We start from the raw sequence: 57,671 nt of genomic DNA, 5'->3' as shown, positions 1-57,671 counted from the left end.
GAGCAGGAAACCGAACGAGATCACGGGAAATCCTGTTCCGACAAATACTCTTCGCTTTATATACCAATATTTGGTACATATTTTTTCCCTGCGGAATCACCAACAAACAATTTTGTTATGAACTTGATAAAATTTTGTTATAATGGTACCATATAACTGTCTACGCTAATACCCAAGCGCAGGAGCTGTCGCCATGGTTCCTGCGCCGCTTGGGTCATCTTCAAAAGGAGGTTGTACATATGCCGTTGGTTGGCCAAAAAGCGCCTGATTTTAAAATGCTGACGACGAAAAATCTGGAAAAACTCGATCACGTCGCAACGCTGGAAGATTACAAAGGAAAATGGCTCGTCCTGTTCTTCTGGCCGATGGACTTTACGTTCGTATGTCCGACCGAGATCACCGCGATCAGCGATCGCGCGCAAGAGTTCTTCGACCTCGGTGCCGAAATCCTCGGTGTATCGGTGGACAGCGTATATGTACACCGCGCGTGGATTCAAACACCCCGTGACAAGGGAGGAATTGGAGAAGTGAACTACCCGTTGGCGTCCGACATCACGAAAGAAGTGTCGCGCGCCTACGACGTGCTGATTGAAGAAAAAGGGGTCGCCCTGCGCGGGCTGTTCATCATCGACCCGGAAGGCATCATCCGCTACCAGGTGGTGCATGACCTGAACGTGGGCCGCAGCGTAGACGAAACGCTGCGCGTGCTGGAAGCGCTGCAAGCAGGGGGGCTCTGCCCGGCCGACTGGAAACCGGGTCAAAAAACGCTCTAACCGGAAACGGAGGCGGTTTGCGAATGCCAATGCGACTGGGCAGCCCGATGCCCTCTCTGGAGGGAGCGACCGAGTGGTTCAACACGGACGGGTTCGATCCCGACAGCCTTCGGAATCATCCCGTGCTGGTCCATTTCTGGGCGGTATCCTGCCATATCTGCCATGAAGTGATGCCGGAAGTCGTATCGTATCGCGACCTGTACAAGGAACATGGACTGAAGCTGGTGGGCGTGCACATGCCGAAGCAGGAAAGCGACACCGACCTGGAAAAAGTGAAAAAAGACATCGCCGACTACCGCATCACGCAACCGGTTGCAGTCGACAATCTGCACAAGATTACCGACGCATTTCAAAATCAGTTCGTGCCCGCCTTCTTCCTGTTTGACAAGGAAGGAAAGCTATATTTCCGAGCAGCGGGCGATAAAGGATTTCAAAATCTGAAACCGAAAATCGAGCAGTTGCTGGGCATCTCCCACTCATAAAGGAACAGCGGCCAACTCGCAAGTGGCCGCTTTTTCTGTTGAAGTGACACGCAACCGCTTTATTTTTTCAGCCATTCTTTCAGATACGCTTTTTCCCGTTCCACCAGGTCGGGATGTGTATCCAAAAACCATTTCAGTTGTTTTTCTTCCCAAGCATCCCGGTCGACGCCGCGAATGATCTCCAGATTCAACAGCCCGATCTCCCGGTCGTACAAGATTTCCTGCTCCGTCGCCTGCTCCGTGCGGGTGATTTTCGACACCTGCATAAAAATTTTCTCCTGCCCGGTGTCGTCCTTCCCCACATACAGCATCATCTCAAAGTCGTCCCAGGCATGGGTCCAATCGAGCGGATTCATGCTGCCTAGTCTTCCCGCGACACCATCTCGGCCAACGTTTCGACGGCCCGTTCGGCGTCCGACCCTTCGGCTTTGATTGTGATCTCGGAGCCTTTCGAGATGGCCAGCGACATGATCCCCATGATGCTTTTCGCGTTGACGGTTTTGCCGGCCTTCTCAACGAAAATCTCGCTGGTAAATTTGTTTGCCTGTTGGACGAACAGAGCAGCCGGGCGGGCATGCAATCCCGCGCGCAGGTTGACGGTTACAGTTTTTTCGGCCATGCGAACCCCTCCTTCAGTTTCTCAGCCATTTCCTCCAGCTTGCGCAATCTGTGGTTGACTCCCGATTTTGACACGTTGCCGGGCAGCATCGCACCCAGCTCCTTCAGGTTGATTTCGGGATATTTCAACCGAAGCTCGGCCACTTCCTTCAAATGGGGCGGCAAATTTTCCAGCCCGATCATCTGTTCCACCAGTCGGATGTTTTCAACCTGTCGTACAGCGGCGTGAATCGTCTTGTTCAGATTGGCTGTTTCGCAATTCACCAGCCGGTTGACCTGATTGCGCATGCCCTTCAAAATGCGCACATCCTCAAAATGGAGAAGCGCCTGGTGAGCTCCAATGATGTTTAAGAATTCAATAATTTTGTCCCCTTCTTTCAGGTAGACCACAAACAGCTTTTTGCGCTCGATCAGCTTCGCGTTCAGTTCAAACTCGTTGAGAAGCTGCAGCAGAGATTGGGCGAACGGTTCGCCGTCGACCGCAATCTCCAGATGGTACGAATTGCTTTCCGGGTCGTTGACCGAACCGGCCGCCAAAAACGCTCCCCGCAGGTAAGCGCGTTTGCAACAAGTTTTTCGAATCAACTCCGGATCGATGCTTTGCTTATATTGTACACCGATTTCGGCGATTTTCAATTGTTGCAGGATTTCCTGCACCCGAAACGGCACGCGCACCATATATACATTATTTTTCTTCAGGCGCATTTTCTTGCGCACCAGCACTTCGGCATGCACGCCGAACAGCTTCCGTGTCAGCGTGTACATCCGGCGGGCGATCGCCGCGTTCTCTGTTGCGATATCAAGGATCGGCCGCCCGTCCGACTCAACGATTTTGCCGTTCAGGCGGACCATGGCGGACAGTTCGGCCAGTTGGCAGCAAGGCCTACTCTCCAGTTGTGTCAATTCCTTCTTGGTTGTGGATGCGAACGACATGGCGGGCCTCCTGGAAACTGGTTTGTCGCTTCTTCAAATCCCGCGCCAGGATCGACAAAATCTGTTCGCTGATCCGTCTGGCGTCGTGTCTCGCGTAGATCGCATAATGGAGGAAGTTGCGGGCGATCACGTTCAGCCCCATTTGTTGCAAATTCCACGTATCCGCTACGACGGGCGCCGCCTTCTGTTCCCGGTACTGCTCGATGACGGCGGGCGGGATCGGCGCGGAATTGACCAGCACGTACTCAAACAGACCCGGCCCGACATGATCATAGATCGCTTTCACGTGTTGGGAAGCGGTGTAATTGTCCGTTTCCCCCGGTTGCGTCATCACGTTGCAGACGTAGATTTTTTTCGCTTTCGAGCGGCGGATCTCGTCAGCAATGCCAGGCACCAACAGGTTCGGCAGGATGCTGGTGTAGAGGCTGCCCGGTCCGACAATGATCGCGTCCGCTTCCTGCAAAGCCTGGATGACTTCCGGCAGCGGGCTGATGTCCGGCGGATCGATCTCGACGCGGCGAATTTTCTTGCCGACGGTGGGAATCCGCGACTCCCCCGTGACGACCGTTCCGTCCGTCATATGCGCTTTCAGGATCACCGCCCGGTTGACGGCCGGCAGAACCCGTCCGCGGACGGCAAGCACCCGCGATGTCTCGCGAATCGCCGTTTCAAAGTCACCGGTGACGTCAGCCATGGCTGCGATAAACAGGTTGCCGAAACTGTGCCCGGCCAGTCCTTCGCCTGACTTGAAGCGGTGCTGCCAGAGCCGTTCCATCAACGGTTCCGTATCAGCCAAAGCAACCAGACAGTTGCGGATGTCGCCCGGCGGTGGCATGTCAAAATCGGACCGCAGCCGTCCGGACGATCCGCCGTCATCCGCCACGGTGACAACCGCCGTAATCTCTACATCGTATTCTTTGAGACCCCGCAGCAGAACCGACTGTCCCGTGCCGCCGCCGATCACGACCAGCTTGCGGCGGCCCAGTTTGGCCAGCATTTCCTTGCGCCCGATTTGCTCGTCCCGCCACCAGCCAAGCGCCAGCAGGCCAGACCCCACCAAGAGACACGCCAGTCCGACGACGGATGATTGTCCGGTTACCGAATGCAGACCCGCCCCCGCCGTGATCAGGCCTAGCCCGAACACGCACAGTGTCCAGGCGAGCAACCACCATTTTTTGACCATGCGTTATCGTTCCTTTGTACAGTCGCGATGGGTGACAACGACTGAATCATTTTTCTGCAGATGGCGGTAGAGCAGTTCCGCAATCGACACGGAACGATGCTGTCCCCCCGTACAACCGACCGCAATCACAACCTGCTGTTTGCCTTCTTTTTCAAAATGCGGAATCAGGAAGTCGATCAGATCGACCAGTTTCTCGACAAACTGCTGCGTCACCGGCCACTTCATCACATACTCGTACACTTCCGGATCTTTGCCCGTTAACGGACGCAGCGACTCGACATAATGCGGATTCGGCAAAAACCGGACGTCAAACACCAGGTCGGCATCGATCGGCACGCCATGCTTGAAACCGAAAGACATGATATGAATATTCAGCTTGCGGTCATCAAGGTTCGCAAACCGCTCCATGATCAGCGCTTTCAGTTCCGAAGGCTTCATCTTGCTGGTGTTGAAAATCCAGTCGGCCCGCCCGCGGATCTCTTCCAGCTTCTTGCGTTCCTTGGCGATACCTTCCGTGATCCGTCCTTCGGGTGCCATCGGATGGCGCCGCCTCGTTTCCTTGTAACGGTTGACGAGCGTCTCGTCATCCGCCTCCATGTAAACCACCTGGCAGGTGATTTCGCTGCGCTCCTCCAGTTCTTTGACAGCTTCAAACAATTCCTTGTCAAAAGCCCGCGCGCGCAGGTCGCACACGAGCGCCACTTTCGACACTTTCCCGTCCGATTGCAGAATCAGTTCTCCCAGCTTCGGAATCAAAGCGGGCGGCAGGTTGTCGACACAAAAATATCCGAGGTCTTCCAGGCACTGCAGCGCCACCGATTTCCCCGCCCCGGACAAACCTGTCAAGATCAGCACTTTGACAGATGGATGCATACTACACTCTCCCGCTTTCCAAACCACTTTCTTTTATTATACCAGAAAAATTCCCCGGAAGAGCGAACCGAATACCCGACAAAGTGACGTGAAGCTCACCCCAACACCAATTTTGCCGCCCCCAGCACGCCTGCGTCGTTGCCGAGTTCGGCCGGCCGAATCTCGGCAGCCTCCACTACCCGCTTTAACGCGTATGTTTGAAAATACCGGTTGAGCGGTTTGTACAGCACATCTCCCGCTTTCGAGGGCCCGCCGCCGATGACGATCACTTCCGGGTTCAGCGTATTGGCAAGCAAGGCGAGCGCATACCCCAATTTATGCACCGCGTAATCGATTACGTCCGCCGCGACGCGATCCCCTTGTGCTGCGTGTTCGAACACATCGCGGGTCGTCAGATTTTCCACCATTCGCAGGGACGACTCGTCTCCCCGCTGCAACCGCTGCTTGGCGGCGCGCAGGATGGCGGTTGCCGACGAGATCGTTTCCAAACAGCCGATATGGCCGCAATTGCAACGCTCGCCATGTTCCGGCTCAAGCACCAAATGACCGATTTCACCTGCCATTCCGTTGGCGCCTCGGTAGATTTGATCATCGATCACAATCCCGCCGCCGACTCCGGTGCCGAGCGTAACAAACAGCGTGTGACGGTAATCCTTGCCGCCACCAACCCACGCCTCGCCCAAAGCGGCCGCATTCGCGTCGTTGTCAAACCGCACCGGGACACCCAGCCGATTTTCCATCTCCGCGATCACCGGGACGTTCTTCCAGCCAAGGTTGACCGATTCTTCACACAGATCATTTTGAAAATCGTGAAAGCCCGGCACCCCCAAACCGATGCCGTCCACCTCGTGCCAGGTCCAGCCCGCTTTTTCCGCTACCGCCCGGGCGATCCCGGCCATCCGGTCAAGCACGGCGGCCGTTCCTTGCACTACCTCGGTCGGCCATTCTTCCTTCACCACGATTCGCCCTTCTTCCGTGACGGCAGCCGCTTTCAGGAATGTGCCGCCTACGTCGATCCCCACAACTTTTCGCCTCACTGCTCTCGTCCCTCCCAGTACTTTGAAACCAATCAACAAAACTCCCGCTCCGACCGGCACCGTCGATCCTTTCCGCAAAAGCAATGATCCGCCCTACGCGTCCGACGGAACCGTTCAGCGCTTTTTATCGAAAGACCGGCAACGTGTTTTCCGGTTTCCACCCGAGCAGTTTGTAATCGGGTGTGTATGTGAACTTGCCGGTCAGAAGAGTCGGATGATGCACGATATGTTCAATAAAAATCCGGTCGCCTTCCGCCATCGGACGGTTCGGCAGCGTATCGATCCCCACCCATTCCAGGTGGCCTTCCTGTGAAGTGGCATTCACCAGTCCGCTAAAGGATTCCGCATAAAACGTAAACAGCATCCAATGGTTGACCAACTCTTCACCGTTTTGCACGATCACAGTGAAAACACCACGCAACTCCGGCCGGATCAGCGTCAGTCCCGTCTCTTCCCGATACTCCCGCGTAACCGCTTCCAACAGCGATTCGCCGGTCTCGACTTTCCCACCTGGCGCCACCCACCAGCCTCTGCGCGGTTTCCGCAGCATCAGCAGCCGATCCTCCCAGCGTAAAATACAGTTTGTCACCAATTGCATCCTTATCAACTCCTGCCGTCACTAGAATATCACGCAGGATTCGCCAAGACAATGCAAGCAAAAAAAAAAGAGGCGTGTCTCTCCACCCACGCCAAGCAAGAAGTATATATCAAAAAGGGGGTCAAATGTGATACATTTACAGTATACCCAGGGATTATTTCGTTTATATTACGATCCCGTTAAAAATTTGTGACAGATTGTTTGTCGCCTGGCGTACAGAGTTGGCAACGCAACCGCCCCGTCTGCGTCACGAACCGCCCTCTCCCGGCTTTTTCAGCAAAACGCGCCGGTCTTCGATCCGCTTGGTCCATTTCATGCGATCCATATATTCGAGCAGCCCCAGTGCAAATTTGCGCGAAGTGCCGACCCGATCGCGAAACTCGGCAACCGTAAATCCTTCTTCCCCCGAGATTTCAGCCAAAATCCGCGGCGCATCGGTGATCGCCTCGCCCGCAAACAGCAGCCCGTCTTCGACCTCGACCAGTTCCTCCTGTTCTTTCAGCAGACTGACGATGCCTTGCACCGTTTTTTCCCGGCCTTTGTACATCGCCAGCAGTTCCTGCAAGGTCGGCGGATGGTACGGCCGCTGCACAAATTTGCTTTTCACTTCCTGCAACAGCTGCTTTTCCCGCAAAGACAGCGGAACCGTGTAACCGGCCAGCCGGATCCGGTCCTGGCGGACTTCGATTCGGCCCATTTGCGACGCCAGTTCGAGGATGCCGTCATACACTTTCGGCTTCAATTTTTTCGACAGTTGGGAATGCACCTGCGCCTTTGCTACATAAGCATGAAACCGTTCACGGGAATAGTGGGCCCGAATTTTGTCTTCGATTTCATCGAGCAATACGTGCAGCGATTTAACGGCGACAAAGCCGGGGGTGCCGGGGAGTTCCAAGACCTGGTGGCGGGCCAGCAATTCGTCGAGCCAGCTTTTCGTTTGCTCCATCGTCGCTTTCATGCGGGCGGCGAGTTCCGAAAGATTCAGGCCGATCTCCGCGTCGAGGATTTGCAGGATGCGCTCGTGCGGGCCGCCTTTTTCCCGCGCCTCCAGTTCCTCCAGAATATGCGGGCGGCGCCGCCTGTGCAAACGGGCCGGGTGCGGGTCGATCACCACACCGCCGCCGATCGTGTACATCGGCGAATACGTGCGCAGGATAAAATGATCCTTCGCCTCACACACGACTGGCGCTTCCAAATCGATCTGGATCAGCGCGTCCTCGCCCGGCTGCATCTCATCCCGGTCGAGCAGAACCACCCGCCCGAACACCTCGCTGGTCCCGACATAAAGGCGGACGCGCATTCGATTCGTCAGCGTCCGCGGGCTGTCGGACAACAGACGAAACCGGGCATCGATCAGCGTTGTCGGCTTCAAGACGCCCGGCGCCGCAACCACAAACCCGCGTGACAATTCGCTGCGCTCGACGCCAACCAGATTTAACGCCGTCCGCTGCCCTGCTTGTGCCTTCTGCGTCACGACGCCGTGCACCTGAATCGAACGGACGCGCACCTGTTCCCCCGAAGGCTGGATTTCCACCGCATCGCCTACTGTCACCGATCCAGCGAGAATCGTTCCGGTAACGACCGTCCCGAAACCAGGGACCGAGAACACGCGGTCGACCGGCATGCGAAACGGGGCGTTCACTTCACGCGGTTGGATCTCTTTCGCCACCTCGGCGATCAGGCCGCGCAATTGGTCGATGCCCTGTCCTGTGTAGGCGGACACCGGCACGATCGGCGCGTCGGCCAACACCGTGCCTTGCAGCCCTTCCCGTACTTCTTCCGTGACCAGCGCCAGCCATTCGTCGTCGACCGTGTCAATTTTTGTGAGCACGACGATCCCTTTTTGCACGTGCAGCATCTCGACGATATGCAGATGCTCCCGGGTCTGCGGCATAATCCCTTCGTTCGCGTCGATCACCAGCAAAATCAGATCGATCCCGGCGGCACCGACCAGCATATTTTTGATGAACCGCTCGTGGCCGGGAACATCAATAACCCCGATGCGCTTGCCATCGGGGAGCGTCAGCGGCGCAAACCCGATGTCGATCGAGATGCCCCGCTCCTTTTCTTCCTTGTGCGTATCCGTGTCCAGGCCGGTCAACGCTTTCACCAGCGTCGTCTTCCCGTGGTCGATATGACCGGCCGTTCCCACAATGATAAACCGGTTGTCTGCCACCCGCGATCCCCCTGTTTTTGTAACAGATTTAGCCAATTGGGTCCGCTTTTGCATCTTCCTGCGACTCGATGTAATGATACGCCGACATCGCCGCGATCGCGCCGTCGGAAGCGGCGGTAATGATCTGCCGCAGCCCCTTGTCCCGTACGTCGCCGGCGGCAAACACGCCCGGAATCGAAGTTTTCATCGTTTCATCCGTGACGATATAGCCAGCTTCATTCAAGATCTTCGATCCAGCGAGAAAATCGGTGTTCGGCTGCATGCCGACATAGATGAATACCCCGTTGGCCGGCAGTTCCCGCACCTCACCCGTCTTCAAATTCTTTACCCGCACCCCGGTGACCGCTTGGTCACCGATGATCTCCTCGACGGTGCTGTCCCAAATGAAGCTCATGCGCGGATTTTCAAACGCCCGCTTTTGCAAAATCGGCTGGGCGCGCAATTTGTCCCGCCGGTGAATCAGCGTCACTTTGTTGAACCGGGTGAGGAACGCTCCTTCCTCGACGGCCGAGTCGCCGCCTCCCACGACGATCAGCCCTTTGTCCATGCCGGGCCGCTTTTCGTTGAAGAAGGCGCCGTCGCACGTGGCGCAGTAGCTGACACCGCGGCCGCGAAATTCCGTTTCGCCTTTTGCGCCGAGTTGCTTCGGCTCCGCCCCGGTCGCGATCAACAGCGCTTTCGCTTCGAATACGCCCTTCGTCGTGTGAACCTTTTTGATTCGGCCTTCCAGCTCGACTTTTTCCACATCCGCGGTGTGGTAATCGACACCGAGATGCAGGGCGTGTTCGTACATCACTTGTGACAGCTCCGGCCCCATGATCATTTTGAAGCCGGTGTAGTTTTCGACTTCGGTTGTATTTTGCATCTGTCCGCCGGGAAGCCCTTTCTCGAGCAGCGCCACCTGCAGGTTCGCGCGCGCCCCGTACACGGCCGCCGACAAGCCGGCCGGCCCGGCGCCGATAATCAACAAATCGTACATGTGATCACCTCAACATAGGAAACTCCGCTCACAGCACCCGCCACATCACCCAGCGAAGTGACGCTGCCCTTCGCAGCTTACTCCGAGTGCTTCGCTGGGGCACCAAATCCCTGGGCCGCGCGGAGTGTGTCATCCAGAATTAACGGGCAGGATTGAATCCCCCTGCCCCTAGTATAAACAAAACAGGCCGCTGGAAACTGTGAGGCCGCTCACGATTCGAGCGTTTGCCCGATTTGCCGGAAAATCTTCGAAACGCTGCTGGGGGAAACGCCGAACCGTTCCGCCACCGCAGCCTGTGTGACGGAGATCCCGTGCAGCCGCAACGTGAAATAAGCCAACCCCGCCGCCCATGTATTAAGGCTTGCAATCTGCGGCGGTTGTTGCAAACTTTGCACGAGAAAATCGGACCAGATGCGGCAAGTCACATCTCCCAGGTGGTCGGCGTACGCTTCCACGGCCGCCCGCGCCTTTTCCAAAATCGCTTTCCAATCCTTGTTCAAGGCGGGAACGTCCGTAAACGGTCCGTCTGCGCCGATATGCTTCAACACATAGATGGCCAGCAGCTTCAACTGTTCCAGCTCATTCGGCCGGCAAACAAACTCGCGCAGCGCTTGCTCCACTTCCCGGTCGGCAATCAGCGCGAACGTCTGGATGACCTGAATCTTTGTTTCCAGTTCGCCATGCTGCAGCGCCCAGAACAGGGATGAGCGAATCAGCGGGTCGTTCCGCCAGTTGCCCGGTTTGCCCATTCTCATCTGTTCCTGGATCCGCCTTACCTGTTCGTTAAACGGAATCTGGTAATGGTAAGACACCTGCCGCATTTCGATGCCGGCCGCTTCCGCTTCCTCTAGCGCCCGCAAATAGAACGGCGCCACTTCCCCGTCCGGGTCGAGCAACTGAATATCTTTCCAGATCCGCCGGGCCAGGCCGTAATGGCCGCTGTTGCAGGCGGATGCAGCAACACAGTGTAACAACGGCGCATCCGGTTGCTCGCTCCAGCGGGCCATTTGCAAAAACAGGCGATGCGCCACCTGATGTTCGCCCAGAATGCCCATCGTGGTAGCCAGCTTGTAGCACTGGTCAAACTGCAGCGGGTAGACTTTGCGCAGCCCCTCCAGCAATACCGCCAGTTCGTCTGTCCGCTCCAGGTGCTGCAGGTATACGGCGAGGTTGCACCTTGCGTGCAGATTCCCCGGATCTATTACCAGCACTTCCCGCGCGATCTCGACCGCCTTGTCGAGCCGTCCGAGGTAATAATAGGCAAGCGACAGATTGTTGCGCGGCGCCGTCAGCTCCGGGTGCTGCTCGATCGTTTTTTGCAGATGGGCGACCGCCTCCATGAACTTCCCCTGCTCCAGCAGCTTGCGCGGCAGATCCTGCTCCCGCCGCTCCGCCTCCCGTTCCGCCAGGCGCTGGCGAAGCACTTCGCCGCCACCGAACTCCTCGATCAGAATCTGCAGCATCTCCTCCGCGTCCTGCGCGAATTCCCCCTGTGGTTCAAGATCCAGATAGCGGGCGGCATATTCTTCCGCTTTATCGTAATCGCCAAGATTGGCCCAATTGTTCGCCATATAAAAATAACACTCATACATCTGCGGGTCGATGGACTCCAGCACGTTCTCCAAAATCCGGTTCGATTCCTCAAACGAACCCATCTCCGACAAGACGCCCGCCAAATTGCAGTGGTTCACCGGATTGTCCGGTTCGTATTCGACCGCTTTGCGAAAATACTTGAGAGCATTTTGCAGGTTGTGGCGGTCCAGGTGCCGTACGGCCCGTTCAAAGAAAAAGGCGGCATCAAGCCGAAACGGAATCAGATTGCTGTCCGGGCGCCGACGCTTTTTTTGCTGTTGCCGGTCCAATCAAGTCACCTCCCGCGATCAACGGAAACATGATGTTCACTTCAGTCCCAGTATACCACAGATCGCAGACGGACGAAGCGCCGATCGTCCTCTTTTCCGCAAATTCTGCATCACTCCCATAGTATCAATATTGCCAACGCAAGACAATGCAATAAGGCCAGACCTCCACCGGAAAGTCTGACCTCGCTTGCGACCGCGCCATCCTCACTGCTCCCATGCTGCCTCGTTGCCTGTTGCCAGGCGCCGGTTTGCACGGGAGTATCGAGGCGACGCCCCGTCTATTTCGTTTTATTCGGCATGTCCTTCGCTCCATGACGTTTTTCCAGTTCCGCCAGCACGGCGTCGAACGGAATTCCCTGCTGTTTCAGCAAGACCAGCAAATGATAGAGCAAATCGCCCGCCTCGGCCACCAATTCAGCCGCATCCCCGTTTTTCGCGGCCACGATCACTTCGGTCGCTTCTTCCCCGACTTTCTTGAGGATTTTGTCGATTCCTTTTGCAAACAGATAAGTGGTGTAGGCTCCTTCCGGCCGTTCTGCATAGCGGCGATCGATCGTCTCGATCAGGTCCGTGAGAATCCCATACCTGTCGCGTGCAGCCGGCTCGACCGATGTCCCAGCCGCGCTTGCAGCCGCATCACGCTGCTTGCTGACACCCTCTCCCTGCTTGTCCTCACAATCCGTCACGCAGCCCGGTTCGCCCACAACCTGTTCAAAAAAACAGGTGTACGCGCCGGTGTGACAAGCGGCTCCCGTTTGCTTCACCTGCAGCAGCAACGCGTCCCGGTCACAGTCATACGCGATGCTTTGCACCTGCTGCACATGTCCGGACGTCGCCCCCTTGTTCCACAGCTCGTTGCGCGACCGGCTCCAAAACCACGTTTGCCCGGTTTCCAGCGTTTTCAGCAGCGAGTCGCGATTCATATACGCGAGCATCAGCACCGCCTGGCTCTCCGCATCCTGCACGATCGCCGGAATCAGCCCGCGCTCGTCATACCGCAGGCCGTCCACCCATCCCCTCTCCTTGCTGTCGGTTGTCACCGGATCGGCACCCCTTTTTTCTTCAAGTAATTTTTCACTTCCCCGACCGACGTCTCTTTAAAGTGAAAAATCGATGCAGCCAGCGCGGCGTCCGCCTTGCCTTCTGTGAACACCTCATAAAAATGCTCCTTCTTGCCCGCCCCACCCGACGCGATCACCGGGATCGAAACCGCCTCCGACACCAACCGGGTGAGGGTCAGATCGTAGCCGTCTTTTTGCCCGTCCTGGTCGAAGGAAGTGAGCAAAATCTCGCCGGCCCCCAGCGACTCCGCCTTCTTCGCCCAGTCGATCACACTCATGCCGGTGGATGTGCGTCCCCCGTGGATCAGCACCTCCCAGTCGCCTTTCGACCGGTCATAGCGGCCGTCAATCGCCACGACGATGCACTGTTGCCCGAACCGTTTGGCCCCTTCCGCGATCAGTTTCGGATTTTTCACGGCGGCCGTATTGATCGACACCTTGTCGGCTCCCGCCTTCAAGATCTCCCGGATGTCGTCGACCGACGAGATACCGCCGCCGACCGTAAACGGGATAAATACCTGTTCTGTCGTGCGGCGGACGATGTCCATCATCGTCGAGCGCCCTTCGACAGACGCGGTAATATCAAGCAGCACCAGTTCATCGGCGCCCGCTTCCTCATAATAGGCGGCCAACTCGACCGGATCGCCCGCATCCCGCTCGTTGGTCAGAAACGATACGTTTTTCACGACCCGGCCGTTTTTCACGTCAAAACACGGAATAATGCGCTTGGTCAGCATCAAGCTTCCCCTCCGTCGGCCGCCAGCGCTTGCTTGACCTGTTCAGCCGCGCTTTGCAATCGGATGCTGCCGGTGTACAGCGCCTTGCCAATGATCGCCCCGGCCACTCCGACATGCCGGTATTTCACCAGTTGCAGCAGGTCGTTCGTTTCTTTCACGCCGCCCGACGCGATCACTTTCAGGCCGGTCTGCTCGGCCAGCTCGATGTTGGCCGCCAGATTGGGACCGGACAGGGTTCCATCCCGCGCGATATCGGTAAAAATCACCCGGGTTGCCCCCCACTCCTTCAGCTGTCGGCCCAGTTCGATCGCCGAAACGTCCGATGTTTCCAGCCAGCCGTTGACGGCCACCCAGCCATTTTTTGCGTCGAGTCCGATGACGATCCGCTCTCCGTACTCCACCAAAGCCTGCTTGGCAAAATCAGGTTCCCGCACAGCGGCGGTCCCCAGAATGCAGCGTGCCACCCCGAGCGAAAAGAGGGCTTCCAGCGTCTCGCCGTTCCGGATGCCGCCGCCGACCTGCACCGGCACCGGGACACTTTTCACAATCTGCTCGATCACAGGCCGATTTTGCTGTGAGCCTGCTTTCGCCCCATCGAGGTCCACCACATGGATAAACTCGGCCCCCTGCCCGACCCACTGGCGGGCTGCATCAACCGGATTGTCGTGATAGACCGTTTGCTCGTCGTAATCTCCCCGCAGCAAACGCACCGCTTTGCCGCCCAGGATGTCGATCGCGGGATACAAAACAAATTCGTCATTCTGTTTCATGCCAACACTCCTTCCTTGCACATGCGGCCGAAATTGTCGAGCATGCGCAGGCCGACCGACGAACTTTTTTCCGGGTGAAACTGGATGCCGAACACGTTCTTGTATCCGACCACTCCCGGAACTTCCCCGTAATAGTCGCTGGTTGCAAGGATCACGCTGCGGTCTGCCGGATCGACCAGATAGCTGTGCACATAGTAGACGTAATCATTGTTGCGGACACCTTCCAGCAGCGGATGCGGCCGCTTGACCTGCAAACTGTTCCAGCCGACGTGCGGAATTTTGAACTTTCCCTTAAACCGTTTGACATGGCCGGGAATCAGGTTCAGCCCGAGATGGTGGCCATGTTCCTCCGACGTGCTGAACAACAGCTGCATGCCAAGACAGATGCCGAGCAGCGGCTTCTCCTGCTTCGCGACCCGCTTGACGGCATCAAGCAGTCCCAACTGCCGCAAATGGAACATAGCGTCGCCAAACGCCCCGACCCCCGGCAGCAGCACGCCGGCCGCCGCTTCCACCTGCTGTGGATCACTGGTGACGACCGCTTCGTGGCCGATTTTTTCAAACGCTTTCTGGACAGACCGCAGATTCCCCATCCCGTAGTCTACAATTGCGATCATCATGTCAACTCCCAACTACATTGGTGATCAAGCGATTTCTTTTTGGGGCCCCGGCAAAGCATTCGGAATAGGGTACAAAGCTTTGCTTCACTTCGACGGGTGTTTATAGCGTTCCCTTGGTCGAAAGCACACCGCGGATCTTCTCATCCCTGCGGGTCGCTTCCGCCAGCGCTCCGGCAAACGCTTTGAAAATCGCCTCGATCATGTGGTGCGTATTGGTGCCGTAGTGCAGATTGATGTGCAAGGTGACGCCCGCATTCGCCGCGAACGCCTGGAAAAATTCCTGTACCAGCTCCGTTTGGAAAGTCCCGACTCTTTCCGCCGGGAATTTGGCATTAAACACCAAGTAGGAGCGGCCCGAAATGTCGACCGTCACCTGAGCAAGCGATTCGTCCATCGGGGTGAACCGGTTCCCGTAACGGCGGATCCCCGCCTTGTCGCCGACCGCCTGCTTGAACGCCTGTCCCAGACAAATGCCGATGTCTTCAACCGTGTGATGGTCGTCGATCTCCGTGTCTCCCTCCGCGTCGATCGTCAAATCAAAACCGGAGTGTTTCGCGAACAGATCCAGCATATGCTGCAAAAAGGGCACCGGCAGCAGCAGATCCCGCTTGCCTTCCCCGTCCAGATCCAGCCGCAGGGAGATCTGCGTCTCCAGCGTGTCGCGCTTGATTTCGCCAATCCGATTGTCGCTCATGACCGTCCCATTCCTTCCTTTTTCAGACGAATCCGCACCGCGTTCGCATGCGCCTCGAGACCTTCCGCTTCCGCCAGCGCGATGATTTTCTGCCCGTGTGCCAACAACGCCGATTTGCTGTAGCGGATCAACGAAGTCTTTTTCAAAAAGTCTTCCACATTCAGCGGCGAAGAAAAACGGGCCGTTCCCTCAGTCGGCAGCACATGGTTGGTGCCGCAGTAATAATCGCCGACCGGTTCGGTCGAATACGCGCCGACGAAAATCGCCCCGGCGTTGACGATGCAGCCGATCCAATCATCTGGATTTTCCACCATCAGCTCGAGATGCTCCGGCGCCACGCGGTTCGCCACTTCGATCGCTTCCGCCAGATCGCGCGTAACCACAATCGCCCCCCGGCTGTGGATGGAAGCCTCGGTGATCTCCCGCCGCGGCAATACCGCCAATTGTTGCTCCAGCGCCCGGGCCGTTTTTTCCGCCAGTTCGCGGGAAGGCGTCACCAGAATCACCTGTGACAGTTCCCCGTGTTCCGCCTGTGACAGCAAATCGGCCGCCACATACTCCGGATCTGCCGAATCGTCCGCCACGACTAGGATGTCGGACGGACCCGCGATGCTTTCGATCCCCACTTTGCCAAACACCGCCTGTTTGGCGAGCGCTACATAAATATTGCCGGGACCGACGATCTTGTCTGCCGGTCGGATCGATTCCGTGCCATATGCCAAAGCTGCAATCGCCTGCGCACCGCCGATCCGGTACGCTTCCGCAATCCCCAGTTCCTTGAGGGCCACCAGGACGCCCGGATGCACATTGCCCTGCTTGTCAGGCGGCGTCACCACCACGATTTCCGCCACCCCCGCCACCTGTGCCGGAATGACATTCATCAGTACGGTGGACGGATAGGCGGCTGTCCCGCCCGGCACATATACGCCGACCCGTTGCAGCGGTCTCACCAACTGCCCCAGCATCGTGCCTTCCGCGTCCACCAGCATGTACGACTGCCTGCGCTGGGCCTCATGGAAACGGCGAATATTCGCGATCGCTTCCCGCAGCGCCTCGACGAACTCCGGAGTTACCCGGTCATACGCATTTTCATACGCCGTTTCCGACAGGCGAAAATCGGACAGGTCGACTCCGTCAAACCGTCTTGTGAATGCCCGCAGCGCTTCATCTCCATATTGCCGGATCTGCCGGATGATATCCAGTACGATCTCGCGCTCTTTTTCGTACGGTTCCGCTTCTTCCCTCTGTAACGCAAAGTTCCTTGCCTCGACAATCCGAATCATTCGCTTACCTCCCCGCCTGTCCGGCGTCCACAGCCGGCTCCGCCACCTGCCGTAGCCGTGCGACAAAATGGTCGATCTGTTCACTTTTTAGCCGAAAACTCATGCGGTTGGCCACCACCCGCGTCGAAATCTGCAAAATCTCGCGCTGCACCACCAGCCCATTTTCCGCCAGCGTCCGCCCGGTCTCGACCAGGTCGACGATCCGGTCGGCCAGTCCGATCAGCGGCGCCAGTTCCACAGACCCGTTCAGAAAAATCACTTCCACCTGCTGCCCCTGGCTGCGAAAATAATCGGCCGCAATCCGCGGATATTTGCTGGCCACCCGGCTGACCATGCCGCCGGCGCTGCCGGGAAGCCCGCAGACGCACATGCGGCAGCGGCCGATCCCCAAATCAAGTAGCTCATACAGATCCCGTTCCGCCTCGAGCAGCACGTCTTTCCCGACAATCCCGACATCGGCCGCACCGTATTCCACATACGTCGGGACATCGACCGGTTTCGCCAGAATGTAGCGGAGCGACCGGTCCTCCGATTCGAGGATCAGCTTGCGGGACTCCGCAAGATCTGCCGGAACCGGAATCCCCGCCTGCTGCAGCAGGCGCAGTGTGTCTTGCATGATCCGTCCTTTGGACAGGGCGACTGTCAGCTGTTGCGGATCGTTTGTCACCTCGCGCCCCCTCCTTCCCTGCAAAACGCTTCATATAGAATGCGAAGCTGCTGCGCGTCCGTTTCCAGGTGGCCGGCCTGCAGCTGCGCCGTTTCCGCTCCGTCGATCTTCGGCGGCGCTTCCCCGTCAACCAGCAGAATTGTCGCAACCGCAGCCTGCCGCTTCCGCAAAAATGCGGCAAACCGCAACGCGGTTGCCCGCTCGGCCTGCCGATAGCCGAGCAGATAACGCGGCTGGGCGGAAAAAGCGCCTTTTTTCTCCAGGATCTCCAACACCCGTTCGATCCCGATCACAAATCCGGTTGCGGGGGCTTGCCGGCCGAATTTTCCCAGCAGTTCGTCATAGCGGCCGCCGCCGCAGATCGGAAAGCCCATCAGCGGGGCGTATCCCTCAAACACCGCTCCCGTGTAGTAGTTCAGCCCCAGCAGCAAGCTGAGGTCGATTTGCACATGCTCCGTCACGCCGTGGATCTCCAGCACCTGCCAGATCTCCTGCAGATTTTGCAGAGCAGCCTGTGCCGGCGGGCTGCTTGTCAAATCTTTCGCAGCGGCCAGGATCTCCACACCGCCGCGCAGCCGGGGAATCTGCAGCAGAACGTCGCAGGCGGGACCCGCCGTTTGCGTTTTGACGATCCGTTCGAATCCGACATAATCTTTATCGGCCAAAGCGTTTTGCAACCGCTCTCGAATCTCCGCGTCGTCCACATGCTCCAGCAGCAGGCCATGCAAAAATCCGACTTGCCCCAACGCAAGCCGGAATCCTTCCAGCCCGATCTCCTGCAAAGCGGAAACGGCCAGCGCCAGCATCTCCGCATCCGCGTCCGGCGACGAGTCGCCGATCAACTCGACACCCGCTTGCGTGAACTCGGTATCGCGTCCGGCCGTCAGCTCCTGCTGCCGGAAAATGCTGGCGGTATACGATAAGCGGATGGGGAGTGGCGAATTTTTCAGCAAGGAAGCGGCCACACGCGCAATCGGCGCGGTCATGTCGGCGCGCAAGGCGACCATCCGGCCGGACCGGTCGACAAATTTAAAGACCCGATCTTCCGCCCCCCGAATCCCGGTCTGAAACGTTTCCATATATTCAAACATTGGGGTGATAATCTCGCGGTACCCCCAACGGGCGAAACTGTTCGAAATCTGCCGCTCAATCTGCCGTTTATTGGCTGCCGTATCGGGCAAAAAATCCCGCACCCCCTGCGGCTTCTCAAATACCAACGGCTTTTGCATCCGGTTCCACCACCAAGCTTGCTTTAGTCTGCTAATATACTAAAGTATGATTTCACATGGTAACAAAAGCGGCGGCAGATGTCAATGGAAGGGCTTGCTTGTCGGTGAACTCATCATGGCCACCCTTCGCAAAAATTTTACCATGCCATTCCGCCACTGTCCTACTCCGTTTGCGGCTGCCGAATGATGCGTACCGGATTGCCGGCGGCAAACGCCCCCGCCGGGATGTCCCGGTTGACAAGCGAGCCGGCTCCCACCACCGCCCTGTCGCCGATCGTCACACCGGGCAGAATGGTGGTGTTCGCGCCGATCATCACATGGTCGCCGATCACCACATCCCCCAGCCGGTACTCATCGATCAAATACTCATGTGCCAGGATCGTCGTATTGTAGCCGATGATCGAGTTACTGCCGATCCGGATCCGTTCCGGGAACATCACGTCCGGCATCGCCATCAGTCCGAACGCCGTCCGCTCGCCCACCTGCATTCCGAGAAACGTCCGGTACATCCAATTTTTCAACGGCAAAAAAGGGGTGTAGCGTGAGACCTGAATCACCGCAAAATTGCGCGCCACTTTCCAGAAAGACACCGTTTTGTACATCTGCCACAGCGAATTTGACCCCTGCACCGGATACCGTTCCGTCTTTCGCATGCTATCCCCGCACAATCTCCAAAAGTTCCCGCATCTCGTCAATCAGATAATCGGGTTTATAGGAAGCCAATCCTTCACACCCCCGCAAGCTCCAGGCCACTGCGCAGGTAGCCGTACCGGCCGCTTGTCCGGCCAGAATATCGTAGGGAGAATCCCCCACCATCAACGTGCCGGCAGGTTCCCCGCCCAACCGCTCGATCGCAATCTGCAGCGGCGCCGGATGCGGCTTGTGCTGGTCCGTATCTTCCACCGTCACAACAGTTTCCAGATAGCGGTCAAGGCCAAACAGCCGCAACCCCCTCTCGGCGGTCAGCCGCATTTTGTTTGTCACAACCGCCATCCGGCAGCCTTGCGCTTTCAGTTCGGCCAACACTTCCGGCACATTCGGAAAAATGGTCGCCAGCCGGTCGTGATTCTCCACGTTATACTTGCGGTACGCCTGCACCAGCTCGGACACCTGCTCCGGCGGTGCCCAACGGGCGAACTGCTTGACCAGCGGTTCCCCCATGTACGGCAATACGTCCTGCCGTGAATACCGTCCCGGAAAATAGTGTTCCAGCGTATGTTCAAACGACTGCAAAATCAGTTCATTGGTGTCCACCAGAGTGCCGTCCAGGTCAAACAGAATGTACGGATACTTCATGCCGTTCCTCCATCGGATGTGTCATGCAGTCACAGAGTCATTTGCCGTTCGTCACTGCTATTTTCGGCCCCACAGAAGGCTCCCGCCAGATATGGGCCAATAGGGCGGTGATCACAATCGCCGTCAACAGCCGCGTTGCCAGCAGCAGCCATCCGTTGACGCCCAGCGGAACGAACAGCAGTGTATCTTCCACCACCGCGTGGCACAAAATCAGGAAGACAAACATCAGGTACAGTTCCCGCCGGGTGAAGTTTACCTCCTCCGTCGCCTGCAGAATCACGCCCGCCCCGTACGCCAGTCCGAAGAAGATGCCTGCCAGAAACGGAACAGCCGCTTTTTCCGGCAAGCCCAGCGCCCGGGTAACCGGCCGCATCCAGCCCGCCAGCCGGTCGAGAAACTGGATCTCCTTCAGAATCTGGATCACAAACATGAGCGGAATGACGATCAGCACCAACTGCCAAACGGCCGCCCACGCCTTGTCCAGCAGTTCCAGCAAAAACGCTGAAGGAGCCATCTGCCATAAATAAGGATCAAGCTTCACCTGCTCCGTGTGCGCCGCATCGGCTACCGATCCGGCGGGAGTGAACAACCGGATCACGCCGGCAAACAGGAAGGCGGTGCCCACCCGAACCAACGAAATCAGGGTGGCAGAAAGCCCCGCCCGCTTCGAAACGGCTGTCTCGACCAGCAGATTGTGGGCAAAGCTCAACATCACCGACAATACAAAAATCTGGTAACCGCCGAGCGGCAACACGAACATCGCGCCGATCCCCGCGTACAGATTGAGGAGAAAGCCGAGTCCCAGCACGATGGCCGCCTCTCCCGGCAGCCCCAAGACGTTCATCAACGGTGCAAACAGTTTGATAATCCAGCCGATCACCGGAGTATGTTTCAACACGGTCACCACAATCGTAACCGGGACGATCACTTTGCTGAGCACCCAGGTTGTCTGGATCCCTACACGTAATCCGCGCCGCCATACGCCGCGTTCCATGCTCCCGTTCTCTCCTCTCGCTGCAATTGACACCATTATAGCAAAAAAGAGGCCTCGCGCGAGACCTCTGATCATCCTTTACATATACGGAGCCGGATTGACTCTCACACCGTTAACCTGAACTTCGTAATGCAGATGCGGTCCGGTAGATTGGCCGGTCGATCCGACCCCGCCGATCACTTCTCCCTTGCTCACCAGCTGGCCGACCGACACGTTGATCGAGGACAGATGGCCGTAAATCGAAACGATTCCGTTGCCGTGGCTGATCCGGATCGCATTGCCGTAGCCGCTGCCGTCCCAGCCGGCGTAAATCACCCGTCCGTTGTTCGACGCGTAAACCGGAGTGCCGATCGGAGCGCTGATATCGATCGCCCAATGCCGGCTATTCCCCCGCCACTCCCCGAAGTAGGACGAGATGGTGTGGGATGCAACCGGCCAGAACCAGTCACCCGACGCCTGATCCGGAATCTTTGTGCCGCGCACGACCACCTTGTTCACCTTTTCTTTCGTCACCTGTTCGGACAGGACGACCTCCCCGTACACCTGGCCGTTTTTCTTGAGGATCTGCACCTTTTGCGTTTTTTCACCCGGCTGCCCCTCGGTGACGACACGCTGTTCCCCTTTGTTCATCGAGTCGTCGTCCTGATATTCCGTTTCAAACGGGATCGGCACGGTGCGCGTGATTTCTTCCACCGTTTCCACCGTCACCAACGGCTCGACTGCACCGATCGTGATTTCCTGCCCTTCTTGCAGCGCGTTCTCGTTGCTGATCTGAGGATTGACCGCTTTCAACTTGTCGACCGTCAGCTGATTTTTCATGGCGATGGTCCACAGCGACTCGCCGCGCGAGACCAGATATTTTTTCGGCTTCTCCTTGCTTTGCAGAAGCATTGCCACAACCGAATCCACGGAGCGAACCTCGTCTCTATTGACATGTGTCGCCAGAAAATCGATCGTTTGTTCGATTTTCACCTGTTTGACGGCATTGTCACCAGAGGCGAATTTCGCTTTGATCCTGTCGATCACTGTGTGCGCGGTTGCCATGTCTTTGACTGCGGCCACATCCTGGCCGTCCACCCGAATCATGACCGCCTCCACCTGCGGATTCGCCGCCTGATTCATCGCCAGCGCCACTTCCGCTTCCGCCGGGCCACCGGTTGTCCGTTGGTGAACGGGTACCAGTTTGACGGACGCTTTCAGCCGGTCGCCCAAAGCAGCGATTTTATCGTACACAAAATCGGGCTGTTTCACCATTCCCACATACTGCCCATCCAGGTACACCTGATAATACAGATCGGTCTTGCCGACCGTTTCGTGGACGGCTGTCCCGCCCAGCGCCGTCATCGTCACCAGCAAAGCGACTGCCGCCGTCTTCCGTACGGTGAACGTCTTGCTGACCTGATCTTTGATGTCTTGCATGATATGCTTCACATCAATCTGCGACAACTGGTCAATCGTGTATTGTTTATTGGCAACGGCGATTGTTCTGAGATGCGTATGCCATGTTGAATGGAAATCTGCCATGCCTCAACCTCCTTCTCCCTACTAAGCTATATATGTAAAACCAAAAGTGTATATTCGATAGAAATCGTCATGATCCTGCAGGTAAATGTTGCAATTGCATTACAAAATTGTCGAAAAAACGAAACTCCGCCTGAAGCGCTGTTACCGGCCCTTTGACGAACAATCGCTAGCCCATTCGCGTGTTCGATCTTGGCACATCCGGATGCAGCGCAACGCGGAGTTGTGCAGCTTCCACCGAAGCATCATGCGGCATCAGTGGTGCTCCTGCTCTTCGATCACGTGCAGCAGTTTTTCCGACAAATCTTTCGCCGCGTTATAGCCCATTCGCTTTAACCGCTGGTTCATCGCCGCCACCTCGATCAGCACCGCCAAGTTGCGGCCAGGCATGACAGGCAGCGTGATGCAAGGGAGGTCCGTGTCGAGGATGCGCGTCGTATTTTCATCCAACCCCAGCCGGTCGATCAACATCTCGTCTTTCCACATCTCGAGCCGGATGACGAACTCAATCTGTTTGCGGGTCCGAATCGCTCCTGCCCCAAAGAGCGTCATCACATTCAAAATGCCGAGCCCCCGGATCTCGAGCAGATTTTTCAGCAGTTCCGGCGCTTCCCCGACCAGCACCTGATCGTCCACTTGCCGGATTTCCACCGCATCGTCGGCCACCAGCCGGTGCCCTCGCTTGATCAGCTCCAGCGCGGTCTCGCTTTTGCCGATTCCGGAACTGCCCATGATCAGAATGCCGATTCCATACACATCGACTAATACGCCGTGCACCTGCGTTTCCGGTGCCAGCTTCAGATCCAGAAACCGCTGCAGCCTGCCCGCCAGCTTCGATGTCCCTAGCTTCGCCCGCAACACGGGGAGCCGGTAGCGGGTCGCAGCCTCCAGCAGAATGTCAGGCAATGTTTGATCCCGTGACACCACGATGCAGGGTGTTTGCACAAACTGGCACAATGAATCGGCGCGGGCACGTTGCTCGTGCTCTTGCATCGAGTTAAAAAAGGCCAGCTCGGTTTGTCCCAACAGTTGCACCCGTTCCGCCGGATGGTATATGAAAAATCCGGCCAGTGCCAGGCCCGGCCGATTGATGTCGCTGACGGTTATTTCCCGCTGAGTGTCCGCTCCCGGGTTGAGCAGCACGAGGTCGAGTTCCTCAATCAGATCCCTCGTTTGTATCGATTTGTGCAATCGGCTCACCTCATGCAAAAAAATCACTTCCGTGTACTAGGATACCAGATCGCTCCCGGACACGGAAGTGTGCCACGTGTTTTTAGAATACCGCCTGTTGGGTTTCCTTGTCAAAAATATGCGCTTTGTTCATATCGAACGCAAGCGTCACGTTGCCACCTGCTTTCACGTCAGAACGTGCATCCACACGAGCGGTTACCGACTGACCGTTGACGTTCAGGTACAGGTATTCTTCCGCCCCCAACATTTCGACGACCTCTACTTCCGCCCGGATCGTCGCATCCGCATAGGTTTCCAGATACATCGGCTCATCGTGGATGTTTTCCGGCCGGATGCCAAATACCACCTCTTTGCCGACAGCCCCCTTATCGCGCAGCAATCCGTAACGTCCTTCCGGAATCAGCAGATGGATGCCTGGCGCCCGGAAATAGATGGAGCCGCTTTCCTCCACCAGTTGGCCGTTCAGGAAGTTCATCGCCGGCGAACCGATGAACGACGCAACGAACATGTTGGTCGGATGGTTATACAGCTCGATCGGAGATCCGACCTGCTGGATCACGCCGTCTTTCATCACGACGATCCGGTCACCCATCGTCATCGCTTCCGTTTGGTCGTGCGTCACGTAGATCACGGTCGTTTTCAGCCGCTTGTGTAGCTTCGCGATCTCCGTCCGCATCTGCACGCGCAGTTTTGCGTCCAGATTGGACAGCGGTTCGTCCATCAGGAACACTTGCGGTTCGCGAACGATCGCCCGGCCGAGCGCCACCCGCTGCCGCTGACCGCCGGAAAGCGCTTTCGGCTTCCGGTCGAGCAGGTGCTCGATGTCAAGAATTTTGGCCGCTTCCCGCACCCGCCGGTCGATCTCCTGCTTCGGAACTTTCCGCAGTTTCAGACCGAACGAAATATTGTCATACACATTCATGTGCGGGTACAGCGCATAGTTTTGGAAGACCATTGCAATATCGCGGTCTTTCGGGTGAACGTCATTCACCAGCCGATCGCCGATCCACAACTCGCCCTCGGAGATTTCCTCAAGTCCCGCCACCATGCGGAGCGTGGTCGATTTTCCGCAACCGGACGGCCCGACCAGCACCAGAAACTCCTGGTCCTGGATGTCCAGGTTAAAATCTTTCACCGCCACAACATCTCCCGGGTAGCGCTTGTATACATGTTTGAGCTGAACGCGTGCCATTTCGTCCCCCCCTTGTGATTCGTTACCTCCACTATAAAATAAAGCGAGCGCCCCGCCTATTGGACGCTCTATACGAAATCGCCGTCTGATTTTTGTGCATGTTTTTCATTTCGCAAAATTAAGGCGATCCACAACTCGGCCAGCTCCCTAAATTTCCGAATGTCCTTGCCCGTCACTTCCTGGATCTTGTCCAACCGGTAAAGCAGCGTGTTGCGGTGGATGTACAGCGCCCGCGCCGTCTCGGCGATGTTTTGTGCATGCTGCGCGAACGAATGGACCGTTTCCCGCAATTCCCGTGTCAGCGCCTCGTGTTTTTCGCGCGGCAACACCTCCTGCAAAAAAGCGGCTTTGGCTTCCTCCGACACCCCATACAACAATTGGGCAAGCCCCAATTGCCCATACTGATAGATTTTCTGTCCGTTGTGAAACGACCTGCCGGCCTGCAGCGCGATTTCCGCCTGCCTTTTGGCGGACGGCAGTTCCTGCAGGCTGCGGACTGGCCGGCTGACGGCCAAATTTCCGCTCACGTAAATTTCCGTCTGCAAAGTATCCAACAACCGGCTGCCGATCTGCTGTACATCACCGACCGATTCTTCCGCTTGCAGCGGCAAGTAGAGCAAGACTCTGCGGCCGCCCCCATCCGTCAATCCGTTCCATTCGCGGTCCGAAAAGATTTCCTCCAGCAAGGCGAGTGCTGCTTCCGCGTCCTCCCCATGCAGTTGCAAAATGGCAACCACCCCCGGCAGCGGGATGTTCCACCGCCGTGCCAACGCTTCGTTCGCAAACCGGCCGGCGTCCCATTCCCCGTGGATCAGTCGTGGAAACCATTCATCGTGCGGCTGCCGAAACCCTCCGGTTACGGTTTCAATCAAAAGCCGCACCAGCTTCGCCGTTTCGTCCGACAACCGGTTCAGGTCGACCACCGCATACCGTCCGTTTCCTATCGGAATCCACTCTTCGCTGTCCCGCACAAAAGAGCGCCTCCCGTCCGCTTCGGCGTCGTCCGCCTGCTCGAAACGGACGCGGTCGCCGAGAATTTTTTGCAGTTCGCGGAGACAATCCAAATCGAACCACCCCCTTCCCGCCCATACTGCATGGTGCGTGTTCTGCCCCGTTATCATCCGTCCCTGGTACGTGATCGGCTGAGCATTCAGTTCCCACTAACGGGCGAACCGTTGGGCGGACGCATACATGCGGCCTGCAGCATGTCACGATCTCTGCCTGTTCGATCGCCTTGCGGATCGTCCGCCGGTAGCATTCCCTGCAGGCGGAAACAAGTTTTTCCTGCCGCACGTCGGTACGATCCCCCGCCCGGGCCTACTCGAACAGTAGGTTCAACACCGATGAGATGACCGCCAATACGATCGCCCCAAAAAATGCGGCAAAAAAGCCGTGCACTTCAAACCCCGGTGACAGCCAGTCGACCACTTTCAGCATCAGCGCGTTTACCAGCAACCCAAACAGCCCGAGCGTGAGAATGTTCACCGGCAGCGTCAGCAGCTTGATGAGCGGCTTGATCGTCACGTTGACCACCCCCAGCACCAACCCGGCCCAGAGGGCGGCGATCACGCCCCTGCTACCTGCCGCAAACGAAATTCCCTCAAACAGCCAGGAGACCAGCACAAGCGCCAGCGCATTCAGCAAAATACGCCAGATCAGTCCCATGATGGTTTCCACCTCCTAACGCTCGACCGGAATAATGATGCACAGCCACACACACCGGCGATCACTCGCTCTTTGCGGGAACGAAACAATTTTTTCATAGTCAATCGCTCCTTTTGATCGGCTGTATACGAACGATCAACCTCCCTGACCGTTCGCTTTCTACATAGAAACGCGATGAGTCAGCAAATTCTCCTCATCCCTCTTGCGAAAACAGACTCTTGCCCCTGTCTCCCGTCCCTTTCCCCGAACAACCTTCCCTTATATAATATAGTACCTGAAAAGAAAGGGGGGAACCACATGCGTCGCCGCCGTCGCATCACAATCGTTTTGAAGCCCGGCCAAAGCGTTCTTGTCCGCTGCCGTCGCCACCGCCATCGCTGAATGTAACTACTCTCCGCCCGCTTTTGCAGGGGAGCCAAAACGACAGAAGCCGCTGTGTCTCTTCTAGCGGCTTCTGTTTTTCAGACTTTCGTTTGCAGAATGCGAGTAAGCGCCAAAATGAGCCGCCTACGAAACCGCCGCGCCTGTTTTCGCTGTCGACTTGCCCTGTCGCTGTTTGGCCCGCTGTTTGTCCCGCTCCAAAATCGGCCCGAGAAATGCCCCTGTATGCGATTCTGGCACCTTGGCCACCTCTTCCGGCGTTCCCGCCGCAACGATCCTACCGCCCCGGTCGCCGCCTTCTGGCCCGAGATCGATCAGGTAGTCGGCCGTCTTGATCACTTCCAGGTTGTGTTCGATTACCAGCACCGTATCCCCCGCATCGACGAGCCGCTGCAGCACTTGCAGCAAGCGCTCAATATCGGCGATATGCAGGCCGGTGGTCGGCTCATCCAAAATGTACATCGTTCGTCCGTTGCTGCGCCGGTGCAGTTCGGACGCCAGCTTGACCCGCTGCGCTTCCCCACCGGACAGCGTGGTTGCAGGCTGGCCCAACCGGATATAGCCAAGACCGACATCATTTAACGTCTGCAGTTTGCGTTGAATGCGCGGCACATTTTTAAAGAATTCCAGTGCGTCCTCCACCGTCATGTCGAGCACATCCGCGATGCTTTTGCCCTTGTACTTGACTTCCAACGTCTCCCGGTTATAGCGCCGCCCTTTGCAGACCTCGCACGGTACGTACACATCCGGCAGGAAGTGCATTTCGATTTTGATAATCCCATCGCCGCGGCACGCTTCACAGCGGCCGCCTTTCACGTTGAACGAAAATCTGCCTTTTTTGTAGCCGCGGATTTTCGCCTCATTGGTGGTGGCGAACACGTCCCGGATGTCGTCAAACACCCCCGTGTATGTCGCCGGATTGGAACGGGGTGTCCGGCCGATCGGCGATTGGTCGATGTCGATCACCTTATCGAGATGTTCCAGCCCGCTGATCTTCTTGTGCGCACCCGGTTTGGTACGGGCCCCGTTCAACTGCTGGGCAAGCGCTTTGTACAAGATTTCGTTCACCAGCGTCGACTTGCCTGACCCGGACACACCCGTCACGCAAGTGAACACACCGAGCGGAATTTTGACGTTGATATTTTTCAGATTGTTTTCGCAGGCCCCCTGGATTTCCAGCCACTTGCCGTTCGGCTTGCGCCGCCTGTCGGGAACCGGAATCATTTTCTTGCCGGACAGATACTGGCCGGTCAAGGAATTCTCATCCTGCATGATCTGTTCCGGCGTTCCTTGCGCCACCACCTGTCCGCCGTGAATCCCCGCCCCCGGTCCGATGTCGATGATGTAATCGGACGCCAGCATCGTATCTTCGTCATGTTCGACGACAATCAATGTGTTGCCGAGATCGCGCATGTGTTCGAGCGTCCTGATCAGCCGCACGTTATCCCGCTGGTGCAGGCCGATCGACGGTTCGTCGAGCACATACAGCACCCCGGTCAAAGCGGAGCCGATCTGCGTCGCCAGCCGAATCCGCTGGGCTTCTCCACCGGAGAGCGTTCCGGCCGCCCGGCTGAGCGACAGGTAGTCCAGCCCGACATTTCGCAAAAATCCAAGCCGGGAGCGAATCTCCTTGAGAATCAAACGTGCGATCGCCTCTTGCTTGTCCGTGAGGCGGAGGTTTTCGAAGAAATCGAGCGCCTCGTTCACCGACAGACGTGTGACTTCCGCGATATTGCAGCCGTTAATGCGAACCGCCAGCACTTCCGGTTTCAGCCGGTCGCCGTTGCAGGCGGGACACGGCTTGGAGCTCATAAACTCCTCGATGAATTCCCGCACGTAATCGGACGCCGTTTCCCGGTAGCGCCGCTCCAGGTTGGGAATCAACCCCTCGAACAACACTTCCGCCACTTTCGTCTGTCCGAAGTCGTTTTCATAATGAAAGCGGATTTTCTCTCTTGGCGCGCCGTACAAAAGTTTATCCAGCTTGTCTTGCGGGATCTCCTCTACCGGCACATCCATCGGAATGCCGAAATGTTTGCAAGCGGACGCCAGCAGTTGCGGGTAGTAATTGGACGACGAACCGGCCCACGGGACAAACGCCCCTTCCGCCAACGTTTTCGAACGGTCCGGCAGTACCAGATCAGGGTCGACTTCCATGTTCGTCCCGAGTCCCGAGCAGGTTTCGCACGCCCCGTACGGCGAGTTGAACGAAAACATGCGCGGGCTCAGTTCCGGCAAGGAGAATCCGCATTCCGGGCAGCCCAGATTTTGCGAAAAAATCATCTCCTCCCCGCCGACCACCCCGACGGTCACAATGCCGCCCGACAGGTTCAAGGCGGTCTCCAGGGAGTCAGCAAGGCGGGTTGCCACATCGTCTTTCACCACGATCCGGTCGACCACCACTTCGATCGTGTGCTTCTTGTTTTTTTCCAGTTCGATGTCTTCCGACAAATCGCGAATTTCGCCGTCGACGCGGACGCGGACATAGCCTTGCTTGCGGATGTCATCGAACAGTTTGCTGTGCTCTCCCTTGCGCCCACGAATCAGCGGAGCGAAAATCTGGATCTTCGTCCGTTCCGGCAATTCCAGCACATGGTCCACCATTTGCTCGACCGTTTGCGAAGCGATCGGAATGTCGCAGTTAGGGCAGAAAGGTTGTCCGACGCGGGCAAACAGCAGCCGCAAATAATCGTAGATCTCGGTTACCGTGCCGACCGTTGAACGGGGATTGCGGCTGGTCGTTTTTTGGTCGATCGAGATGGCAGGCGACAACCCGTCAATCGAATCGACATCCGGTTTGTCCATCTGCCCCAAAAACTGCCGGGCATAAGCGGACAACGATTCGACATAGCGGCGTTGCCCCTCCGCGTAAATCGTGTCGAACGCAAGCGAAGATTTCCCGGAGCCGCTGAGGCCGGTCAACACGACCAGCTTGTCTCTGGGAATCTGCACATCGATATTTTTCAGGTTATGGACGCGCGCACCTTTGACGACGATATATTCCTGTGCCATAAAGCTCTCCTTTTCTGCACGTTTCTACATTTCCCGGGAAAAACGTCGAAAGCGGCCGGCCCGTTGTCGAATCGACCACGGCGCGAAAAAAAGGATGCAAAACAGGGATGTACCGCACCTGACAAGCCGCTTCGACAAAGTTGCAGCCGGTCAAGCCGCCTCGCCAAACGCACGGCTTACTCACTCCATTTCAACCAACGGTGCAACCGGTCAAACCACCGCCACCAAACGCGGCAGCTTGCCTATGAAGCCGACAGTTCCAAAATAATGTCGCGCAATTCGGCGGCTCGCTCGAACTGCAGCGCTTTTGCCGCTTCCTTCATTTCCTTTTCCAACGTCCTGATCAACTGCTCGCGCTCTTTCTTCGACATCTTGTCGACACTCTGCTTCACGTTGTACTCCGTCTTCGACTCGGCCGCCTTCGTCGCCTCAATCACATCCCGGACCGCCTTGCGAACCGTTTGCGGCGTGATGCCGTGCTGCCTGTTGTACTCTTGCTGGATCCGGCGGCGGCGGTTCGTTTCGTCGATCGCCGCCTTCATCGACTGCGTGATCGTATCCGCGTACATGATCACCTGACCTTCCGCATTCCGGGCGGCCCGCCCGATCGTCTGAATCAGCGACCGTTCCGCCCGCAGGAACCCTTCCTTGTCCGCATCCAGAATCGCCACCAGCGAAACTTCCGGCAAATCCAGGCCTTCCCGCAGCAGGTTGATGCCGACCAGCACGTCGAACACGCCCATCCGCAGATCGCGCAGGATCATCATCCGCTCCAATGTCTTGATATCCGAGTGCAGATAGCGCACCTTGATCCCGAGATCTTTCAGATAGTCGGTCAGATCTTCCGCCATCTTCTTCGTCAGCGTCGTGACGAGGACGCGTTCATCCCGCTTGATCCGCTTGTGAATCTCGCCCACCAGATCATCGATCTGGCCTTTGATCGGCCGCACGTGAATTTCCGGATCGACCAGACCGGTCGGACGAATAATCTGTTCGACCACCTGCTCGGCCCGTTCCAGTTCATAAGGTCCCGGTGTTGCCGATACGTAGATCACCTGGTTGATCCGCTGCTCAAATTCTTCAAATTTCAGCGGCCGGTTGTCCGCCGCCGAAGGCAGCCGGAATCCGTGCTCGATCAGCGTCAGCTTGCGGCTGCGGTCGCCGTTGTACATGCCGCCGATCTGCGGCACCGCCACGTGCGACTCGTCGATGATCAGCAAAAAATCTTTCGGAAAATAATCGAGCAACGTGTTGGGAGGCGACCCGGCAGGACGTCCTTCCAGATGGCGCGAGTAGTTCTCGATGCCGGAACAGAATCCGATCTCCGCCATCATCTCCAGATCGTAGTTGGTCCGCTGCTCGAGCCGCTGCGCCTCCAGCAGCTTGCCGGCCGCCCGCAATTCCGCCAGTCGCTCCTCCAGTTCGGCGCGGATGCTATTGATCGCCCGCTGCATCTTGTCGCCGGATGTCACGAAGTGGGACGCCGGAAAAATCGCAACATGCTGGCGCGTCCCCACAATCTCGCCCGTCACCACATCGATCTCCGTGATCCGTTCAATCTCATCTCCGAACAGTTCCACGCGAAACGCCTTTTCGCTGCGGGACGCCGGAAAAATTTCCAACACGTCGCCGCGTACGCGAAACGTGCCGCGCACAAAATTGATGTCGTTTCGCTCATACTGCATTTCGACAAGCTTGCGCAGGATGTCGTTTCTTGGCTTTTCCATGCCTACACGCAGCGACAGCACATGTGCCGCATATTCGACAGGGTTCCCCAACCCGTAAATCGAAGATACGGAGCCGACCACGATCACGTCATTCCGCTCCAGCAGCGAGCTGGTGGCCGAATGCCGCAGCTTGTCGATTTCATCGTTGATTTTCGCGTCTTTTTCAATATAGGTATCGGTCGACGGAATGTACGCCTCCGGTTGATAATAATCGTAGTAGGAAACGAAGTATTCGACCGCGTTGTTCGGAAAAAACTCCTTGAACTCGGCAGCCAGTTGGGCAGCCAACGTCTTGTTGGGCGCCAGCACGAGCGTCGGTTTGTTCACTTTGGCGATCACATTCGCCATCGTAAACGTCTTTCCGGAACCGGTGACGCCGAGCAGCACCTGTTGCCTCAACCCGGATCGGATGCCGTTGACCAGCGCTTCAATCGCCTTCGGCTGATCTCCCCGCGGCGAATATTCGGATACCAACTCGAACTTGCCTTTCCGGTCTGCCATCATCCCCACCCTTTCCATACCTCCTATTATACTCCTTCGACCGGCAGGTAACATAACATTTTTATTGTGCAACCAGACTATAGAAACCGAACACGAACTTCTGTTCTATTGTAGCGGAACCGAGAAAAAAAATCCACTTGCAGAATTGGGCATAATGAAAAAGCTTCCTCCGAGGCACTTCTGACGAACTGCCCATTATATAGAGGAAGCTTTTTTGACGTCCGGAATGTATATTGGTTGAATGCCACTAGTTTGAACCTGTTTTTTCAATCTGCCAACGGTCACTGGACAGCGCTGCGCAAAATGAGAATGTTAACCCGCCGATTGGCGGCCCGCCCTTCCGGCGTGTCGTTGCTTGCCACCGGCATATACTCGCCGTATCCGGTTGCCGACAGCCGATCCGGCTTCACCTCGCGAGTTTGCAAATAATACAGCACGTTGAGCGCCCGCGCGGCCGACAGGTCAAAATTGGACCGGAACTGGCTGTTGCGGATCGGCACATTGTCGGTGTGGCCTTCGACCGAAATTTTATTCGGCAGCGCCTTTAAAAATGGGGCAATCCCGTCGAGAATCCGTTCCGCTTCCGGTTTGATCACCGCCGAGCCGGTGTCGTACAGCGCCACATCACGCAACGTGATTTGCACACCTCTTTCGTTCAGTTCCACCATCACTTTGTCGCCCAGGTTGTTTTGTTGGATGTACTGTTTCAGCTTCTGCTCCGCTTCCTTCAAACGCTGGGTTTCTTCCGCCAGTTTACGGCTCGCTTCCAGCGTCTGTTTGTCGACCGAGTTGCCCGCTTCGTTCGGTTGCCCCTGCGACTTCTCAAATTTCGTTCTCATCACACCGGTCGAACCGTCGTAAAACGACTGATTCAGGGAGATCGCAAGTTGCTCGTACCGAGTGATGTCGATTTTTGACATCGCGTATAACACGACGAAAAAAATCATCAGTAGCGTGATCAGATCCGCATAGGTCAACAGCCAGCGCTCATGGTTTTCATGCGTGCCGGCATGGGAGTTACGCCGTCTCGACATCCGCCTCGCCTACCTCCCGCCCGGCTGTTTCCTCTTTCTTTTCGCGATTCGCGGGCGCCAGGAACACTTTCAGTTTCTGCCCGAGAATGCTCGGGTTCTCACCTGCCTGAATCGACAGGATGCCTTCGATCATCAGTTCGCGGATCAAAATTTCCTGCTTGCTGCGCACCTTCAGCTTGTTGGCGATCGGCAGCCACACCACGTTGGCGGAAGCGACGCCGTAGAGCGTAGCAATGAACGCGACGGCGATCGAGGGTCCTAGTTTGCTGGCGTCCTCCAGGTTCGAGAGCACATGCACCAGCCCCATCACCGTTCCGATGATCCCCATCGTCGGCGCAAAACCGCCCGCCTGCTCGAAGAGGGCTGCCCCTTTCGAATGGCGGTCCTCGATGAACGACAGCTCGGTTTCCATGATGCTGCGCACCAGTTCCGGGTCCACCCCGTCAACGACCAAGCGGATTCCATTTTTAAAAAAATCGTCATCATACGATTCGATCTTTTCTTCCAGCGCCAGGATCCCTTCCCGGCGGGCGATCGTCGCCAGTGACACCAGTTCGTCGATCACATCCAGCGGATCCTTCGGCTTGTGGGTAAATGCGATTTTCAGGATCTTCGGCAATTGCTTCAGTTGTTCCAGCGGAGTGCTGACCATCAGTGCCGCCAACGTCCCGCCAATCACAATCATGGCGGCGGTTCCCTGAAACAGGGAGCCGATATGTCCGCCTTCCAGCACAAACGCCCCCGTCAAAAAGCCGACACCGAGAATCAGGCCGAGGATTGTCGTGATATCCATTTCCGCTTCCTCCTGTTGTCACAAGTTTCCATCGTTACGCCGTTGTGTTTTTCTTCCGCTTTGCCGCCCTGCCGAATGAATCGCGGATGCGTTTCCACAGCGGGGGCGCGTCGAGGCGCACATATTCCTGCGTGCTCTCATCCGGCACCAGGATCAGCCCCAGACTGTGGGGTTCCCCCGTAAAGCGCGGTTTGCCCGCAAACCGGATTTCCCCTTGTTCGTCCACCACTTCCAGTTTGATAAAAGCCGGATTTTGGTTCAGCGCAAAGTGCAGATCAAACGGTGTGTTGACCGGCACTCCGTTCGCCTTCACAATCACCTCGCCCGGTTTCAGCTCCAAGCTTTCCGCCGGACTTCCCGGCAGTACGGCCAGGATGCGCAACCCTTGCAGCGGCTTGACAAAGCGGGGCTGGCGAACTTTTTCGTCCTGCATGTCCCATTTGATCAGCAGTTCGTGCGCGGCCGGCGAAAATACCGCCGCCGCCCACAGCAAAGCAGGAACCCACCTGTCCCCAAGCAGCGTCAGCCCCAGCAGGATGATCGCGTACAGGGCGAGGCAGCCGGCGGTTCTCGCCGCTTTTTCGGCCGGATGGCGGGACAGCGCCACACCCGAATAACCAAGTACGGCTGGAATCGGAAAGATTTGCAGCCCCTGTACGGCGGCTGCCGGTAGCAGGATCCACCAGGCGGGCGGTTGCAGTCCGCCGCTTCCGGTCACCACCACAGCCGCCAACGGTAACACCCAGAACTTCTGCAGGATGAAGCCGCCGATCAGCCGCCCCCGTTTTCCCTGTATGAACACAGGACTCGCTCCTTCTTTTCCCTGCAGCCACACCAACAACGCTTCCACCAGATGCAGTGTGGCAACCAGCGCCAGCAAATGCGGAACTGACAGAGCCCGCAGATTGGCGTATGTGTCGGCCAGCCACGGCCAGCGGATCGAATACTCCGGCAACGCCTTGAGCCCCAACGCCAGCACGGACAAAATGCCGCCCCCGTAGGCAAAACAGATAAACCGCAAGTTGAACAACGCCAGCAGGACCGTGACCGCCCACACATAAACAAAGTCGGTCGGGTTCAGCACGATGCCGATCCCGGCGATCAGAAGCGTCGCCGCCGCACCGCCCAAAATCCCGTACGCCAGCGATCGGACGGTCTGCGATTCGGCTGATGTCACACGGACGCCGAACATTTTTCGTTCCAGCTGGACTTGTCTGCGGTATTGCAGGTACACCAAAAGAATCGCGACGTAAAAGAACGGCTGCAGCAGGATTCCGCCAAATCCCCGTGCCAACTCCGAAACAAAAGGCCACACCTGCATCAGCCATTCCCCCCCTGAAACAAAAAACCCCTTGAGAACGTTCGTCCTCAAGGGAATATTCGACGGCAAGACCGTCATTACCTGCTATTTGATCATCGATTGCAACACGGAAATCGCTTTTTCAAGCTGCGTGTCGTTCGTTTTCTTCTTTTCGCGGATCACGTCCATCAATTTGACGGTGGTTTGTCCTTCCACCACGCCGGTCACCGGCAGGCCGTTCATCCGCTGGAACGTTTTCACCGCTTCTTCCGTTTGCGTGCTGAAATATCCGTCGTCCCTGCCCGGAACCAAGCCTACTCCGATCAGCATCTGCTGCAGCGTCTTCACTGCCGCTCCGGTCATGTCACGCTTTAACGGAGTGTCCGGATTGAGCGCCGGCAGATTGAAGTACACCGGCTGCGATACCTGATAATCGGGTTCCACGCCTTTTTTGTGAATCCAGTTGCCTTTCGGGGTTAACCATTTTGCCATCGTATACTTGAAGTTCGACCCGTCTTTAAAATCGTGGCTGGTCTGGACAGTGCCCTTGCCAAACGTCTTTTCGCCGACCAGCGGGTAACCGCCCGACTCTTTCAGCGCGGCCGCCAGAATTTCGGAGGCGCTTGCGGAACCGCCGTTGATCAGGCAGACGATCGGATACTTGGCCGTTTGCAGAGTCGATTTGATCACATCTTTATGGCCGTCCCGGTACTCAACTTGCAAAATCACGCCTTTGTTCGGAACCAGCAAGTTGGCGATTTCGTTCACCTGATCCAACAGACCGCCCGGGTTGTCGCGAACGTCGATGATCAACCCTTTGATGCCTTGTGCTTCCAGCTTTTTGAGCTCTTCCTCAAACCGTTTCGCCGTTTGTTCGGAGAAAGAGGTAATCTGGATCTTGCCGATCCCGTTCCCGAGATTCTCCCCGTAGACCGTCTCCAGCGGAATTTCGTCGCGAACGATCGTCACATGCAGCACATCGGGCGAACCGGGACGCGTGATTTCCAGCTCGGCTTTTGTGCCTTTCTTGCCGCGAATCAGCAAGACCGCCTGGTTGATGTCCATGCCGTCCAGTGTCTGGCCGTTCACTTTGCGGATCTGGTCGCCCGCGCGCAGTCCCGCTTTTTCCGCCGGCGATCCCTTGATCGGGGAAGCGATCGTGACGCGGCCGTCGATCGATTCGATTGTCGCGCCAATTCCCTCAAACGAAGAGGAGAGGGACATATGAAACTGGTCGGCCGTTTCCTTGTCCATATAGGTGGAATACGGATCGCCAAGGGCGGCGATCATGCCGGATATGGCGCCATCAAGCAGTTTTTGGTCATCGACTTCCTGGTAGTAGTTCCCTCGAATCGTCTGGTAGACTTCGTTGAATTTGGCAAAATTGGCCGCCTGCTGCCCGGACCCGAACGCGACACCGGCAACCGACATGCCACCCGTTCTCCACTGCAAAAACCCGTAGGTGGAAGCGGCTCCGGTCAACAACGAAACAACCAGCAACAGGGCGAGGGTGCGTTTGCGCAGATGCATCGATTCACCGCCTTTGTCTCCTGTCTCACAGCGAGTATATGAGACAAGTTGTCAGTCTAGTACTTGCCAAGCAAGGTTCAGATTTTGAGGAATTTGCGAACGGAGAAGGTCGATCCGAAAATGCCGATCAACGAACCGATCAAAAGCAGTGCTCCGCCCACCTGAACCACCAACGATTGCAGCGGGATCAAAGGAATAAACGTATTGGCAAAGTTGCCCAACGCGTACGAATAGCCGGCAACCAGCAGACCGATCGGAATCAGTGCACCCAAAGCCCCCATCAGCAGCCCTTCAAAGAAAAACGGCCAGCGGATGAACCAGTTGGTGGCGCCGACCAGCTTCATGATTTCGATTTCGCGCCGGCGCGAATAGATCGTGATCTTGATCGTATTCGAGATGAGGAAGACGGCCGTCAGCGCCAGGCCGACAATCAGAGCGCCACCCACCCAGCGGACCACGTCCATTACGCGGAACAGCTTTTCGACCGTGTCGCGGCCGTCTTTCACCTTTTCGACAAACGGAAACGTCCGGATCTGGTCGGCCAGCTTCAGCGTATCACGCGGATTCTCCGCTTTCACGACAAATTTGTCAGGCAGCGGATTTTCCATTTCCAAACCGGAGAACAGATCCCGGTGCTCCTTGTATTTCTCCACCATTTGCTTGACGGCGTCTTCCTTTGCGACAAATTCGACCGATTTGACGCCGGGCAACGCTTTCAGCTTGTCCTCCACTTTCTGGATATCGGCGCGGGAGGTCCCTTGCAGGATGAACACGTCCATTTGCACCTGCGATTCCACATCTTTGGTGAGCGCCTGCAAATTCATCGCCACCGTCAGGAACACGCCAAGGATCAGCAGCGACACCACGACCGATCCGATGGCGGCAAATGTCATCCATCCGTTGCGCCCCATATTTTTCAGACCTTCCCGGATGTGACGAAACAGTGTGCTAATCTTCATATCCGTATGCCCCCTGTCGTTCGTCGCGCACAATCCGTCCGTCCTCGATCGCCAGTACCCGCCGTTTCATCGTGTTGACGATCTCCTTGTTGTGAGTCGCCATCACGATCGTTGTGCCCTGTTGGTTGATTTTGTCGAACAGATTCATAATCTCCCAGGAAGTTTCCGGGTCCAGATTGCCGGTGGGCTCGTCCGCGATGATCACAGCCGGTTTGTTCACCAGCGCGCGGGCGACCGCCACCCGTTGCTGCTCGCCCCCGGACAGTTGGTTCGGCAGGTTATTCAGTTTGTCACCGAGCCCCACCAACTCCATTACTTCTTTTACGCGTTGCTTGATTTTCCTCCGGGGAGCCTCAATCACTTCCATCGCAAACGCTACATTTTCCGCCGCCGTCAGCTGCGGCAGCAGCTTGAAATCCTGGAACACAACGCCGATTTGCCGGCGCAACAGTGGAATTTTCCGCTCTTTCAGCCGGTCGACATTGAATCCGTTGACGTAAATCGTACCCTTCGTGGGTTTGACTTCCCGGTACATCAATTTGATAAAGGTGGATTTTCCCGCTCCGCTCGGTCCGACCACATACACAAATTCGCCTCGGTCGATTTTCACGTCAATTCCGTTTAAAGCCGAGACGCCGTTCGGATAGGTCTTCCACACGTTATGCATCTCGATCATGTTTTTTTCACATCCTCCACCCTTATTCGCTGATGCGGCCCCGATTCGCCGCCAGCAAACCGTGCGCCGCCTCACCCCGCGAAGCCCGTCCGCCCCTGTCAATCCACTTCTTGTTTTCGACAGTGTTCCTGAAAATCCTGTTTCATTGAGAAATTATACAGGAGTTTGCCCGCCTGCTGGCAAGGTATTGTTTGCCAATTTGATGAAAACTCCCGTGCCAGCGGTTTAACAGGGGAGCCGGATCGTGTTTTTATGATTCTCTCCATACGTTCGCAGCATGTCCAGCCAAATGGCTTCCTTGATATCGCGGGATTCCGCATCTACAACCTGGTAACCACTCTTGACTTCGTGACAAAAAGCATACTGACCCCGCGCGACCGGTTGAATCTTTGGAAGGTCGCGGGGGTCAGTGTCGTCCTGCTTCATGGTGTGTAGTAACAGACTGCAAATCTTCTGTTTTCCTAAGGGAGTTTTTTTCACTTATTTCCTGGCGAATTCCGACTGTGGCCGACAGGATTCAACACACCTGGAACACTTCTGCCCATCGTGGCAACGAATTCCCGATCTACACTCGGTCAGGCCTTTGGCTCCCATTCTTCCTGTTCCAGCGCCGTTTCCACCCAGTTTGCCAAATCGGCGGTCTGACTTTTTGCCCGTTCCAGCGCCCGCCGAACCTGTTCGCTGCCCGTTCCGCCGTGCACATTGCGAGCGTCCACCACCGTCCGGATGTCGATCACTTGAAACACATCCTGCTCAAACAGCGGGCTGTGCTGCTTGTATTCTTCCATCGTTAGATCCGCCAGGAATTTGCCATGCGAGATGCAGTAGAGCACCAGCTTGCCGATCACCTCGTGCGCTTGCCGGAACGGCAGCCCTTTGCGCACCAGATAGTCGGCCAGATCGGTCGCGTTGGAAAAATCTTCCTTCACAACCTGAGACAGCCGCTCCCGCCGCACTTCCATCGTCCGGATCATGCCGGCAAACAGGGCCAGCGACCCTTTCAGCGTCTCGACCGTATCAAACATGCCCTCTTTGTCTTCCTGCAGATCTTTGTTATAGGCGAGCGGCAGGCTCTTCAGGACCGTCAAGAGCCCGAACAGGTTGCCGTACACCCGCCCTGATTTTCCGCGGATCAATTCGGCCACATCGGGATTTTTCTTCTGCGGCATGATCGACGATCCGGTGCAGTACGCATCATCCAGCTCGACAAATCCGAACTCGGTCGACGACCAAAGCACCAGTTCCTCGCAAAAACGGGACAGGTGCATCATCAGAATCGACGCGCCGCTGAGAAACTCGAGAATAAAATCGCGGTCGCTCACCGCATCCATCGAGTTCTCGTAGATGCGGGAGAAGCCCAGCTCTTTTGCCACCAGTTCGCGGTCGATCGGAAAAGTGGTGCCGGCTAACGCACCTGCTCCCAGCGGCAGCATGTCGATCCGCTTCAATGCGTCCTGCAGGCGTTCCGCATCGCGCGAGAACATGCCGACATAAGCCAACAGATGATGCGCAAACAAGACCGGCTGCGCCCGCTGCAAGTGGGTATAGCCGGGAACGATCACATCGATGTGCTTTTCGGCCGTGTCCACCAGCGCTTGCAATACATCGGCCAGCAAAGCGATAATCTGCTTTGTCTCGCGCCGCAGATATAGATGCATGTCGGTCGCGACCTGGTCGTTGCGCGAACGTCCCGTATGCAGTTTGCCGCCGACCGGCCCGATCCGCTCAATCAAATTTTTCTCAATGTTCATGTGGATGTCTTCATTTTCGACCGCGTACTCGAGCTTACCCGCCTTCACATCTGTTAAAATCGATAAGAGTCCGGCCCGGATCTGGTCCGCATCTTCCTGCGGAATAATGCCGCATGCCCCCAGCATTTTCACATGCGCAAGCGAGCCGCGGATGTCGTCCACGGCCAATTTTTGGTCAAAACGGATCGAAGCGGTAAACTCTTCGACCAGCTTATCCGTCGGTTTGGTAAAACGTCCGCCCCATAGCTTCGACACTTTTCCTACTTCCTTTCGCGCCATATTGTTCCTTTTGCAAGCCGAACGGGACGTCTTATTCATCTACGCTCTGCCGCACCCCGGCCGCTACTTTCAAACGCAGCGCGTTCAAACGGATAAAACCGGTCGCATCCGATTGGTTGTACGCCTGCGTCGGGTCGGCTTCCATCGTGGCGATATACGGATTGTACAAGCTGACCGGGCTCTTCACTCCGGCCGCGATCACGTTCCCCTTGTAAAGTTTTACGCGAACCGTACCGGTTACATTTTTCTGGCTCTCGGTGACCAGTGCCTGCAGCGCCAACCGTTCCGGCGCAAACCAAAAACCATTGTAGACAAGCGAGCTGTAACGCGGGATGAGCGAATCGCGCAGCTGCATCACTTCGCGATCCATTGTGAGCGACTCCATTTTGCGGTGGGCAATAAACAGAATGGTGCCCCCCGGCGTTTCATAAACCCCGCGGCTCTTCATGCCGACGAACCGGTTCTCAACCATGTCCACGCGTCCGATTCCGTGCTTGCCCCCCAACTCGTTCAGCTTCTCCATGACTTGCAGAGGGGTCAGGCGTTCCCCGTTCAGGCCGACGCAATTGCCCTGTTCAAAATCCAATTCCACGTATTCCGGCTGATCCGGCGCTTCCTCCGGCGCAACGGTGAGCACATACATGTCCCGCATTTCCTCGCTGCTGGCGTCGAACCAGGGGTCTTCCAAAACGCCGCTCTCAAAGCTGATATGCAGTAGGTTGCGATCCATGGAATAGGGCTTCGACGCCGTTGCCTGTACCGGGATGCCGTGCTTCTCCGCATACGCGATCATTTCCGCCCGGCCCGGAAATTGTTCACGAAACTCCTCGAGCCGCCACGGTGCGATCACTTCCAGTTCCGGAGCCAGGGCCGCCGCCGTAAGCTCAAACCGCACCTGGTCGTTGCCCTTGCCGGTGGCACCGTGCGCGATCGCGGTTGCCCCCTCGGCCCTGGCGATTTCCACCATCCGCTTGGCGATCAGCGGGCGGGCAATGCTCGTGCCGAGCAAGTACTGTCCTTCGTACAGCGCCCCCGCCTGGAACATCGGAAAAATAAAATCGCGTGCGAACTCTTCACGCAGATCGTCGATGTACACTTTGCTCGCGCCCGTGCGCATCGCTTTTTCCTCGAGCCCTTCCAATTCCTCTTTCTGCCCGATATCTGCCGTAAAGGCGATAATCTCAGCATCATAAGTCTCTTTCAGCCAGGTCAGGATCACAGACGTATCCAATCCGCCAGAGTACGCCAATACAATTTTCCGCTTTGCCATCGGTTTCCTCGCTCCGTTCAACTGAATATAATAAGCTTCCTTTTCACTCTGCACATACAGGCATCATTGTCTATAAAAACACAGAGCCTGTCAACCGCGCCAACGGTCCCGGCCTACGCCGGTTCCGGTGACCATTGCCTGCACCGGCTCCGGCGTCCGTGGCCCCGCACCTGCCGTTACCCAATGGTGGCAACCAGAATCGCTTTCTGGACGTGCAGCCGATTTTCCGCTTCATCAAAAACAACCGAGTGCGGACCGTCGATGATCTCGGAAGTCACTTCCTCCCCGCGGTGCGCCGGCAGGCAGTGCATAAACAGGTAATCCGGCTTTGCATGGCGGCAGAGCGCTTCGTTCACCTGGTACACGGCAAATTTCTCGACACGCTCCGCCTGTTCCGCTTCCTGCCCCATGCTGGCCCATACGTCGGTATACACCAGATCCGCGTCTTTCACCGCTTCCACCGGATCCTTGGTAAACACCAATTCTGTACCAGATTCTTCGGCGAACGCTTTTGCCTGTTCGACCACCGCCGGGTCGCATTCATACCCTTCCGGCGTTGCCACCCGCATGTTCAGGCCGAACTTGGGAGCCGCCTGGATCCAGGAATTGGCCATATTGTTGCCGTCCCCGACATAGGCAACCGTCAGTCCTTTTAACGTCCCTTTGTATTCTTTCAACGTCAGGACGTCAGCCAGCACCTGGCAAGGATGGTGCAGATCGGTCAGTGCATTGATCACCGGCACGCTCGCATGTTCGGCCAATTCCACCACGTCCTCGTGGGCAAACGTCCGGATCATGATCGCGTCCACATAACGCGACATCACTTTCGCCGTGTCGGAAATCGGTTCCCCGCGCCCGAGCTGCGTATCGTTGCCAGCCAGAAAAATCGCATGCCCGCCCAACTGGTACATGCCGACTTCAAACGACACCCTGGTTCTCGTCGACGCTTTTGTAAAGAACATGCCGAGCGTCTTGCCCAACAGCGGCTGATAGGGTTCCCCCATTTTCTGCTTGTGCTTGATCCGTTCCGCCAGCGAGATCAGATAGTCCAGCTCCGCCGGCGAATAATCCGCAAAATCGATAAAATCGCGGCCTTTCAGCCGATCGACTTGCCACTCCTTGATCACAGGCATCGGTTTGGCCATCCTTTTCTCCCCCCATACCCAAAAATGGGCCGCTAATAAATAAAAGAAGTGTTACCCCGTCGGCCGCCGCATGGCCCACGACAATTTCCATCCCACCGGCCGCACATGTACTCGGACAAGGTGTACCGAAACGTTGTCCCGTCACTTGACCGGAGCGGGTGCCAGCGGTTGCGGCGCCAGATCCGGCTGCCGTTCCAGCGCCATCAGCAGAGCGCCTGCCGTATCGAGCGATGTCAGGCACGGCACGCGCGTTTCCACGCTGTAGCGCCTGAGCCAGAAGCCCAATCGTTCCGGGTCCTGGCCGCGCGTCGGAATGTTCAAGACCAGTTGGATACCCCCCGCTTTCAACAACCCTTCGATCGCCTCGCGTTCCTTCTCCACCGGGACAACCTCTTGGATCCCGTTCTCCGCCAGAAGCCGGGCTGTTTGCGGCGTTGCGTAGAGCGTGAAGCCAAGCTCCGCATACCGTTTCAGCAGCGGAATCGCCGCCGCTTTCTCGCGATCCGTGATCGCGCAGAACAGCCCGCCGGGTTGCAGCCCGATGCCGATCCCGGAAAATGCGCTGGCCGCCGCCGCCGCATAATCTTTTCCGATACCCAGCACTTCGCCGGTAGATTTCATCTCCGGACCGAGGTGAATATCGAATCCGGTAATCTTTGCAAATGAGAACACCGGCGCTTTCACCACCACATAAGGCTGTTTCGCAGCAAGCCCTGTGCCGAAGCCGCAGTCCGTCAGCTTCCGTCCCAACTGCACCTGCACCGACAAATCGATCAACGGAATCCCCGTCACTTTCGAGATGATCGGCACCGTGCGGGATGCACGCGGATTGACTTCCAGCACGTACACGCGTCCGTCGAAAATCACAAACTGAATGTTGACGAGACCGATAACCGGCAGGTGCCGGCCGATTTTTTCCGTATAATCGACGATCGTGGCAATCTCCTGCTCTGTGAGCGACTGCGGCGGATAGACCGCCATCGAATCGCCCGAGTGGACACCGGCCCGTTCGATATGCTCAAAAATCCCCGGAATCAGCACGTTCTCCCCGTCACACACGGCATCGACTTCGACTTCTTTTCCAGCAAGGTAAGCGTCGATCAAAACCGGATGCTCCGGGTTGACATCGACCGCCAGACGCATGTAATCGCGCAGTTCCTGTTCATTGTAGACAATCGCCATCGCCCGGCCGCCGATCACATAGGACGGTCGGACCACCACCGGATACCCGATCTGCGCCGCGACCGTCACGGCAGACTCCACGTCGGTTGCGGTGCCGCCTTCCGTTTGCGGAATTCCCTGCTCCAGCAGGAACCGGCGAAACTGGTCGCGGTCTTCCGCCCGATTCACCCCCGCCAGCGGAGTTCCGGCGATTTTCACGCCGCTTCCGGCCAACGCTTTTTCCAGCTTGGCTGCCAGATTGATGGCAGTCTGTCCGCCATACTGGATCAGAACCTGCTCGACACCTTCCTTTTCGATCACCGCCAGCACGTCTTCCAGCGTCAACGGTTCAAAATACAACCGGTCCGCCGTGTCAAAATCGGTCGACACTGTCTCCGGATTGTTGTTGATGATGACCGTTTCATACCCTTGCCGCTTCAGCGCCCACACCGCATGCACCGAGCAGTAATCAAACTCGATCCCCTGCCCGATCCGGATCGGCCCAGAGCCGATGACAAGCGCCTTTTTCCGGTCGGAAGGCGTCACTTCATCCTGACAGCGATAAGTCGAATAGTAGTAAGGTGTCGCCGACTCAAATTCGGCCGCACATGTATCAACCAGTAAATAGGAAGGCAGAATGCCTGCCGCAAGCCGTTTCGCCCGGATGTCTTCGCCGGTGAGCCCGGTGAGTCTCCCAATTCGCTCATCGGAGAAGCCGAGCTTTTTCGCTTCCAACAGAAGTTCATCGGTCAGCCCGGCTGCACCGACGGCAGCCAGTTCCGTTTCGAATCGGATCAATTTGGCCAGCTTGCTGATGAAAAATCGGTCGATCCCCGTCAAGCCGCAAATCTGCCCAACTGGCCAACCGCGGCGTAGCGCTTCCGCCGCTGCAAACAACCGGCGGTCGTCCGGTTCCTTCGCGAGAATCCGCTGCAAATCGGCATCCGGCAGATCGGACAGGCCTTTCATCTGCAAGCCGTCAAGCCCGATGTCGAGCGAGCGGATCGCTTTTTGCAAAGCGGCTTCGAATGACCGCTCGAGCGCCATCACCTCGCCCGTCGCCTTCATCTGCGTTCCCAGCGTGCGGTCGGCTGTCGGGAATTTGTCGAACGGCCAGCGCGGGATTTTCACCACCACGTAATCGAGTGCCGGTTCAAACGACGCATAGGTCTTGCCTGTGACCGGGTTGAGAATCTCGTCCAGCCGTTTTCCGACCGCGATCTTGGCGGCCATCTTGGCGATCGGATAGCCGGTCGCTTTCGACGCGAGCGCCGAGGAACGGGACACGCGCGGATTCACCTCGATCACGCAATAGTCCCGGCTGGTCGGGTGCAGCGCAAACTGCACGTTGCAGCCGCCCTCGATTTTCAACGCCCGGATGATTTCCACCGCCGCCGTCCGCAGCATCTGGTATTCCTGGTCGGTCAACGTCTGCGAGGGGGCCACCACGATGCTATCCCCGGTGTGCACCCCGACCGGATCGATATTTTCCATATTGCAGATCGTGATGCAGGTGTCAGCCGCATCGCGCATCACTTCATACTCGATCTCTTTCCAGCCCTTGATGCTCTGCTCGACCAGGATCTGGCCGATCGGGCTCTGCTTCAACCCGCGCGTGGCGATCGCCTTGAACTCTTCCATCGTTTCGGCAATGCCGCCGCCCGTTCCCCCCAGCGTGTACGCAGGGCGGATAATCACGGGAAGGCCGATTTTTTCCACAAACTCGATCCCTTCCGCAAGCGATTCCACCACCTTCGACTGGGGAATCGGCTGCCCGATCGAATTCATCAGGTCTTTAAACAGCTGGCGATCCTCCGCCTGCTTGATCGACTCAAGCGATGTTCCAAGCAGCTTGACGCCGTACCGCTCCAACACTCCCGCCTCATCAAGCTGCACCGCCAGGTTCAGGCCGGTCTGGCCGCCGAGCGTGGCCAACAGTCCGCCGGGCCGCTCCGCTTCGATAATCCGCGTCAGCGTATCCACATTCAAAGGTTCTATATAAACGACATCGGCCACATCCAGATCGGTCATGATCGTGGCCGGATTCGAATTGACAAGCACCACGCGGTAGCCTTCCTCCCGCAGCGCCTTGCACGCCTGCGTGCCCGCATAGTCGAATTCGGCCGCCTGCCCGATCACGATCGGCCCGGAACCGATGACCAGAATCGTCTCCCGGGCAACAGGACTAGGTTGCGTGTACAAGATGACGTTCCCCCTGTTCCGCCATATGTTGCAAGAATTTCTCAAACAATCCTTCCGAATCGCGCGGACCCGGGCATGCTTCCGGATGGAACTGCACCGAAAAAGCAGGCAGGCTTTTCACACGAATGCCCTCGATCGATCCGTCATTCACGTTGATATGCGTCACTTCCAACGCAGCCGGGATGTCTTCGGCGAGCACCGCATATCCGTGATTCTGCGATGTGATCCAGACCCGCCCGGAGGTCAGTTCTTTTACTGGATGGTTGGAGCCGCGGTGGCCGAACAACATTTTGCCGGTTTTCGCTCCGAACGCGAGTGCCAGTAGCTGATGGCCCAAGCAGATCCCCATCAGCGGATAGGTTCCGGCCAATTTTCGAATCGTCGGTAACACGTCTGCACAGTCGATCGGGTCGCCGGGACCGTTCGACAGCAGAATGCCGTCCGGACGCAGTTCCCGGATCGTTTCGAACGATGTCCTGGCCGGAACGACCGTGACTTTGCAGCCCATGTGTACCAGCGAGCGAATGATGTTCGTTTTGGTTCCGAAGTCGATCACCACAACGTGGTACCTGCCGCTTTCGGAAGCTTGATACATGGCGGGAGTCGTCACCCGTTCCACATGCCCTTTCATTGTCTCCGGGAAGTCGAGTTCGTCGGCGGTTGGTGGATCACCGCCTTCATCGGGGACGATCCAGCCTTTCAGCGCCCCTTTGTCGCGAATCATGCGCACGATCGTTCTTGTATCGACACCGGTCAGTCCGACGATTCCCTGTTCAGTGAGATAATCGGACAAGGTTTGGTTGCTTTGCCAATGGCTCGGTTCGTCGCACGCCTCTGCCGTTACAAAACCGGAAAGCCACGGCTTGCGGGACTCAAAATCCTGCGGGTTGATGCCATAGTTGCCGATCAGCGGGTAGGTCATCACCACGATTTGTCCGGCGTAAGAGGGATCGGTCAGAATCTCCTGATACCCCGTCATTCCGGTATGAAAGACGACTTCTCCGTAACCTCGTCGCGGCTTTCCGATGATCGTGCCAGCAAACATCTGTCCGTTCTCGAGGATCAGCCGTCCCTTCAACGCGCGGCCGGAACACGCGGTATCCCTGGCCTGGCTTATGCTGGTTGTATGCGACATCCCGATTCCCTCCCTGAAACATTCACTCTCTCTTTTGTATATAAATGCATCATCTCGAATTATTATACGTTTACATGAATAAATTTGCAATGTTTTTTCGAAGGGCACTTTCGGAGAGCGCTTGTCCCGATGCCGGAAAAACTGGAACGGCGGGCACCATTCCGGCCCCCGCCGCATATAGTACAGTATCCCAGGCACCGCTCCATCCCGTACGGAGGTGTATAGACAAAGGGAGCGGAGCGTTGATATAGATGCTCTTTCCGGAAGAGCCCCTCTTATAAGGCCCACGGGCCTTTTTATTTTGCTCGCAGGGCAACCGCCGCTCCCTCATCCCCCGTTCAAGCCGACGCGTGTGCGTTTTTATAAAAAGAAGAAAACCCGGTGCCGATACCGGGTCTATCGAAAACCTGCCCATCCCGCCCCGACCAGGGCAATGCCAAAAAATACGATAAACGCAATCAGAAAAGCGATCGCCCACCAAGACCAGCCTCCCCAGAAGCCGGCACCGGGCGCACCTGCAAACGGAAACATGCGTACTCCCTCCCGTTAGCTCTTTCCGCGGCGGACTTGTGTTTGCTGAGTCCACTCGCAGAATTCTGTGCTGGTCTATTGTACGCCCGCTTTGCAACCGGCGTATGGACAGCCGCCCTGGTCCGCACAAAATGGGCTTGCCAATTTTCTGACACCCATTACACAAAAAAACCGTAGACGGGACATGCAGCTACGTGTATACTTATACTAAATTTTGTATACTTATTTACGGAGTGGATTCCCATGCAGTTTCGCAAAGCCGTAATGGGCGATACGGAAGCGATTTACGAGCTGATTCAGATGAATGCGGATCTTGGACTGCTGTTGCCGCGTCCGCGCATTTCGATATATGAGAATCTGCAATCCTTGACGGTGATCGAAGAAGACGGGCGGATCATCGGGGTGGGCGGCCTGCACATCCTGTGGAAAGATCTGTCGGAGATCCGGTCGCTGGCGATCGCCCCGGACAAAAAAGGGAGAGGGCTCGGCCGGGAACTTGTGTCGCGCTTGGTCAAGGAATCGTTCCAACTGGGAATTCCCCGCGTGTTGTCGCTCACCTACCAGGTCGACTTCTTCCTGAAATGCGGGTTTCAGATCGTGCCAAAAGACACGCTGCCGCACAAAGTATGGAAGGATTGCATCAATTGCAGCAAGTTCCCGACCTGCGACGAAACCGCGATGTTGCGGGTAATGGAGTGAAGAAAATGGGCCGCCTGCGAAGGGCGGCCTTGTTGCTTGGAGCGGATGACGCAGGGATGTTTGGATTGCGGCGCATTCGGCCGCGGCAATTTTATCCCTTTGTTTCCGGGTGCACCACCGCCGCCGTTTTGACATCCACAAGCAATCAGACCACATAGGAAAAGCCCTACTGTCACCAAGTGACTGTGGGCTTTTTGTATCAAAATATATGCGGCCCACCTGCATGGGACGCAAGCTTCAATCGCTGTCTGGTCATCCGCTATGTGAGCGGTTTTTTGCGATCAAACGGGCTGATACAATTTTGCCAGAACCTGATCCAGAATCTCGACTGCCTGGTCGATCTGTTCCTTCGTTACGACCAAAGGCGGCGTGAAGCGAACCGTGTTGCCGCCGGCCACCGTCAGCAGCAGCCCTTTTTCCAGACACGCCTGCACTACCTCTCCAGCCGGGCGGTCGAGCGTCAATCCAACCAGCAATCCCATACCGCGCACCTCTTGCGCAACCGGATGTTTGTCTGCCAGCGTCTGCAATTTTCCCGCCAGGTATTGGCCAGTTTCCCGCACGTGTGCGAGGATTCCCTGCTGCAGCAAAATGTTCACCGTGGCAAGCCCGGCGGCGGTCGCCAGCGGGTTGCCGCCAAACGTGCTCGCGTGCGTCCCCGGCACCATCACAGCGGCGATCTTTTGTTTCGCCAGAACGGCACCGATCGGTACTCCGTTCGCCAATCCTTTGGCCAGTGCGATGATATCTGGTTCCACTCCCAACTGTTCATACGCAAAAAATGTCCCGGTCCGGCCGACGCCGGTCTGCACTTCATCAAAAATCAGCAGGATGCCGTGCTCGTCGCACAATTGCCGGATCGCTGCCAAAAACTCCTGGCCGAACGGGCGTACGCCGCCTTCCCCCTGCACCGGTTCCAGCAAAATCGCGCAGGTCTTCTCAGAGACAAGCGATTGCACCGACGCGAGATCACCCGGTTTTGCATAGTGAAACCCCGGCACCAACGGCCCGAACCCTTCCTGATACTTGGCCTGGCAAGTGGCGGTCAGCGCTCCCAGTGTGCGCCCGTGGAAGGAATGCTCAAACGCGATGATCTCGTGTTTGTGCGGGCCGTATGTCTGATATGCGTAGCGGCGGGCCATTTTGATCGAACCTTCAATCGCTTCCGCCCCCGAGTTGCAGAAAAAGACCTTGTCGCAACAAGACAACTCCGTCAATTTTTGCGCCAGTTCGATCTGGCCGGGAATGTGGTACAGGTTGGAGCAATGCAGCAGCGTCCGGGCCTGTTCCGCGATCGCCTGGGCGATCTCCGGATGGGCGTGCCCGAGCGCGGTCACCGCAATGCCCGCCGTAAAATCGAGATACCGCTTGCCCTCCGCATCATACAGCCAGACGCCCTCCCCCTTGACCATTGTCACCGGCCAACGGCCGTAGGTCTGCATGACAGGATTGCTGATGTGCGCCTGATTTTGGCTTGTTGTGTTGCTCATGCGGATTCCCCTCCGATCACCATCGTTCCGATCCCCTGATCGGTAAATACTTCCAGCAGCAGCGCATGCGGCTCTTCTCCGTTCAAAATATGAACATGCTTCGCTCCCGCCGCCAACGCCTGCAAACAGGCCTCTACCTTCGGCACCATGCCGCCCGTGATCTGGCCTTCCGCCAGCAGAGCCTGAATCTCTTGCGGCGTCACCTGGTTGAGAATCTCCTTGCCGGCCGGCGTTTCGCGCATAATGCCGGGCACGTCGGTCAACAGGACCAATTTTTCCGCCTGCAAGGCGCCCGCAATCGCGCCTGCCGCCGAGTCCGCATTCACATTGTAACGGACTCCCTGATCGTCGACGCCGATCGGCGCAATGATCGGCACCACCCCCGCATCGATCAGTTGTTCAATGAAGGCGCTGTTGACACCGATCACTTCCCCCACCAGGCCGAGGTCTTCCCGTTTTTGCCGCACTTGCAGCAATCCGCCGTCGACGCCGGTCAGCCCGACGGCCGCCACGCCGTGTTTGTAGAAGGTGGCTGCGATTCGTTTGTTGACACTTCCGCCCAGCACCATTTCGACCACATGCATCGTCTCCGGGTCGGTAACGCGCAGTCCGTCAACAAACCGGGACTCGATCTGCAAACGCTTGAGGAGCCCGGATATCTCTTTGCCGCCGCCGTGCACAACCACCGGCCGAATCCCCGCCTGCTTCAGCCAAATGATGTCGAGAATCACCTGTTCAAACGGACCGCCCATCGCGGAACCGCCGTATTTGATCACCATCGTTTTGCCGGCAAACCGCTGAATGTAGGGCAATGCCTCGATCAACACGGATGCCTTCGCTGTCCACTCCGTCATTCCGTCTCCTCCCGCTTTTGCACCGGTGCATGTGTCTCTTACGTGCGATAGCTTCCATTGATTTTTACATATTCGTAGGTCAGATCGCAGCCGTAGGCGGTCGCTTCCGCCTCGCCGACTTGCAGGTTCACTTTGAACACAACCGGATCTTTTTCCAATTCCCGCGTCGCCGCCGCTTCATCGAACAAAAGCCCCATGCCGTTCGCCGCCACCTGCACGTCTCCGATCCAGATGCCCACCCGACTCGGATCGACATACGCCCCGGAACGCCCGACCGCCATCATCAGCCGTCCCCAATTCGCATCCGCGCCAAACACGGCCGTTTTCACCAGACTGGAACCGACGATCGTCTTCGCCACTTTTTCCGCATCCTGCTCGGTACGGGCCCCGGTTACTTCAGCGACGATCAAGCGGGTGGCGCCTTCCCCGTCGCGCGCGATCGCCTTTGCCAAATGCAGCGCCACCGCTTCAAACGCCTCAGCAAAAATCGGCCATTCCGCATGCGCGGGAGTCAACGTATCGCTCCCGGCCATCCCGTTCGCCAGCGCCAGCACCATATCGTTGGTGCTAGTATCTCCGTCGACTGTGATGCGGTTGAATGTACGGTTTGTCACCTGCCGCAGCAGGTCTTGCAGCGCCGCCTGCTCAACTGCCGCATCGGTCGTAAGAAACGCCAACATCGTCGCCATATTCGGATGAATCATGCCGGACCCTTTCGCCACTCCGCCGATGGTGACCGGTTGACCATTGATTGTCACCTGCACGGCCGTCTCTTTTTTCACCAAATCGGTGGTCATGATCGCTTCTGCAAAATTACCGCCGCCCTGCCCGGACAACTGGCGCATGGCTTCCGCAATCCCCGCTTCGATCCGGTCCATCGGCAACAACACACCGATCACGCCGGTCGATGCGACTCCCACCAGTTCCTTGTCGATGTGCAAGGATTCCGCAGTCAAGGCTTGCATGGCCTGCGCGTCCAGCAGACCTTGCTCACCTGTACACGCATTCGCGTTGCCGGAATTGACAACCACCGCTTGCAGCTGGCCTTTTTTTGCCAGCGATTGCTTGGTAACCAGCACCGGCGCTGCCTGCACTGCATTGGTCGTGTACACCCCGGCCGCCGCCGCCGGCACGTCCGATACCAAGATTGCTACATCTTTTTTCGTTCGATTGCCGTTTTTCACCCCGGCAGCCACTCCTGCCGCCCTGTATCCTTTCGGCGATGTCAAGCCGCCGTTTTCGAGAATCTTGATTTTGCTTGCCGCCTTCAACACAATGTGCCCCTCCCCCCACAGAAATCGGAAAAGACTCCGCTCTCCCTTTAAAAAATTGTGTGAACCCGTCACTGTCTACCAGACCCAGCACTGGCTCCCGGCTCATGCACGATGGGAATTTGCTTACGGGTACAAAGGTACCGACACCAACCCGGTTGTCTCCTCCAGCCCCATCATGATGTTCAGGTTTTGAATCGCTTGCCCGGAAGCACCTTTGACCAGGTTGTCGATCGCGGACAATACGGTCAGCCGCCCCGTTCGAGAATCGAGCGACAATCCGATGTCGCACAGGTTGGACCCGCTCACTTCCTTCGTCTGCGGATAATTCCCTTCCGGTCGGATTCGAACGAACTGCTTCCCTGCATAAGTGCTGCGGTATAGATCAAACAGCCGCTCTTGCGTCCACCCTTCGGCCACTTTCGCATAACAGGTGGCCAAAATCCCTCTTGTCATCGGCACCAGGTGGGGGGTGAAAGTGATCAGCACCGGCGCCCCGACAACCCGCGACAACTGCAGCTCGATCTCCGGCGTATGCTGATGTTGATTCACCCGGTACGCTTTGAAATTCTCATTGACCTCCGAAAAAATCGACCCGACCGCGGCCGTCCGTCCCGCTCCCGATACGCCCGACTTGGCGTCGACGATGATCGAATCCAGTTCGATCGCGCCCTCCTTCACAAGCGGCAATAATGCCAGCAGCGTGGCTGTCGGATAGCATCCCGGATTAGCGACCAACCGGGCGCCTTGTATCTCACCCCGATACCATTCGGACAGTCCGTACACAGCCTGGTTTTGCAACGATTCCGGGACGGGTGTTTTTCCGTACCAAGTCTCATACAGTTCGGCAGGCAACCGCAAGTCGCCTCCGAGATCGATCACCCGCACGCCTTTCCCGATCAGAGACGGCACAATCCCGGCAGCGTGACCGCTGGGAAGCGCGATCAACGCGACATCCGCCCGTTCTGCGATCTGATCGGGATCGGCCGTTTCCACCCGGTGGTCGTAAAGCCCTTGAAAATGCGGATAGATGTCTTGAATCTGCTTGCCTGCCGAAGAATCCCCGGCCATATATGTGATTTCCACCTGCGGATGACGATGCAAATGGCGCAATAGCTCAATGCCCGTATACCCGGACGCTCCCACAACCGCGGTGCGGATCATGTTTCTCCCTCCAGCCCGAAACCTTGCCAGTTCTGAAATGGGTTCGATACCGAACCATATGAATGATTATACATATGTATGAATAAAATCTCAACCAAAATTGCAGAAACAGACAATCTGTACATGAAGGCGCAAGGCAGTGGGATTATCCATAACGTAAGTTCGGGGGTAGGCATCACAGGGTTTCGGGGAATCAGCGGCTATGCATCGACCAAAGGAGCGATTGAATCGCTTACAAGAAGTTTGTCGCTCGAGTTTGGCGGCCACGGCATCTGCTTCACTCTTATGCATCCACCCTTAACCAATACAAAATCGGCTGCACCGCTAGGCATTCCCGTACAAGCCATGGCAGATCCCCAATCTGTGGGTCGCAAACTCGCCGGAAAAATTTTGTCCACCCGTCCTGTAATAACTCCCAATTTCCAAACGAGCCTATATCTCTTGCTTGCCCGAAAATTCCCGGGTGTGGTGGGGAAACTATTTTGCAAATTGACAGAAAATGCGCAGTTGAAACCACAAAAGTAAGGCACCTAATAAAAATACCCCCGATCCGATTCGGGGGTACCCGTTTACTTCACGACGATTTTCGCTTGCATGCTGCTGTGTCCGGAGCCGCAAGGAACCGAGCAGACCACCAGATAGTCGCCCGGTTTGTCCGGCGTCCAGGTGATCGTCTTTTGCTCGCCGCTTTTCAGTTTTTCATTGATGTTTGTATTGGTGATCAGGAACCCATGCGCTCCGGATTGGTCTTCCAGCGTCAGTGTGACCGGTTGTCCGGCTTTCAGCTCGCCTTGCGTCACTTCAAACTTGTAGTTCGATCCGACGATTTTCGCCTTTTGCGGTTCATTGGTAAATGTCGGATCGGGAATCGCCGCCGATTGGTTACCGCCGCATCCGGCCAGCACGGCAAGCGATACAACGGCCATAGCGATCCATGTGGCATGCTGTTTCATCTGATTCCCTCCTGTCCGATTGACATCTTACCACAATTCGAAACCGGAAGGGTTGAAAGATTTGTGACGCTATGGTTTCAGGATTCGTTCAACCGTCGCAATCACATTTTGGACGGTGAATCCATACTCTTCGATCACTTTGTTACCCGGTGCCGAGGCGCCAAATTGCGTAATGCCCATGATTGCGCCTTGTTCGCCGACATAGCGTTCCCACCCCATCGGATGGCCCATCTCAATCGCTACACGGGCTTTCACATTTGGCGGCAAAACCTCATCTTTGTATGCTTGCGGTTGCTTCTCAAACAACTCCCAGCTCGGCATGCTGACCACACGAGTCGCAATGCCTTTTTGATTCAATTCTTGTTGGGCTTTCAGCGCCAGGCTGACTTCGGAGCCGGTCGCAATTAGAATCACTTGCGGACCGGACGGAGCATCTGCAATCACATAGGCGCCGCGAGCCACTTTTTCAAAAATGTTGTCGGTTGTCTGTTCCAGCACCGGCAACCCCTGCCGGGACAATACCATCGCGACCGGCTCTTCGCTTTCCGCCACGGCGTAGCGATAGGCAGCCACCGTTTCATTTGCGTCGGCCGGACGCAGCACCGTGATGCCGGGAATTGCCCGGATCGCCGCCAGATGCTCGATCGGTTGGTGGGTCGGACCATCTTCGCCAACGGCGATGCTGTCGTGCGTCAGCACATAGATGACAGGCAGTTTCATCAAAGCGGACAACCGCATCGCCGGACGCAAATAATCGGAAAACACGAAGAACGTGCCTCCGTATACCTTCACCCCGCCGTGCAGCATCATGCCGTTGAGGATCGCGCCCATCGCATGCTCGCGCACACCAAACCAGATGTTTCGGCCGCTGTAGTCTTTTGCACTGAAAACGGCAGCCTCTTTTAACGTCGTTTTATTGGAGGACGCCAGATCAGCCGATCCACCCAGGAAGAAAGGAACTGTCTTGGCAATCGCGTTCAACGCTTTGCCGGATGCATCGCGCGTTGCGATTTTTCCGTCGGCAGGCGAGAATTTCGGCAGATGTGAATCCCAGCCGGCCGGAAGTTGATTCTGCATGGCGCTCTCAAATTGTTTGGCCAAATCGGGAAATTCCTGTCGATAACGGGCAAATCGTTCATTCCATTCAGCTTCCGCCTGTTGCCCCTTTTGCTTCACTTGGGCAAACAGTTCCCGCACTTCATCCGGCACATGGAACGGTTCATGCGGCCAGTTATATGCCTGTTTGGTCAGTTTCGATTCTGCTTCGCCAAGCGGCGCCCCGTGCACCTCAGAGGTTCCTGCCCGGTTCGGGCTTCCATAGCCGATCGTCGTGCGAATTTCGATCAGGCTCGGACGCTCGCTCTCCTCTTTTGCTTGCGCAATCGCTTTTTCGATCGCGTCCAAGTCGTTTCCGTCTTCCACCCGCAACACTTGCCAGCCATACGCTTCAAACCTTTTGCCTACATCTTCCGTGAATGCCAGATCGGTTTCTCCGTCCAGCGAAATTTGGTTCGAATCGTACAAAACGATCAGCCGGCCCAATTTTAAGTGGCCCGCCAAAGAAGCCGCTTCTGCTGACACGCCTTCCATCAGGTCACCGTCTCCGCAGATCGAATAGGTGTAGTGATCGACCAGTTCATGGCCCGGCCGGTTATACAGCGCCGCCATATGGCGTTCCGCCATCGCCATCCCGACCGCCATCGCGATCCCTTGCCCGAGTGGCCCGGTTGTCGCTTCGACGCCGGGGGTATGGCCGTACTCCGGATGTCCGGGCGTGCGGCTGCCCCATTGCCGGAATTTTTTCAGATCGTCCATCGTCACATCATAGCCGCACAGGTGAAGCAGGCTGTACAACAACATCGATCCGTGTCCGGCCGACAGCACGAACCGGTCGCGGTTGAACCAGGACGGATTGGCAGGATTGTGCCGCATAAACCGGGTCCACAGGACGTACGCCATCGGCGCTGCTCCCATCGGCATGCCCGGATGGCCGGAGTTCGCCTTGTCTACCGCATCGATGGACAGGGTGCGGATTGTGTTAACCGCCAGTTGTTCGACTGAGTTCACTGTCATGGATGACTCTCCCTCCAAAAAATGTTCTGTTAGCTGATGCCGCACGCATTGATCTGGGGCGATAAGGCATATTTTTACATGGTGGGAAGGCGGAACCCTTCTCCCAACACTTCATGCGCATCGGCGACGATCACAAACGCGTTCGGATCGATCGACCGTACGAGATCTTTCAGGTTCGATACTTCCGATTGGCTGACGACACAGAGCAAAATGCTGCGCTCCTCCCCCGTATAGCCGCCCACTGCTTCGATCTGGGTGACCCCCCGGTCGAGTCTATGTAAGATTTGTTCTTTGATTTCACCGCTATGTGACGAAATGATAAAAGCCATCTTGGAACGGGCCAAGCCTTCCTGTATAAAATCGATCGTCTTGCCGGTGACAAACAGGCTGACCAGCGCATACAAAATGCGCTCCAGGCTGAACATGACAGCGGCCGTGGCGATGATCACTCCGTCGATGATCAGCAGCAATACGCCCGGTGAGATCCCGGTCAGCTTCTGCGCCAAACGGGCCAGCAGATCGGTGCCTCCCGTCGTGGCACGCCCGCGGAATACGACCCCGAGACCGGCTCCCAGTAACACCCCACCGTAGATCGAGGCCAATAGCGGCTCGTTGGTGAGGGGCGCCGTTCTGAGATCATGGGTGGCCTGAATCATCCCGGCCAAGATGACAAAACCATACAGCGTTTTGACTCCGAACGCTTGTCCGCCCAACATCCTCCACCCGGCAACAAACAAGGGGACGTTCAACAAAAGCGTTGTAACGGAAATCGGCAGGCCGAACAAGTACTCCAACAGAATACCGACGCCGGTCAGCCCGCCCGTTACAATCTGGTTCGGAACAAACACCCAATTGACGGAAACCGCGATCAAAAAAGCGCCAATTGTGACGAACACGACATCGCGTACCCATGAACGGGATGGCGATACACGAGTCCGATTGCGTTTCACACAAGATCACCCAGTTGTTTGCGACATCCCGATTTTAGTATGTACAGAATGCAGCTTCCGGCGACGCCAGTTTTTCCTTCAACGAAGTATACCACAGCCCATGATCACAATCCACATCCGAAAATACAAAAAACGCTTTAGCCATCTTCGGCTAAAGCGTTCCCCAATATCGCCTAGCGACGACCTACTCTCCCAGGGCTTCCTGCCCAAGTACCATCGGCGCTGGAGAGCTTAACTTCCGTGTTCGGGATGGGAACGGGTGTGTCCTCTCCGCTATTGTCACTAGACAACATACTCCGCAAAGTGACGTGCAGCTTCGCAGTGAATTCCGAGTACTTTGCGGGAACCCCGGAATCACTGGCTGCAGCCTCGTTCGGCGTTCCGGCACGGATGCCG

General features: G+C 56.8%; 51 protein-coding genes and 1 rRNA gene. 4 read left to right on the top strand and 48 right to left on the bottom strand.

What is annotated here, in order from left to right:
- Positions 1 to 239: 239 nt before the first annotated feature.
- Complete coding sequence (locus C230_RS0111000; RefSeq protein WP_018132091.1) at positions 240 to 773, top strand: peroxiredoxin; 534 nt, start codon at positions 240 to 242, stop codon at positions 771 to 773.
- Positions 774 to 796: 23 nt separating this feature from the next.
- On the top strand, positions 797 to 1,255 hold the full coding sequence (locus C230_RS0110995; protein ID WP_018132090.1) for a TlpA family protein disulfide reductase: 459 nt from the start codon (positions 797 to 799) through the stop codon (positions 1,253 to 1,255).
- Positions 1,256 to 1,314: 59 nt separating this feature from the next.
- On the opposite strand, the gene C230_RS0110990 is transcribed toward C230_RS0110995, so the two are convergent.
- The 40 genes from C230_RS0110990 to C230_RS23610 form a co-directional block, all read right to left on the bottom strand.
- Positions 1,315 to 1,611, bottom strand: a complete 297-nt coding sequence (locus C230_RS0110990; RefSeq protein ID WP_018132089.1) for a hypothetical protein — start codon at positions 1,609 to 1,611, stop codon at positions 1,315 to 1,317.
- A 5-nt stretch (positions 1,612 to 1,616) separates the two neighbouring features.
- Positions 1,617 to 1,874, bottom strand: coding sequence for an HPr family phosphocarrier protein (locus C230_RS0110985; RefSeq protein ID WP_018132088.1), 258 nt, complete (start codon positions 1,872 to 1,874; stop codon positions 1,617 to 1,619).
- Positions 1,856 to 2,806 (bottom strand): DNA-binding protein WhiA, encoded by a 951-nt coding sequence (whiA, locus tag C230_RS0110980; RefSeq protein WP_026174273.1) that lies wholly within the window; start codon positions 2,804 to 2,806, stop codon positions 1,856 to 1,858. The genes C230_RS0110985 and whiA overlap by 19 nt, the downstream gene beginning before the upstream one ends.
- A complete protein-coding gene (locus C230_RS0110975; protein WP_018132086.1) occupies positions 2,757 to 3,989 on the bottom strand; it encodes a gluconeogenesis factor YvcK family protein in 1,233 nt (410 codons plus the stop codon). Before C230_RS0110975 ends, whiA begins: the two co-directional genes overlap by 50 nt.
- Positions 3,990 to 3,992: 3 nt before the next feature.
- Positions 3,993 to 4,862, bottom strand: coding sequence for an RNase adapter RapZ (gene rapZ, locus C230_RS0110970; protein ID WP_018132085.1), 870 nt, complete (start codon positions 4,860 to 4,862; stop codon positions 3,993 to 3,995).
- Between the two features lie 95 nt (positions 4,863 to 4,957).
- Positions 4,958 to 5,899 (bottom strand): ROK family glucokinase, encoded by a 942-nt coding sequence (locus tag C230_RS0110965; RefSeq protein ID WP_026174272.1) that lies wholly within the window; start codon positions 5,897 to 5,899, stop codon positions 4,958 to 4,960.
- A gap of 124 nt (positions 5,900 to 6,023) precedes the next feature.
- Positions 6,024 to 6,497, bottom strand: a complete 474-nt coding sequence (locus tag C230_RS0110960; protein WP_018132083.1) for an NUDIX hydrolase — start codon at positions 6,495 to 6,497, stop codon at positions 6,024 to 6,026.
- Positions 6,498 to 6,744: 247 nt separating this feature from the next.
- Positions 6,745 to 8,673 carry a selenocysteine-specific translation elongation factor gene (gene selB, locus C230_RS0110955; RefSeq protein WP_018132082.1) on the bottom strand — a complete coding sequence of 643 codons (1,929 nt, stop codon included), beginning with the start codon at positions 8,671 to 8,673 and terminating at the stop codon, positions 6,745 to 6,747.
- A 28-nt stretch (positions 8,674 to 8,701) separates the two neighbouring features.
- A complete protein-coding gene (gene trxB, locus C230_RS0110950; protein ID WP_018132081.1) occupies positions 8,702 to 9,652 on the bottom strand; it encodes a thioredoxin-disulfide reductase in 951 nt (316 codons plus the stop codon).
- A gap of 209 nt (positions 9,653 to 9,861) precedes the next feature.
- Positions 9,862 to 11,514 carry a tetratricopeptide repeat protein gene (locus C230_RS20145; RefSeq protein WP_018132080.1) on the bottom strand — a complete coding sequence of 551 codons (1,653 nt, stop codon included), beginning with the start codon at positions 11,512 to 11,514 and terminating at the stop codon, positions 9,862 to 9,864.
- 278 nt (positions 11,515 to 11,792) lie between these two features.
- Entirely contained in the window at positions 11,793 to 12,554 is a 762-nt protein-coding gene (hisIE, locus tag C230_RS0110940; protein ID WP_083910542.1) for a bifunctional phosphoribosyl-AMP cyclohydrolase/phosphoribosyl-ATP diphosphatase HisIE, read from the bottom strand.
- Positions 12,551 to 13,312: an imidazole glycerol phosphate synthase subunit HisF gene (gene hisF, locus C230_RS0110935; RefSeq protein ID WP_018132078.1), complete on the bottom strand. Its 762-nt coding sequence runs from the start codon at positions 13,310 to 13,312 to the stop codon at positions 12,551 to 12,553. The genes hisIE and hisF overlap by 4 nt, the downstream gene beginning before the upstream one ends.
- Positions 13,312 to 14,082, bottom strand: coding sequence for a 1-(5-phosphoribosyl)-5-[(5-phosphoribosylamino)methylideneamino]imidazole-4-carboxamide isomerase (gene hisA, locus C230_RS0110930; RefSeq protein WP_018132077.1), 771 nt, complete (start codon positions 14,080 to 14,082; stop codon positions 13,312 to 13,314). Before hisA ends, hisF begins: the two co-directional genes overlap by 1 nt.
- Positions 14,079 to 14,699, bottom strand: coding sequence for an imidazole glycerol phosphate synthase subunit HisH (hisH, locus tag C230_RS0110925; protein ID WP_018132076.1), 621 nt, complete (start codon positions 14,697 to 14,699; stop codon positions 14,079 to 14,081). Before hisH ends, hisA begins: the two co-directional genes overlap by 4 nt.
- 103 nt (positions 14,700 to 14,802) lie before the next feature.
- Positions 14,803 to 15,396, bottom strand: a complete 594-nt coding sequence (hisB, locus tag C230_RS0110920) for an imidazoleglycerol-phosphate dehydratase HisB (RefSeq protein ID WP_018132075.1) — start codon at positions 15,394 to 15,396, stop codon at positions 14,803 to 14,805.
- Positions 15,393 to 16,676: a histidinol dehydrogenase gene (gene hisD / locus C230_RS0110915; protein WP_026174271.1), complete on the bottom strand. Its 1,284-nt coding sequence runs from the start codon at positions 16,674 to 16,676 to the stop codon at positions 15,393 to 15,395. Before hisD ends, hisB begins: the two co-directional genes overlap by 4 nt.
- 7 nt (positions 16,677 to 16,683) lie before the next feature.
- A complete protein-coding gene (hisG, locus tag C230_RS0110910) occupies positions 16,684 to 17,346 on the bottom strand; it encodes an ATP phosphoribosyltransferase (protein ID WP_018132073.1) in 663 nt (220 codons plus the stop codon).
- On the bottom strand, positions 17,343 to 18,575 hold the full coding sequence (gene hisZ / locus C230_RS20140; protein ID WP_018132072.1) for an ATP phosphoribosyltransferase regulatory subunit: 1,233 nt from the start codon (positions 18,573 to 18,575) through the stop codon (positions 17,343 to 17,345). The genes hisG and hisZ overlap by 4 nt, the downstream gene beginning before the upstream one ends.
- A 161-nt stretch (positions 18,576 to 18,736) precedes the next feature.
- The gene (locus C230_RS0110900) at positions 18,737 to 19,228 is read right to left on the bottom strand and encodes an acyltransferase (RefSeq protein WP_018132071.1); all 492 of its coding nucleotides are present in this window, start codon (positions 19,226 to 19,228) and stop codon (positions 18,737 to 18,739) included.
- Between the two features lies 1 nt (position 19,229).
- A complete protein-coding gene (gene ppaX / locus C230_RS0110895; protein WP_018132070.1) occupies positions 19,230 to 19,871 on the bottom strand; it encodes a pyrophosphatase PpaX in 642 nt (213 codons plus the stop codon).
- Positions 19,872 to 19,908: 37 nt separating this feature from the next.
- A complete protein-coding gene (locus C230_RS20135) occupies positions 19,909 to 20,865 on the bottom strand; it encodes a nucleoside recognition domain-containing protein (RefSeq protein ID WP_018132069.1) in 957 nt (318 codons plus the stop codon).
- Between the two features lie 78 nt (positions 20,866 to 20,943).
- Entirely contained in the window at positions 20,944 to 22,389 is a 1,446-nt protein-coding gene (locus tag C230_RS20130; protein WP_018132068.1) for a M23 family metallopeptidase, read from the bottom strand.
- Positions 22,390 to 22,641: 252 nt separating this feature from the next.
- A complete protein-coding gene (gene hprK / locus C230_RS0110875; RefSeq protein WP_018132067.1) occupies positions 22,642 to 23,577 on the bottom strand; it encodes an HPr(Ser) kinase/phosphatase in 936 nt (311 codons plus the stop codon).
- A gap of 82 nt (positions 23,578 to 23,659) precedes the next feature.
- Positions 23,660 to 24,769 (bottom strand): ABC transporter ATP-binding protein, encoded by a 1,110-nt coding sequence (locus tag C230_RS0110870; protein WP_018132066.1) that lies wholly within the window; start codon positions 24,767 to 24,769, stop codon positions 23,660 to 23,662.
- A 68-nt stretch (positions 24,770 to 24,837) separates the two neighbouring features.
- Positions 24,838 to 25,833 carry a PucR family transcriptional regulator gene (locus C230_RS0110865; RefSeq protein ID WP_018132065.1) on the bottom strand — a complete coding sequence of 332 codons (996 nt, stop codon included), beginning with the start codon at positions 25,831 to 25,833 and terminating at the stop codon, positions 24,838 to 24,840.
- Between the two features lie 253 nt (positions 25,834 to 26,086).
- On the bottom strand, positions 26,087 to 26,434 hold the full coding sequence (locus C230_RS0110860; RefSeq protein ID WP_018132064.1) for a phage holin family protein: 348 nt from the start codon (positions 26,432 to 26,434) through the stop codon (positions 26,087 to 26,089).
- A gap of 507 nt (positions 26,435 to 26,941) precedes the next feature.
- Positions 26,942 to 29,827: an excinuclease ABC subunit UvrA gene (gene uvrA, locus C230_RS0110855; protein WP_018132063.1), complete on the bottom strand. Its 2,886-nt coding sequence runs from the start codon at positions 29,825 to 29,827 to the stop codon at positions 26,942 to 26,944.
- A gap of 242 nt (positions 29,828 to 30,069) precedes the next feature.
- Positions 30,070 to 32,055, bottom strand: coding sequence for an excinuclease ABC subunit UvrB (gene uvrB, locus C230_RS0110850; RefSeq protein WP_026174270.1), 1,986 nt, complete (start codon positions 32,053 to 32,055; stop codon positions 30,070 to 30,072).
- A 281-nt stretch (positions 32,056 to 32,336) separates the two neighbouring features.
- Positions 32,337 to 33,089: a flagellar motor protein MotB gene (locus C230_RS0110845; protein ID WP_018132061.1), complete on the bottom strand. Its 753-nt coding sequence runs from the start codon at positions 33,087 to 33,089 to the stop codon at positions 32,337 to 32,339.
- Complete coding sequence (locus tag C230_RS0110840; RefSeq protein WP_018132060.1) at positions 33,073 to 33,882, bottom strand: flagellar motor protein; 810 nt, start codon at positions 33,880 to 33,882, stop codon at positions 33,073 to 33,075. The genes C230_RS0110845 and C230_RS0110840 overlap by 17 nt, the downstream gene beginning before the upstream one ends.
- Positions 33,883 to 33,916: 34 nt before the next feature.
- The gene (locus C230_RS20125) at positions 33,917 to 35,203 is read right to left on the bottom strand and encodes a PDZ domain-containing protein (protein WP_018132059.1); all 1,287 of its coding nucleotides are present in this window, start codon (positions 35,201 to 35,203) and stop codon (positions 33,917 to 33,919) included.
- Positions 35,204 to 35,287: 84 nt separating this feature from the next.
- On the bottom strand, positions 35,288 to 36,712 hold the full coding sequence (locus tag C230_RS0110830; protein ID WP_018132058.1) for a S41 family peptidase: 1,425 nt from the start codon (positions 36,710 to 36,712) through the stop codon (positions 35,288 to 35,290).
- A 77-nt stretch (positions 36,713 to 36,789) separates the two neighbouring features.
- Positions 36,790 to 37,671: a permease-like cell division protein FtsX gene (gene ftsX / locus C230_RS0110825; RefSeq protein WP_018132057.1), complete on the bottom strand. Its 882-nt coding sequence runs from the start codon at positions 37,669 to 37,671 to the stop codon at positions 36,790 to 36,792.
- A complete protein-coding gene (gene ftsE, locus C230_RS0110820; protein ID WP_018132056.1) occupies positions 37,661 to 38,347 on the bottom strand; it encodes a cell division ATP-binding protein FtsE in 687 nt (228 codons plus the stop codon). The genes ftsX and ftsE overlap by 11 nt, the downstream gene beginning before the upstream one ends.
- Before the next feature lie 575 nt (positions 38,348 to 38,922).
- Positions 38,923 to 40,353: an argininosuccinate lyase gene (gene argH / locus C230_RS0110810; RefSeq protein WP_026174269.1), complete on the bottom strand. Its 1,431-nt coding sequence runs from the start codon at positions 40,351 to 40,353 to the stop codon at positions 38,923 to 38,925.
- Between the two features lie 55 nt (positions 40,354 to 40,408).
- Positions 40,409 to 41,647: an argininosuccinate synthase gene (locus C230_RS0110805; protein WP_026174268.1), complete on the bottom strand. Its 1,239-nt coding sequence runs from the start codon at positions 41,645 to 41,647 to the stop codon at positions 40,409 to 40,411.
- Between the two features lie 176 nt (positions 41,648 to 41,823).
- Entirely contained in the window at positions 41,824 to 42,792 is a 969-nt protein-coding gene (gene argF / locus C230_RS0110800; protein WP_018132052.1) for an ornithine carbamoyltransferase, read from the bottom strand.
- Positions 42,793 to 42,933: 141 nt separating this feature from the next.
- Positions 42,934 to 46,155, bottom strand: a complete 3,222-nt coding sequence (carB, locus tag C230_RS0110795) for a carbamoyl-phosphate synthase (glutamine-hydrolyzing) large subunit (protein WP_018132051.1) — start codon at positions 46,153 to 46,155, stop codon at positions 42,934 to 42,936.
- Entirely contained in the window at positions 46,139 to 47,290 is a 1,152-nt protein-coding gene (locus C230_RS0110790) for a carbamoyl phosphate synthase small subunit (RefSeq protein WP_018132050.1), read from the bottom strand. The genes carB and C230_RS0110790 overlap by 17 nt, the downstream gene beginning before the upstream one ends.
- Before the next feature lie 396 nt (positions 47,291 to 47,686).
- Entirely contained in the window at positions 47,687 to 47,821 is a 135-nt protein-coding gene (locus C230_RS23610) for a hypothetical protein (RefSeq protein WP_018132049.1), read from the bottom strand.
- A 243-nt stretch (positions 47,822 to 48,064) separates the two neighbouring features.
- Between C230_RS23610 and C230_RS0110780 the strand changes: the two genes are divergently transcribed.
- Complete coding sequence (locus C230_RS0110780; RefSeq protein WP_018132048.1) at positions 48,065 to 48,520, top strand: N-acetyltransferase; 456 nt, start codon at positions 48,065 to 48,067, stop codon at positions 48,518 to 48,520.
- Between the two features lie 281 nt (positions 48,521 to 48,801).
- Here C230_RS0110780 and C230_RS0110770 read toward each other — a convergent pair whose 3' ends face one another.
- The 4 genes from C230_RS0110770 to argC form a co-directional block, all read right to left on the bottom strand.
- Positions 48,802 to 50,010 carry an acetylornithine transaminase gene (locus C230_RS0110770; RefSeq protein ID WP_018132046.1) on the bottom strand — a complete coding sequence of 403 codons (1,209 nt, stop codon included), beginning with the start codon at positions 50,008 to 50,010 and terminating at the stop codon, positions 48,802 to 48,804.
- Positions 50,007 to 50,864, bottom strand: a complete 858-nt coding sequence (gene argB / locus C230_RS0110765) for an acetylglutamate kinase (RefSeq protein ID WP_018132045.1) — start codon at positions 50,862 to 50,864, stop codon at positions 50,007 to 50,009. Before argB ends, C230_RS0110770 begins: the two co-directional genes overlap by 4 nt.
- Positions 50,865 to 50,902: 38 nt before the next feature.
- Positions 50,903 to 52,138 (bottom strand): bifunctional glutamate N-acetyltransferase/amino-acid acetyltransferase ArgJ, encoded by a 1,236-nt coding sequence (gene argJ, locus C230_RS0110760; RefSeq protein WP_018132044.1) that lies wholly within the window; start codon positions 52,136 to 52,138, stop codon positions 50,903 to 50,905.
- A gap of 123 nt (positions 52,139 to 52,261) precedes the next feature.
- Positions 52,262 to 53,299: an N-acetyl-gamma-glutamyl-phosphate reductase gene (gene argC, locus C230_RS0110755; RefSeq protein WP_018132043.1), complete on the bottom strand. Its 1,038-nt coding sequence runs from the start codon at positions 53,297 to 53,299 to the stop codon at positions 52,262 to 52,264.
- 78 nt (positions 53,300 to 53,377) lie between these two features.
- Between argC and C230_RS22010 the strand changes: the two genes are divergently transcribed.
- A complete protein-coding gene (locus C230_RS22010) occupies positions 53,378 to 53,824 on the top strand; it encodes an SDR family NAD(P)-dependent oxidoreductase (protein ID WP_083910540.1) in 447 nt (148 codons plus the stop codon).
- A 44-nt stretch (positions 53,825 to 53,868) separates the two neighbouring features.
- On the opposite strand, the gene C230_RS21390 is transcribed toward C230_RS22010, so the two are convergent.
- From C230_RS21390 to rrf, 4 genes are all read right to left on the bottom strand, one after another.
- Positions 53,869 to 54,252, bottom strand: a complete 384-nt coding sequence (locus tag C230_RS21390) for a cupredoxin domain-containing protein (RefSeq protein ID WP_018132042.1) — start codon at positions 54,250 to 54,252, stop codon at positions 53,869 to 53,871.
- A gap of 69 nt (positions 54,253 to 54,321) precedes the next feature.
- Positions 54,322 to 56,325 (bottom strand): transketolase, encoded by a 2,004-nt coding sequence (gene tkt / locus C230_RS0110745; RefSeq protein ID WP_018132041.1) that lies wholly within the window; start codon positions 56,323 to 56,325, stop codon positions 54,322 to 54,324.
- Between the two features lie 74 nt (positions 56,326 to 56,399).
- Positions 56,400 to 57,275, bottom strand: a complete 876-nt coding sequence (locus tag C230_RS20115; RefSeq protein ID WP_051074243.1) for a YitT family protein — start codon at positions 57,273 to 57,275, stop codon at positions 56,400 to 56,402.
- A gap of 171 nt (positions 57,276 to 57,446) precedes the next feature.
- Positions 57,447 to 57,562, bottom strand: a 5S ribosomal RNA gene (rrf, locus tag C230_RS0110735).
- Positions 57,563 to 57,671: the final 109 nt, after the last annotated feature.

The organism is Effusibacillus pohliae DSM 22757, assembly GCF_000376225.1.
GTDB lineage: Bacteria > Bacillota > Bacilli > Tumebacillales > Effusibacillaceae > Effusibacillus > Effusibacillus pohliae.
This window is presented reverse-complemented; position numbering and strand designations above follow the sequence as displayed.

What these genes read in the sequence shown, in the direction of transcription:
- C230_RS0110805 (WP_026174268.1), bottom strand. Translation starts at nt 41,647, where the DNA reads ATGGCAAAGCGGAAAATTGTATTGGCGTACTCTGGCGGATTGGATACG.
- C230_RS0110770 (WP_018132046.1), bottom strand. Translation starts at nt 50,010, where the DNA reads ATGAGCAACACAACAAGCCAAAATCAGGCGCACATCAGCAATCCTGTC.
- C230_RS0111000 (WP_018132091.1), top strand. Translation starts at nt 240, where the DNA reads ATGCCGTTGGTTGGCCAAAAAGCGCCTGATTTTAAAATGCTGACGACG.
- C230_RS0110780 (WP_018132048.1), top strand. Translation starts at nt 48,065, where the DNA reads ATGCAGTTTCGCAAAGCCGTAATGGGCGATACGGAAGCGATTTACGAG.
- C230_RS0110995 (WP_018132090.1), top strand. Translation starts at nt 797, where the DNA reads ATGCCAATGCGACTGGGCAGCCCGATGCCCTCTCTGGAGGGAGCGACC.
- C230_RS0110790 (WP_018132050.1), bottom strand. Translation starts at nt 47,290, where the DNA reads ATGTCGCATACAACCAGCATAAGCCAGGCCAGGGATACCGCGTGTTCC.
- hisB (WP_018132075.1), bottom strand. Translation starts at nt 15,396, where the DNA reads ATGAGCGACAATCGGATTGGCGAAATCAAGCGCGACACGCTGGAGACG.
- hisF (WP_018132078.1), bottom strand. Translation starts at nt 13,312, where the DNA reads ATGCTGACCAAGCGCATTATTCCGTGTTTTGACGTGAAAAACGGCCGG.
- ftsX (WP_018132057.1), bottom strand. Translation starts at nt 37,671, where the DNA reads ATGAAGATTAGCACACTGTTTCGTCACATCCGGGAAGGTCTGAAAAAT.
- hisA (WP_018132077.1), bottom strand. Translation starts at nt 14,082, where the DNA reads ATGAAACAGAATGACGAATTTGTTTTGTATCCCGCGATCGACATCCTG.
- C230_RS0110860 (WP_018132064.1), bottom strand. Translation starts at nt 26,434, where the DNA reads ATGGGACTGATCTGGCGTATTTTGCTGAATGCGCTGGCGCTTGTGCTG.
- C230_RS20135 (WP_018132069.1), bottom strand. Translation starts at nt 20,865, where the DNA reads ATGGAACGCGGCGTATGGCGGCGCGGATTACGTGTAGGGATCCAGACA.
- ftsE (WP_018132056.1), bottom strand. Translation starts at nt 38,347, where the DNA reads ATGATCGAGATGCATAACGTGTGGAAGACCTATCCGAACGGCGTCTCG.
- C230_RS0110830 (WP_018132058.1), bottom strand. Translation starts at nt 36,712, where the DNA reads ATGCATCTGCGCAAACGCACCCTCGCCCTGTTGCTGGTTGTTTCGTTG.
- ppaX (WP_018132070.1), bottom strand. Translation starts at nt 19,871, where the DNA reads ATGAAGTATCCGTACATTCTGTTTGACCTGGACGGCACTCTGGTGGAC.
- C230_RS21390 (WP_018132042.1), bottom strand. Translation starts at nt 54,252, where the DNA reads ATGAAACAGCATGCCACATGGATCGCTATGGCCGTTGTATCGCTTGCC.
- C230_RS0110845 (WP_018132061.1), bottom strand. Translation starts at nt 33,089, where the DNA reads ATGTCGAGACGGCGTAACTCCCATGCCGGCACGCATGAAAACCATGAG.
- C230_RS23610 (WP_018132049.1), bottom strand. Translation starts at nt 47,821, where the DNA reads ATGTTTCCGTTTGCAGGTGCGCCCGGTGCCGGCTTCTGGGGAGGCTGG.
- C230_RS20125 (WP_018132059.1), bottom strand. Translation starts at nt 35,203, where the DNA reads ATGCAGGTGTGGCCTTTTGTTTCGGAGTTGGCACGGGGATTTGGCGGA.
- argB (WP_018132045.1), bottom strand. Translation starts at nt 50,864, where the DNA reads ATGACGGAGTGGACAGCGAAGGCATCCGTGTTGATCGAGGCATTGCCC.
- uvrB (WP_026174270.1), bottom strand. Translation starts at nt 32,055, where the DNA reads ATGGCAGACCGGAAAGGCAAGTTCGAGTTGGTATCCGAATATTCGCCG.
- tkt (WP_018132041.1), bottom strand. Translation starts at nt 56,325, where the DNA reads ATGACAGTGAACTCAGTCGAACAACTGGCGGTTAACACAATCCGCACC.
- C230_RS0110990 (WP_018132089.1), bottom strand. Translation starts at nt 1,611, where the DNA reads ATGAATCCGCTCGATTGGACCCATGCCTGGGACGACTTTGAGATGATG.
- C230_RS22010 (WP_083910540.1), top strand. Translation starts at nt 53,378, where the DNA reads ATGAATAAAATCTCAACCAAAATTGCAGAAACAGACAATCTGTACATG.
- argC (WP_018132043.1), bottom strand. Translation starts at nt 53,299, where the DNA reads ATGATCCGCACCGCGGTTGTGGGAGCGTCCGGGTATACGGGCATTGAG.
- C230_RS0110840 (WP_018132060.1), bottom strand. Translation starts at nt 33,882, where the DNA reads ATGGATATCACGACAATCCTCGGCCTGATTCTCGGTGTCGGCTTTTTG.
- trxB (WP_018132081.1), bottom strand. Translation starts at nt 9,652, where the DNA reads ATGTACGATTTGTTGATTATCGGCGCCGGGCCGGCCGGCTTGTCGGCG.
- C230_RS0110960 (WP_018132083.1), bottom strand. Translation starts at nt 6,497, where the DNA reads ATGCAATTGGTGACAAACTGTATTTTACGCTGGGAGGATCGGCTGCTG.
- hisZ (WP_018132072.1), bottom strand. Translation starts at nt 18,575, where the DNA reads ATGCAAAAGCCGTTGGTATTTGAGAAGCCGCAGGGGGTGCGGGATTTT.
- C230_RS0110900 (WP_018132071.1), bottom strand. Translation starts at nt 19,228, where the DNA reads ATGCGAAAGACGGAACGGTATCCGGTGCAGGGGTCAAATTCGCTGTGG.
- argF (WP_018132052.1), bottom strand. Translation starts at nt 42,792, where the DNA reads ATGGCCAAACCGATGCCTGTGATCAAGGAGTGGCAAGTCGATCGGCTG.
- whiA (WP_026174273.1), bottom strand. Translation starts at nt 2,806, where the DNA reads ATGTCGTTCGCATCCACAACCAAGAAGGAATTGACACAACTGGAGAGT.
- C230_RS20130 (WP_018132068.1), bottom strand. Translation starts at nt 22,389, where the DNA reads ATGGCAGATTTCCATTCAACATGGCATACGCATCTCAGAACAATCGCC.
- uvrA (WP_018132063.1), bottom strand. Translation starts at nt 29,827, where the DNA reads ATGGCACAGGAATATATCGTCGTCAAAGGTGCGCGCGTCCATAACCTG.
- rapZ (WP_018132085.1), bottom strand. Translation starts at nt 4,862, where the DNA reads ATGCATCCATCTGTCAAAGTGCTGATCTTGACAGGTTTGTCCGGGGCG.
- C230_RS0110985 (WP_018132088.1), bottom strand. Translation starts at nt 1,874, where the DNA reads ATGGCCGAAAAAACTGTAACCGTCAACCTGCGCGCGGGATTGCATGCC.
- C230_RS0110975 (WP_018132086.1), bottom strand. Translation starts at nt 3,989, where the DNA reads ATGGTCAAAAAATGGTGGTTGCTCGCCTGGACACTGTGCGTGTTCGGG.
- hisH (WP_018132076.1), bottom strand. Translation starts at nt 14,699, where the DNA reads ATGATCGCAATTGTAGACTACGGGATGGGGAATCTGCGGTCTGTCCAG.
- C230_RS0110870 (WP_018132066.1), bottom strand. Translation starts at nt 24,769, where the DNA reads ATGGCACGCGTTCAGCTCAAACATGTATACAAGCGCTACCCGGGAGAT.